This is a genomic window from Chryseobacterium sp. JK1 (assembly GCF_050632815.1).
Classification (GTDB): domain Bacteria; phylum Bacteroidota; class Bacteroidia; order Flavobacteriales; family Weeksellaceae; genus Chryseobacterium.
This window is the reverse complement of record NZ_JBODRU010000003.1, coordinates 1-57,671: the sequence shown is the minus strand read 5'-3', so window position 1 is coordinate 57,671 and position 57,671 is coordinate 1. Positions and strand designations below refer to the sequence as shown.

Below are 57,671 nucleotides of genomic sequence, written 5' to 3'. Positions count from 1 at the left end.
GTAGAGCCATTTTACCGTCTTTGTCAAAAAAAGGTTTTCCATTCACCATAATCTGATCTACGGTCTTTCCGTTCACGGTAATCTTATCATCATTGCTTATTTCCACTCCGGGAATTTGTTTCAGAAGTTCCTGAATGTTACTGTCAGGTCTTACTTTGAAGGCTGATGCATTGAACTCCACCGTATCTTTTTTGATTTTTATTGGAGCAACGGTGATTTTTACCTCATCGATATTGATGATTTTTTTAGATTCAAGTTTTATATCTCCCAGAGAGAGGGGCTCATTAATTTTTTCAAATACTTTGGTGTAGGAAAATTTTTCAGTATCAATTTTCAGAATTGAAGGCTCTTTCTGCTCATCAATTTTCAAAGAAAATTTTCCCTCTTTATTACTGGCCGTATAATTGACAATAGACGAATCTTTTGCCTTCAGCAGGTAAACAGTAACGTTTTCGATCGGTTTTTTTTCTACATCAGTTACTTTTCCATCAATATACAGCTTTTGGGCGTTGATAACTACCATATTGCATATTAACATCCATAACAATAAGACTTTCTTCATTTGTTTTTCAAAGCGGTAAAAATAAAAAAACATCCCAATTATAGGGATGTTTCTTACAAGTATTTATAAAAAATTATCTTTTTTTAACTATGCTCTCAAATATCTTGAGTAAGCATATCCTTCCTGCCCGTCGGCCGTTTTCACTTTCCACCAGTCATCAGAAGTTTGTTCTATTAGCGTTACAGAAGATCCTTTGGAAGCTTTGCCTACCACAGCAGCTTCAGTAGAAGGTTCCTGTCTGATGTTCAGATTAGATTCTTCCGTTGCAACCGTTAAAGAGGCTCCGGATGCAAGGCCTGCAACCTGCACATCAATATTGATATCTGAAGAAGAATACGTAGAGTCAATAGCTCCCAGAGCGTTCCATACAGCATCTTTAGCAGCAGTATTGGAAGCATTTCCGGAAACATACAAAATTCCGTCCTGTTCCTGAACCTGTAGGTTTGAAATTCCTGCGGACTGTGCTGCTGAAACTACACTTGAATATTTATCTTGTAATTCGCTCATCTTAAATTATTTTACAGTTAGGTTGTTGTTATATTTTCCGATTTTCAAAGCATCTACAGATTCTTTGATCTTTCTTGCCTGAAGGCTGGAAACATTTCCTGTAAGGGTAAGTTGTCCGTTTACAACTTCTACTTTTACAGAAGGGAAATCTTTCACAGCATCCTGAACTTTTTTCTGAACAGCAGGATCTACGGCAGAGGAAGTTTCAACTGGAGGTGGAGGTGGAGCAACAGTAGACATATCCATAACATCTTTTACTCCGTTGATCGCTTTAAGTTTAGCAATCATTGCGTCTTTAGACTGAGGGTTTTCGAAAGTACCGCTTAAGTGAGCAACACCATCTTTTACTTCAACAGAAGCATTGGGATTAGAAGTTACTACAGTTGTAGCTTGGGTCTGAAGATCGGCATCAGAAACTTTCTTTTTACAAGAAACTGCTCCGAAAGATACAGCTACAGCTAATGCAGCCATTGCGATAGTTTTTTTCATATTGTATATTTATTAAGGTTGTTACACTACCAAATGTAATAATAAAATTTGTACCAAAAGAATAAAAAATCAATAAATCTTTTTAAAATTTTTTGCAATATTTTCGAAACCAGACTTTTAATTTTTAGGGATTAAAAACTGAATGTAAAATTAACCTGTAGTGAAGAAAATCTTCTGTCAATTGAAAAACTATTATATTTGCGCAAATTGAACTATATATATGAAAGGACAGAATAAACTTTTTATAGCAATTATCATTGCACTTATCCTGGGAGTAGGAATTGGAGGAGTAGTACACGTGAAGTACCCGGAAAGTGCAGAACCTTTTTCCAAGAATATCAAATTATTGGGAACTGTTTTCATCAGATTGGTACAGATGATTATTGCGCCATTGGTTTTTACTACTTTGGTGGTGGGAATTGCCAAAATGAGTGATATCAAAATGATCGGAAGAGTAGGTACAAAAGCAATGCTTTGGTTTATTTCCGCATCTTTGGTGTCTCTTTTCATCGGATTGATTCTTGTTAACTGGCTGGAGCCGGGGCACGTTACAAAACTTCCTATTCAGGATGTAGCTTCTGCCGACGAGCTTCTTAAAAGCAGCAAGAGCTTTTCTATGGAAGACTTTGTAAAACACATGATTCCTAAAAGTTTATTTGAAGCTTTTGCAACCAATGAAGTACTTCAGATTGTGGTATTTGCCATTATGTTCGGAGTCGCGTTGGCAAATTTAGGAGAAGCGTATTCCCAGCCTGTTGTAAAGCTTTTTGATATTATTGCCCATGCTATCCTTAAAATGGTTGGTTACATCATGTGGTTTGCTCCGTTTGGAGTATTGGGAGCTATTGCAGCTGTAGTGGCTACCAATGGTTTTGAAATCTTTAAAGTGTATGCAATCTATTTAAGAGATTTCTTCTTTGCGATAGGGGTGCTTTGGTTGGTCCTTTTATTAGTAGGATATTTTATCTTGGGAAATCGTCTTTTCGATCTTTTAAAGAGAATTAAAGAGCCATTATTGATCGCTTTCTCTACCACAAGTTCAGAAGCTGTATTTCCGAAACTGGTAGAAGAACTTGAAAAATTTGGATGTAACAGCAGAGTGGTATCTTTTATTTTACCATTAGGATATTCTTTCAACCTGGATGGAAGTATGATGTATATGACATTCGCTTCAATCTTCATCGCACAGATCTATGGTATTGAAATGACTCTTGGACAGCAGATTACCATGCTTTTGGTGCTAATGCTTACTTCAAAAGGAATTGCCGGAGTTCCGAGAGCTTCACTGGTAATCATTGTAGCAACATGTTCTATGTTTGGAATTCCGCCGGAGGGGATTGCTTTAATCTTACCAATTGACCATTTCTGCGATATGGGAAGAAGTATGACCAACGTATTAGGAAATACCCTGGCTACTTCAGCAGTATCTAAGTGGGAAGGGCAGTTAACCGAACCTTTAGACAAAATTTAAATAATGAGTTTAAAAAACTTAGAATCTTATAAAAGCCATATTGAAAAATATGGCTTTTCAGTTATCAATGAAGTGTTTTCCGATGCAGAGGTTGTTCAAATAATTCATGTTTTGGACCATATAGATACTTCAAAAGAGAACTTCAGAAAGTCGGAAGACTTATTTGCCATAAGACAGTTTCTGAAGGAAGTTCCAGAAATTAAACACCTCATCTTTAATGATAACATCAAAAAGATCATTAAGGAAATCTTTGGTGACCAATATTTTGTGGTGAAAAGTATTTACTTTGATAAACCTGAAACCTCCAACTGGTATGTTGCCTATCATCAGGATCTGACTATTTCAGTGGATAAAAAATTGGAGTTATCTGGTTTTGGTCCGTGGACCACAAAGCAAAATCAGTTTGCTGTACAACCTCCGTTGAATATTTTAGAAAATATTTATACCATTAGGATCCATCTGGATGAGACGGATGAAAATAACGGAGCATTAAAGGTAGTTCCAAAATCTCACGCAAAAGGAATTTACAGACCGGAAACCATTGATTGGACTACAGAAACAGAAGAAATCTGTAAGGTAGAAAAAGGCGGAATTATGATAATGAAACCTCTTATTTTACACGGTTCAAATAGAACAACAAACGGAAAGAAAAGACGGGTAATTCATATTGAGTTTTCTGATGTAGAACTTCCGGAAGTCCTGCAATGGTCGGAAAGACTGAATTAATGAAAATAATGAATGATATTTTAAAATCATGGAAGCCATTTGAGATCGTATGGCTTCTTTCATTTTCACTGCTTGGTGTGGGAATTGCCGTGGTCAGCAAAGATAACTGGCTTAATTTTTTCGTACTGATATCCGGAATATTATGTGTTGTTTTGGCAGCAAAAGGAAGTATTTGGAATTATATTATCGGAACTTTAAATACCGTAGCTTACGCTTTTGTAGCCTATCAAAATGGCTTGTTTGGAGAACTTGGGCTCTATCTGTTGTTTTTTCTGCCGATGAATGTTTTCGGTTATTTTATGTGGAAAAAACATACCAAAAATGATATTGTGGAAATGAAATCTCTTCAGTTGAAATCCTTGCTGACTGTTTTCGTTCTTACGGCTTTGGGTTGTGCTGTGCTTGGATATTTGCTGTCACTGTTAAAAGATCAGAATACCCCTTATCTCGATGGAATGTCTACTATCATTTCAATTACAGCGACTATTCTGATGATTCTCCGCTACAAAGAACAATGGCTGCTCTATATCATCTTAAATATTGTTACCGTTATCATCTGGATCATAAGAACCTTGGACGGAAGTGAAAGCGGAATCATGATGATTGCCATGTGGTCTGCTTTTCTGATTAATGCAGGCTATGGATATTACAACTGGAATAAAGGAAGTAAAGAAGAAAAAGAATGAAAAAAACAGGACTCACATTAGGAAAATATGCCCCGTTTCATAAAGGCCATCAGTTTGTTTTCGATACTGCATTAGCTGAAGTAGATGAGCTGGTCGTACTGATCTATGATACGGATGTTATTGAAACGCCTTTACATATCCGGGCAGGATGGATCAGAAGTCTCTATCCGAAGGCTGAAGTGATAGAATGTTGGGATGGCCCGGATGGATATTCCAATGAAAGGTGGTTTGAGATTATGCAGGAAGAGTATATTATTAAAATGCTGGATGGAAGGGAAATCACTCATTTCTATTCCAGTGAATTTTACGGCGATCATGTAAGTAAAGCTTTGAATGCAATAGACCGGAGAGTAGATGAAGCGAGAGCTATAGTTCCCATTTCTGCAACAAAAATACGGGAGAACTCTTTTGGTTATAAAGAGTATGTAAGCAATATTGTATACAAAGACCTTATTACCAAAGCTGTTTTTCTGGGAGCGATGTCTTCAGGGAAATCTACACTTACAGAAGCTTTGGCAAAAAAATTCAATACCACTTTCGCTCCGGAATACGGAAGAGAATACTGGACAGAACATCAGATCAATCGGAGGATTGGTTTTGAGGATTTCAATGTAATAGCCAAAAGACATATCGAAATTGAGGACCGTGAGATTGCCAATGCTAATCAATATTTTTTTGTTGATACTAATGCGATTACCACCTATATGTTTGCCATGGATTATCATGGGAAATCTCCCGATTTCTTAACCAGAACCGCTGATCTGAACTATAAAAGATATGATCTGTTTTTTCTATGTGATATAGATATTCCCTACGATGATACATGGGATAGAAGTGGAACTCAGAAAAGAGAAGTTTTCCAAAAGCAGATCATTGCAGATCTCAAAGAAAGGAATATTCCGTATATTTTGTTGTCAGGAAGTCTTGAAGAAAGAATCAGAAAAGTGGAGAAGATTCTCTCTGAATTCAGAAAATATTCGAATTATTTTGGCTCCGGAATTTGATATTATACAGTTGTTTAAACCTTATAGGTTTTTAAAACCTATAAGGTTTAGGATAGAAGGTTTCAGAAGAATTATTTTTTTAAATTTATCTAATAAGTTTCATTGCACAAAAATTCTAAGTTTTTAAAAACTTAAATGTGGAAGTCTTTTCAATTAAGTAATTTTTCACAGATTAGAATTTAATAAACTATTTCACCGAAATTTCATCAATAAAAATATAAGCGTCTCCGCCCGCTCCCTGATGCCATTCCGGAAGTTTTCCGAAGTAATAGGCTTTTACTTTGATATACCGGGCTTCGGTAGGGAGAATTTCTGTAGAAAAATCCTTGATCTGTACATTTTCATCTTTAGGATCGATAGAATTATCTATTGTTTTGAGGAGGATAAAATCTTTTCCGTTCATAGAGGCATAATATTCCACTTTTTTAGGCATCATAATCCAGGCTCTGCTGTCCTGGAGATAGGTAGAGGATAGCTGTGTAATCTGCTGAGGGGATTTAAAATCAATAATCGCTTCAAAATCCTGCCCCTGGTAACCATGCCATTCTCCTTTTCTCCAGTTGATGTCTCCTCGAATTCCGTCAATGAGGGCCAGTTTTCCAGTGGCAGTATATTGTGGAGTTGCTTTTGAAAGAATAATAATATCCCAGTAATTGGGTCTTCGGTTGAAATTGGCAGTGGTAACCGAACTCTTTTCACCGTTTCTTTCGGCATAAGCCATCACCTGAGTCGTTTTACTGATGGAGAAAGGTTCTTTATATGCAGTAAACGTCTTTCTTTTATTAGCGTCCGATTCATCCAGAGTCATGTAATATAGCTTGTCTCCTGGGTTCAATGAGGTGATTTCTACTTTTGTATTAAAATCAAATATTCTTTCTGCCGCAATTAGCGGAGAAGCCGTTAACTGAGCATATTTAAAATCTTTAACAGGTTTTACATTTTCAAAGCCAAGCTTTTTCAGTTCAGTTTTAGCGGTATTTTTGGTAATTGTTCTTGTGGTTCCGTCTTCAAGGTGAATTTTAATTTCGTCAAAATAAGGCGTTGTCGTTTCCCATTCCGGAAGTCCCGGAGTTACAGAATAAATTCCCATTGAGCTTAAAACATACCAGGCGCTCATCTGGCCACAGTCTTCATTTCCGATCAGTCCATCAGGAGTGTTTTTATAAAAATTATCAAGAATATATTTGATTTTAGCATCAGTTTTTTCAGGTTTATCTACAAAATTGTACAGATAAGCGATATGGTGGCTTGGCTCATTACCTTGTGCATACTGTCCCATAAGTCCTGTAATATCTACCTGCTCTCTACCTGTTGTTTTATCCGGAGCAGTAAAGATGGCATCAATAAACTGCTCAAACTTTTCTTTTCCGCCATGAGCAGCAATAAGCCCAGGAATATCCTGCTGTACAGAATAAGAATAATGCCATGAATTTCCCTCTGTATAATTATTATTAACCTCTCTAGGATCAAAAGGTTCATACCAGCTTCCGTTCTTTCTTGGCTGCATAAAACCTGTTGTAGGGTTGTAAAGGTTTTTCCAGTTCTGAGAGCGTTTCATGAAATACTGATACTCTTCTTTCTTTCCTAAAATCTTTGCCATTTGCGCAATACACCAGTCATCATAGGCATATTCTACCGTTTTGGAAACACTTTCATGTTCATCATCTATACTGATGTAATTATTCTGTTTATAAGCATTCAGTCCGAAAATATCCTGCATGGCGGAGCCTTTGGATGCCTGAAAAGCTTTCTCATAATCAAACCCCTGAATTCCTTTAGCCATAGCATCTGCGATAACCGATACAGCGTGGTAGCCAATCATACATTCTGTTTCATTGGATGCGAGTTCCCATACCGGAAGTTTTCCGCCCTGTTCATATTGTTTGATAAAGGTATTGATGAAGTCTGCCGTTCTTTTCCTGTCAATCAAAGTCATCAGTGGATGAGCTCCTCTGAAAGTATCCCAAAGGGAGAATACAGTATAATAATCGAATCCGTTGGCGGAGTATATCTTATTGTCTCTGCCACGGTATTTTCCATCTACATCCATATTGATATTAGGCTGTGTGAAAACATGATAAAGAGCCGTATAGAAAATGGATAATTTGTTTGGGTCATCAGATTTTACTTCAATTTTTGAAAGTTCCTTATCCCAAGCCGTTTCTGCCTGTTTTTTTACGGTTTCAAAATCTTTGATCTTCCCTTCTGCCAACATATTTTTTTCTGCTCCTTCATATCCGGTGGGAGAAAGAGATACTTTTACATGGATGGTTTCTCCTTTTTTAACCTCAGTAGAAAAGGCCAAAGCCAGTTTTGTTCCGGTAAAAAGATGACTTTCCTGTTTTCCGTTGACTTCTTTTTTAGAAATTTTCATCGGTTTTGAAAACTCAATTCTGGCATAAACATATTGATTCTTAGCCCAGGCCTCACTTCTTCTGAATACTTCAATCGTTTTATCATCAATGATCTTTACTTCACCTTCAAGAAGCTTATCTCTGTGATTCAGGTCTAAAATGATATTGGCCTTACCCGCGTTGTTGTATATATATTCGTGATAACCTACTCTCTGTGTAGTGGTAAGGCGGACATTGATATTGTTTTTATCTAATTTGACTGAATAAAACCCTGCTGTTGCTTTTTCATTGTTATGAGAAAACTGAGAAGAATAATCTTTACTGTTCAGGCTTGGATTTCCCATGGTAGGCATCAGCATAATGTCCCCATAATCTGAAACCCCGGTTCCGTTGAGGTGAGTATGAGAAAAACCATAGATCACCGAATCTGAATAATGATATCCGCTGCAGCCGTCCCAGCTTCCGTCAATTCTGGTATCAGGTGAAAGCTGCACCATACCAAAAGGAACAATTGCTCCCGGAAAAGTATGTCCGTGACCTCCGGTTCCAATGAATGGATTTACATATTGAGAATAATTTTGTGCGGAAATAACCTGAGTGATAAATAAAGAAAATGCAATAAGCCTTTTTTTCATATTCTAATTTTATAACAGCGAATATATCGAAAAAGGGGCATACGGATGTAATAAAAACAGAGTACACATTGTCTTATTAAAAACGATAATAAACTATGAGAAAAGTATTCCTTTCTGTGATCATGCTGCTGCCGGTAATAGCATTCTCCCAAAGTATAGCAGGGAAAATTACTCAAACCGGAAATGGAGTTTCCTATGTTGAGATAGTGGCCATTAAAGATCAACAAAGACAGACCGCGATTTCGGACGAAAAAGGAAATTACTCACTGAAACTTTTGGAGAACGGAAATTACAATATAAAGCTGATTCAGGATGGAACAGAAATATCCAATACTGAACTTATTATAAACGGGGACGTAAAAAAAGATTTTTTTATTGAAAAAAAAAATGAAAAGCAGATTGAAGGAGTTACTCTTACCGCCAGAAAAAAACTGATAGAAAGAAAAGCAGACAGGTTGGTTTTTAACGTTGCCAATTCTGTAGCCTCTCAGGGAATGGATGGTGCTGATGCGCTGGGAACAACCCCGTTGGTAAAGGTAGATGAGAATTCGGGAATTTCAATTGCCGGGAAGAGTGGAGTGGCAATTATGATCAATGAAAGAATACTGAATCTTTCAGGAAGTGAATTGGTAAACTATCTTAAAAGCCTGCGATCTGAAAATATTGAGAAAATTGAAGTGATTACAACACCTCCCGCAAAATACGAAGCACAGGGAAACAGTGGAATTATCAATATTGTTCTGAAAAAAAATCAAAACTTTGGATGGAGCGGCAGTTTTACAACCAGTCTTCAACAGCAGACGTATACGGGGTTTTCCAACAGTGCGGGAATCAATTATCAGAATGAAAGACTACGCTCTTCATTGAAGCTCAGACAGTCTCAGTATAAAAAACATTCTTATGAAAATTATAGAATAGAAGGTTTTGACGGACTTAAAAGTAATGATAACAGACAGGATTTCGGAGACGGATTGGGTGCTAATTTAAGTGTTGATTATCAGCTAAGTAAAAAATCAAATATTGGATTCGTCTACGATTATGGGTTTGGACATACCAATATGGATATTGTGAATACTTCAGATTATTTTCAGAACAATCAGTATACCAATACGCTGCTTACCAATTCGGAGCACAGAGCAACGGGAAAACAAAATACGATAAGTGCCTATTATGACGTGAAATTCGGAAAACAGGATAATAAACTGAGTGTTACCGGTAATTATTTTTCCAATATTCCGGAGACAATCATTGATTTTACAACCAAAGAAAATTCCGGAGACCAGTTTATCGTTAAGTCTCCATCTAAAGTTGATTATAAAATTTATTCCGGGCAGGCAGACCTTACGTTACCATATCAGTTTGCAAAAATGGAAACTGGGGTGAAGTTTACCAATTTTGATAACAATTCAACTATTTTCTATCAGAACCTGGAGAACGGGAATTATGTTACAGACCCTATCAAAAGCAACGAATTTCAATACAATGAGAAAAACTACGCAGCATACATCAGCTTTGAAAAATCTTTTAATGAGAAATGGTCTGCAAAAGCAGGATTGCGTTATGAATACTCCACAGTGAATGGGAATTCATTAACTTCGGGTCAGCAGACAGAAAATTCATATGGGAAATTTTTTCCAACAGCTTATATTTCTTATAAAAGTAATGAGAATCATACGTTCAGTCTCAATTATTCCAAAAGAATCAACAGACCGGATTTCAGAGCGATCAATCCGTATCGATGGTATGTTAATATCAACTCTTATTCTACTGGAAATCCTTTTTTGAAGCCATCTTTCAATCATAATATTGAATTTTCCTATGTGTACAAAGGGAAGTTATCCGCATCAGCGTACTACCAAAGAAAATTGGATGGTTTTAGTCGAATTGTCAGTCTTGAAGGTGAGAAGAGGACCAGTACTTTTGCTAATTTTTATAATGTGAACAGTATAGGACTTTCGCTGAATTATTCCGATACTTTTTTTAAAATGTGGGAAGCCAATTATGCAGCAGATTTATCGTATATGTCGACCAGTGTTTTCGCTACTGATGCAGCGTCCAGAAAGGGAAGTGGCTATGAGTTTAATTTTCAGAACAATCTGTCTCTCAATAAAAATAAAACGGTTCAACTGATTCTGAACTACTGGATGAGGCTGCCTTCCAATTCAGGAAATGCACGTTGGGATTATCTGGGGAATTTTACAACGGGTCTGAAAATGAATTTTATGGAAAAAGATTTACAGATTAATGTCTTCGTTTCAGATATTTTCAAGGAATCTAAGAGTAAAGGAAGTATTTTTTATACTACCGGAACCCATTTTTTCAACAATTATTACGATGCAAGGAGACTGAATGTATCGGCCAGTTATACTTTCGGAAATAAAAAAGTAAAAGGAGCAGACCGTAATATAAAATTTGAAGAAAAAAACAGAGCAAATTGATGACGAATAAAGTATTTTACCCTGTTTCTGTTCATTAAATTCTGCGGCACAATTTGGCATTTATAAGTAGTTTCTGATGATGATTTTCTGAAGGATAAAATACTGTAGGTCTGAGTTTACAAAAGAATTTATCTATGATAGTGTTTACTTATTCTAAATAGGCAAAAAATCCGTAAATTTGTAAACAATTTATATTTATATGTTGACGAAAGAAAAGGTTCAGGATTTCCTTAAAGAAATAGAAGTAGACGATTTGGTGAATAATCTTCAGATTATGGGTGATGATGTTTATATCGACATGACTGCTCATTCACCAGCGATGCACGAAAAGAAAAAACTGGAAGCTGCTATGAAGCAGGCTTTTGCCAGTGAGTTTGGAGAAAATATTAATCTAAAACTTAAAATCGCTTCACCGGAGCCTAGTGAAATTCAGCAAAGTCAGATCAAAGGAAAACAAATTCCTGGAATTCAAAATATTATTGCGATCGCTTCCGGAAAAGGAGGAGTAGGAAAATCTACAGTTTCTGCAAATATGGCAGTAACATTAGCTAAAATGGGTTTCAAAGTAGGGTTATTGGATGCCGATATTTATGGGCCGTCTGTTCCTACCATGTTTGATACAGAAGGTGAAAAACCTATTTCTGTAGAAGTAAACGGGAAAAGCTTAATGAAACCTGTTGAGAACTATGGCGTGAAAATGCTTTCTATAGGATATTTCTCAGGAGCTAATCAGGCTGTAGTTTGGAGAGGACCGATGGCATCTAAAGCTTTGAATCAGATGATCAGAGATGCGGCATGGGGAGAATTGGATTTCTTATTGATCGACCTTCCTCCGGGAACAGGTGATATTCACTTATCAATCATCCAGGAAGTACCTGTAACAGGGGCTGTGATTGTAAGTACACCTCAGCACGTAGCGTTGGCAGACGTAAGAAAAGGTATTGCAATGTTCCAAATGGAAAGTATTAATATTCCGGTTCTTGGATTAATCGAAAATATGGCGTATTTTACACCGGAAGAACTTCCTGAAAATAAATATTATATTTTTGGAAACCAAGGAGCACAATATTTAGCTGAAGATCTGAATATTCCTGTATTGGGAGAGATTCCTTTGATCCAAAGCATCAGAGAAGCAGGAGATGTAGGAAGACCGGCTGCATTGCAGGAAGGATCTAAAATTGCAGATATCTACACAGAAACGGCAAGAAAAATGGTAGAAAGTTTAGTGGAAAGAAACAAAAACCTTCCTCCAACTGAAGCTGTGAAGATTTCTACAATGGCAGGTTGCTCTCCAAAAGCGAAATAATAACAACTTTCAATTAACATTGGAAAAAACCGAATTGAACTGAAAAAAATATGGAAACAAACATAACGCACGAAGATACAGTAACAAGAGTAATGGAAGCTCTGGAAAGCATCAGACCGTTTTTGAATAAAGACGGAGGTGACATCGAGCTTATTGATGTGAAAGATAATCAGGTTTTTGTAAAGCTTTTGGGAAACTGTTCCGGATGTTCATTAAACTTTTCAACCCTGAAATTGGGCGTTGAAAATACGATCAAACAACACGCTCCGGAGATTGAAAAAGTAGTAAATGTAGAGTAAGAACTACATAGAAGATATTTTTTGAAGACAGCCTTTTTTAGGGGCTGTCTTTTTTTTGTTTACATTAAAAGAAGAAAGTTATCAGCCAAACCTCACAGATTTTTAAAACCTGTGAGGTTTATTGATGATCAGAATAATATAAAGATTTAGATTTTTATTGTTTCACCACCTTATTTCCCACTCCCGTAAGAGCAGCGTCCGGTTTTCCTGATTTTGTTCCGGAAGTTCGGTAATACACGGTGTTATTGCCTCCTTCTATAGAAATTTTGTCTACACTGTCGATATACACTTTGTTACCAGTCCCGGAAACAGAAACCTTTTTAGCACTTCCTTTGATGGTTAAAGTATTATCACCACCTTCCACTTCTACATTTCCTCCTTTAAGGTTATAGTTCAGTTTATGGCCAATTCCTTCTACTTTTATCATTTTAGAGTTATCCGTTTGTTCTACTCCTTTTGCCGATTCTGTTTTTCTGGATTGAGAAAATGCTGTACCTGTTGTGAATAGTAAGATAGCCAGAACGGCTACTGTTCTAATATTTTTCATTGTGAATTGGTTTTTTTATTGGGGTAAATATATAAAAAAATCTTCTCTGTTTTTAATCGTTAGAATTGTTCCGAACCTTTACAGGATCAATTCATCAATAATCTCATGAATCACTGTAAGTACATCGGTAGATTTTTCCCTGATGATCAAGGAATTTTTTTTGTTCCTGATTAAGTTTGTGAAGTTATTGTCTTCAATATTAATATCTACTACAAAAGCACCGTATTTTAGGGCTGTTTCTGTAATAGCAATGGGAAGATTTGTAGCTCCTGAAGTCCCGACAATAAAGAGAACTCCGCTATTTTTTGCAATCTTCAGTGCGCTGAACCTTTTATGAGTTTTCTCATTATAATATTCATCAAACCATAAAATATTGGGGCGCATCCAATGGCCGCACTGAGTACAGGTTAATAATTCTTTGTCGCGGTCTGTAAGATCTTCACTCAGATCTTTTCCTTTTATTTCCTGGGGAAGAAGAAGAATTTCTTTGCATCCGTTTGAACATTTGATTTCCCGGTTATTTCCATGTATTTCATACATTCTCTGGTTTCCGGAGCGACGGTGAAGATTGTCAATATTTTGAGTGATCAAATGGAATCTGTTCTGTAACTTACGTTCAATAGCAGACAGCTCAATGTGGCTTTTATTAGGAGAGGACTCTTCAAACATTTTTTTTCTGAAGAGCGAATATTGAAGAACTTCCTCTGGGTGTTGCTTAAAATACCGTAAAGTTCCAAACTCTTCCGGCTTATGAAACTGAGTTCCTTTTACCCAAATTCCATCAATACCCCGATAAGTAGGAATACCACTGTCGGAAGAAATTCCTGCTCCGGTAAGAAAGGTAAATAGATTTCGTTTTTCCTTTTGCCAGACTTGGTGAATGATGCTTTCTAATTGTGCTTTCATGGGTTTTATAAGAATCTAAAACTACTCAATTTTTCAATAATAAAAAAGCTCCGGAATTACCGAAGCTTTCTCAATCAACTAAATAATATATTCTACTTTACAATCACTCTTTTTACCTGTCCCTCAGAAGTTTTTACAAGATAAACTCCTGTAGAGAGGGTAGAAGTATTGATTGTTAAAGCATTTTTTTCTTTTCCGATTAGTTTTCCGGACATATCGTACAGCTCATAATCCTGCTTTCTGTTGAAGTACAATACATTTCCTTTGTTAACAGGATTTGGAAATACATTGAAGGTGGCTGTTTCAGATTGTATTTCACCTGTACCTAAAGTAGGAGGTAATGCTACTTCATACATGGATAAAGTTCCACTAATTTCATTCGCGATAATCACGTAGCCTTTATTAGTTGTTGTATTTTCCGGAGCGATATAAATAATTCCTTCAGGTCCATTGTCTCCACCATAGGCGGAAGTAGATCTAGAATGTTTATAATCGGTGAAAGTTGGGTTGTTAGGATCTGTGATGTTGTAAACCATTACTCCTCCGGTTCTTTCTAACGTAATGAAAGCATATGTTTGTCCACTAATTGTTCCTAAAGCCACCCCTTCCGGTTCAGGACCTTTTGCACGGCTTCTGCTTTTTACAGCATTAGACTCATTATCAGCATTAAAAATTAAGGGATGGTTGGCTGCAATATATCTTTCAAACTGATCTCCACTATCGTAAACAATCTGTTTCGTATCTGCATTGAAAATAGAAAATGAACGGGCTCCCAAAGCTGCCATTTCTTCAAAATCTGAATCTCCGTCTGTATTTCCTGTTGCAGAAGAAACCCGGAATCTTCCTAAATTATAAGATGCTTTTAACATCGCAGATTGTGGGAAAATTGCCGGATCTAGTATATAAGTACTGGCGCCTACTGTCGTTCTTTCGCTGAATCCGGAAAGGTCTTTTTCGTCACCTTCATTAGCTGTTACGATATAATGAGTATTGCCTACTTTATAATTCTGTACAGCATCTGGAATGTAATAAGCTTTTACCGGCCAGTTGGCGATTAAAACTTCTCCATTATTATCCGAAGCATCAAACCCATTGCCTGGAAGGCTCATGTCTTTTTTACCCAATCCCCAGATTCCTGTAATGGTTTTGGTGGCAAGATTAACTTCTGCAATAGCATTGTTTTCCTGAAGCGTTACCCAGGCTTTCTGGCTGTCTGCACTGATGGTGACATATTCTGGTTCCAGATCCTGAGAAAGGGTGTTATTGGTTCTTACTTTTCTTAAACCTGTAGCCGTTAATGAAGCCAGTTGAGAATCAAAATTATTAAAATTAAGGGTGGTCACATTACTTTGTGAAAGACTTCCAATACCTCCTGAAATATCAATGATACTGATGGTTCCCTCAGGATCTATTGTGTAAGCATCATTGGGTTCTCCTTCATTGGCTGTAACCACTTTTGTTCCGTCCGGTGAAAAAGTAACCATATCCGGTAAAGCGCCAACAGTAACCTGTTTAAGGAAGTTTCCGTTGATATCAAAAAATACAACAGATCCATTTTGCTGAGGATTCGCATTAGGAGAGGCTGCGGCAATAATTCCATTTTTTACGGCAATACTTGTGATTCCTCCATACGCTGCCATATTTACAGTCTTTATTACTGAAGGAGTCGTTGGATTGCTGAAATCAATAATATCAAAAACATCTGTAAGAGAACTTATGGTAAATAGTCTTTGAGTGGAAACATCGTGTACTACAATTTCCGTAGAGCTGTTGTTGTTTCCTGAAGGATCAAAACTTCCTATATAATTCAACTGAATCTGGTTGGAAGGAACAGGAGCCGGTTTGTCATTGTCAACAATATAAACTGTTGCAGAATTGTCTCCTGAAATCGTTGCTCCCACAGGATTTTCCAGGCTTACTACAAAATATTCTGCCTGTTGTTCTGCCAGATTATCATCAATAATAGGAATATTAACAGTATAGCTTGTTGTGGAAGGAGTAATGGTAATTGTTTGATTGGCTAGTGTAAAATCGTTGCTGTCTGCCGTACTGTAAGGAGTTGGTTTTACCACCAGATTAACCGTAGCATTGGACGGATTGGCAATATTGATTTTAAAGGCAAGATTTCCTGCATTCTCATTCACTTTAATAAAATTCTTGTCCAGCGAAATAGAAGTTCCTGCCGTTGTAAAGGTTGTAGAGGTCGTTGCAGTTACGGCATTATCACTGAAATCTTCCACAGTATTAGGTTTCAAAGCCAGATAATACGATTGTCCGGCAATCAAAGTTGAGGTTGGAATGACAGTAATGACATTATTCGTGAAAATGGTCGTAAAAGGAACTTGCATACCTGTGGAATTTCCAAGTCTGAATTCAATAAGATTCTGTGCATTGGAGCTATTGATGGCAGAATTATCTATCAATCTTATATTTTCATTAAAAGATAGAGTAGGGTTTATCGTAACGGAAGCGTTATTGGTATTGTTTAAAGGTAGATAAGCAACAGTTGGTGGTGTTGTGTCAACTGTCCCAGTCGGTGTGGCATCCACGGTGAAATTGTCAAAACGGTTATTACCCCCAGTTCCTCCTCCCGTAGCCGAAAATTCTACTTTTAATTTAAAATTAGGATTATTGGATACCCCAGAAACTGTCGAAAAATCAAATGTGATAAGTTGTGGATTAGCATCCTGAGGATTTACAGCTTGATATTGAATGAAATTGGTTCCATCGATAGAATAAGACCATGTTTGGGTTCCTGCTCCCTGCGCAGACCTTCTGGTGGTAAATTTGGCAATCACATTATTGTATCCCGTTGTTGGAAGATTAAACTGTAATGCACCTCCAATCGGGTTATTAAATCTCAGATGGCTTCCTGAAGGATCTCCATTTCTGGCATTTAAATTATCAACATTAAAGTTCTGCCCAGTACCGTTGGCAAAATCAACAACACTGGTACCGCCGGCAATAGGCAAAAATGAACCATTCACCAGGGTAGAGGATGGTGTGGTAACAGATGTTGCGGAAGAATTGTCATTAAAATTCCAATAATGAATCAGTGTCTGTCCGAAAAGACCGCTTTGGAAAAAGAATGCGGCAATCACAGACCCTTTTAATAGGTAGTTGTTGATCATTTTTAACTTTTATTAGATAAATGCAAAAATGAGCTTTATGTTTAGCAACTACTTTAATGGAGTTTTAAGAAATGTTTAAAAAATAGGTTTGTTTCTTATAAAAGATAAAATAATAATTGTTCTACGAATGTGTTTTCAGGAAATCGGATTATTTTGAAGGCTTTCCGGAAAAATTCAACATTTTTCCTGTCTTGCTTCCTTCCAGTGGATGTTTCTGCATATAAAAATATCCTGAAACGGCTGTCAGAAGCAAGAGTACAAAAATAACCAGAACGATCCTTTTTAACATATCTCTCATATCGCTAAATTTTTAATATCTCTGATTTCTAAAGTTGCTGTAGGGTATCCTTTTTGGGTAACATTGATCATTGCTCTCCCCACTTCGTGTAAAGTTAGTGATTTTGTTGGTAAAAAAACAGGGAAAAGCCAAATAAGAGGTTTGAAAAACCATTTTACATTTACTTGTCCGTCAACAGGTTTCATAAATCCGGGTCTGAAATTGTAAGCTCCATTGAAGCCCATTTTTTTCAAAGCGTTTTCTGTTCTGCCTTTTACCCTTGCCCACATTATCTTTCCGCTTTCTGTACTGTCTGTATGTGCTCCGGAAACATAGCTGAATACCATTTCCGGATTTTGATGCAATACAGCTTTGGCAAAATGAAGGGTTGTATCATAAGTAATTTTGGTATAATCCTGTTCATTTATTCCAACACTGCTAATGCCTGCGCAGAAAAAACAAGCGTCATAGCCCTTCAGTTTTTCATCATTCATATCGATGGATAAAAAGTCGGAAACAAGGTATTCTTTCAGTTTGGGATGGTTTTTTCCTGAAGGCTTTCTGCTGATACTCAGTATTTCGGAAACGTTAGGGTTTTCCAGACATTCCATCAGAACACCTTCTCCTACCATTCCTGTAGCTCCTGTAATAATTATTTTGATTGAGTTCATTTTTTTGCTATTGATATTGTTATGACGGATGAGACGGAAGTTTTACTTTAAATGTAAGAAAGAAAATTAGAAATAAAAAAACCGGACAGAATAGAGGCCCGGTTTTAAATCATTATAATGTAGGAATTATTTTTTGTGCTGTAATTTGCTGTAAATATTTTGGATCAATCCATCTGCTACTGAAATTTTCGGAACAAATATTTTATTGATATCCGACCATGACATGACGTTGTTGAAAATATTCAAAGCATGAACTAAAACATCTGCTCTGTCTTCTCTAAGGCTGTAGTTGGTCATTCTTTGTTCCACAGAAAGTTCATTGAATTCTTTATAAACCTTTTTGAGATGAGCCAGAGACATAGGCTTTCCGTCTTTGGTTTTACTCATGGAAAATACCTTATTGATGTTTCCTCCCGAACCGATGGCCAGAATTGGTTTTTTGCTGACGATATGTTTCTTGATTTCGTCTTTCATTTCCTTCCAGTTATCCAGGGTGACAAGATTGTTGAGAAGGCGGATAGTCCCGATATTGAAAGACCTTTCGTAGACCATTTTTCCGTTTTCGTAGAATGTAAGCTCGGTGGAACCTCCTCCTACGTCAATGTATAGGTAGGCGAATTCTTTATCAAGCCCTTCTGCTACGTGATTTTCATAGATTAAGGTAGCTTCTTCATCACCGGAAATAATCTCAATATTGATTCCTGAGGTCTCCAAAACCTGACTGATAATTTCGTTTCCATTAGCAGCGTCGCGCATCGCACTTGTTGCACAGGCTCTGTAATGGTCTACTTTGTAGATTTTCATCAGATCACTGAAGATTTTCATGGAATCGATGACCATTTTTTCTCTTTCCGGACCTATTTTTCCGATGGTGAATACATCCATTCCCAGTCTCAGAGGAATTCTCAGAAGATTGAGTTTGATGAATTCAGGTTTTTTATTATTAATTTTAACTTCATTGATGAGAAGGCGTGCCGCATTACTTCCTATGTCTATTGCTGCTATCTTCATATTTTTAATAGTCTTTTATAGATTGCTTATATAAAGGTAAGTCTTTACCCAAAAATTTCCCAAAATTATCAAAAAAATAAAAATAAGGAGGCCCGTCTTTGAGGGTTACCATGATATAAAAATAATTTTTCTTTCTGAAAATTCTGCTGTTTTTGAGGTTTTCTCCGTAATCATAAAATGATTTTCCGTCTTTATCTACAAATGTATACCCACCACGGTAATACCTGGTATTGTTGATGCGATAAAGGTAATTGTTTATACGTTTGATCTCTGCATTATTTTTATCTAAAATTATTTCCCCTTTATAATTGATAATAAATTGGTTATCAGAGTTGTTTTTGTTCTCCAGGACGATGTTTCCGTTCGGGTCTATTTCCAGCTTGTTATAAATGTATTTTAAATTGGGAAGTATTTTTACAACCTTCAGCTTTTCGTTGACGATTAATGCTTCTCCGGATTTCTCTAAAGCAAAAGCGTATCCTTTGTAAAAATTGCTGAGTCCCTGGAACTTGGTCTGCCTGATTTTACCTTTGCTGTTTACTGTAAAAAAGGAGTTGTTGCTTTCAAAAGTATAGAGTTGTGATTCCAAAGGTACTCCGACAAACTTTAAGGGGCCTGGATTTTCTTTAAGAATAATCTCTCTGTCTTTCGAAATTATTTTGTATTGGTTTTGTTCCTTTTCAAATATCAGCATTTGATTTCCGTAAAAATCGATTACTTTGGCTGATGTTTTTAAAGTTTCATCACCATTTTCTATGATTCCACTTATGGTTTTTCCTTCTGTATTTTTTTCAAAATAAAAAGTGTCTTCGTTTTCAGCAAACGAGGGTTTTAAAACTGGATAAAACTCACTGATTATTTCCCCTTTTGAGGTAGCAAAAGCATATTTGTTATTTTTCCGTACGATATTAATGGGCGGGATGTTTTCTGAATCGTATCTGCTATCCGGAAAATTGATATCGTAAGAATTATTTACGTCCAAATTGTCAATTTCTCCCAGACCTTTTAAAATATTAAAAATAGAAAACTTCATTTTTTGGCGACAATAATGATAGTCGCCACCGTTTTGCCTGTCTGTACAGATTTCAAAAACTTCACCGTTTTTTATCTCAATATCGTCATAGGTGAGAGCCATTTTTTTACCCTTTAAGTTTTTGAAAAACTTTCTCTGATCTTTATGGGCGATATATACATCATCAGCAAAAAAATTATCATCGTATTGGAAATAGATTTCGTCAGACTCCAATAGCAATTCACCGTTTAATTTGTGAAATTTGACTCCATCTTTAGAACTGGTACAATATACATCTTTACCCTGAAGGATTTTTGCATTATAAAAAGGCCCTTCCAGTTTTCCTGATCTTAGATTTTCTACATAATAATGGTTCTGTTTCTGTTCCAAAATCAGCAGGGAATCTCTGTAATATTTTGCCTGACCATCAAAAGGTTTTGATTTTCTGTTGTTCTGATAGTCAATGATATAAGTTTTTTTATCTATAGAAGCGGCACAGTTGCCTTTGTGACAAACGAGTTGATCATACCTATCAGGGATAAGAACCTTTCCCCGGTTGGAAATCAGTCCGGCCTTATTCCCAAGGAAAATGTTTGAGTTTTTGTAATAGGTACTGTTGTAGAAAACGGCAACGGTATCTTTTAAATTAAGTTCGTCATCGTAAAAGTCTTCGATATAATAGTAGCTAGGTTTCAAAACCCAGTTTCCATTTATATCTTTAATGCCATATTTCTGGCTTGTAACCATATTATCTACAACAACTCTTTCTTCTTCAGTATGATTATATTTCTGCGCAGAAACCATGCTGGAAAAAATGATCCCCAAAAAGACAAATATTTTCATATGAGCGGTCATCCAATTGGTATTTCTTGTGTTATTTTTATGAGTTTTCCTGTTTTGGGATCTATGACACCTGTTATATAATGATATTGAAATAACCATATGGGTAATTTATCTTCATACAGCGTTTTGTAAATCTTTACCTCAGTTTTTTTTGAAATTTGTAATGACATCAGGATGATCTTTGTATTTATGGGTTAAAAAACTCAGGATTTCCTTTTGAGCAATTTGTTGAGCCTGTTTTTCAGAAACCGGAAAGTCTTTTACCCAATCAATTTCATTGATCAGTTTTCCGGAGCTGTCATATTGCCGGAATATTCCGACATTTTGAGAACTCTTAAATATAGTGTGGGTTCTTTTGAGCTTATAGTCTGGATAGTAAAAATTTACCGTTGTCAGTTGGGTATGATGATCCTGTATCCCTTCTGTATATTCATTGTTTTGAAATAAAAAATTGATTGATTTTCCATCTTTTGTCTGAATAAAAAGCTGAGGTGCATATTCATAACCGTTACAATAGAATGTATTCCCATTATTTTGTATTTTAAAAATGGATTGGGGTAAAAGAATTTCATCTTTGAGGGATGAAATGTCTTTTTTGGTAATTTCTTCGGCTTTTTTACCATTATCTATCCAGTACTGTCTTTTTATCTGATCTTTGATTATTAGCAGACTATCCAGTTTTTGTGTAGAATAATATTGGTTTTGAAGATAAAGCAGCTGATCTTTTTTCTCCATTACCGTTCTCAGGTATTCATCCTGCATATTTTTATATTCCTCAATAGAAAAAGAGGATACTGCCTTTTGCTGGGCATGGGCAAAAACGGCAGAAATGAAAACAGGAACAAGAAATTTGATCATCTAAATTTTTTTTTCAAAATCCTGCAATCCTGTAAAATTATTGCAGGAGTGTGTTTTATTTTTTGCTGGTCTTATCTTTTAAGTATCGATAGGTTTCAATCTGAGACCTGCATTCCTTTTTGTCATTTCTTATATATTCATTACTCAGCCTTTTGTCTAAAATTCTCGCTTTTACATTATCTCTGAGCTGAATATCAAGAATATCTTTCATTTCTTTCTTGAGGTTTTTGTCTGTAATTTTGGCGGCAGCTTCAATTCTGTAATCCAGGTTTCTGGTCATCCAGTCTGCGGAAGAAATGTACATGTCTTCTGCTCCTTTGTTGTAAAAATACATCACTCTGGCGTGCTCCAGATATTCATCTACAATACTGATAGCCTTTATTTTTTCTTTAAATTCCTTTTGGTTCACAGCGCAATATATTCCTCTTACGATGAGCTTTATGACAACACCCACAGTGGCTGCATCATATAGTTTTTCAATCAGTAATCTGTCGCTCAGTGAATTTACTTTAACGATGATTTCGGCTTTTCTTCCTGCTTTGGCTTCTTCAATTTCCTTATCAATATGATGCACAATCTTTTCACGCATAAACTGAGGACAAACTAATAAGTTCTTGCAAGTTTTCAAAACCGGAAGATAATCATCTTTTGGTTTTTTCAGCACATTGAATACTTTATTGATGTCTGCCATAATGCCACGATCGGCTGTTAACAGAAGGTGATCACCATAGATTCTGGCTGTTTTTTCGTTGAAGTTTCCGGTGCTTACAAACCCATACTGAATGGTTTTGTTGTGGGCTCTTTTTTTGATGACACAAAGCTTTGCATGTACTTTTTTGTTGGGAAGACCTATAAGAACGGTGATTCCTTCCGGTTCCAGCATATCTTTCCATTCCAGATTGGATTCTTCATCGAACCTGGCCTGAAGTTCCAGCATAACGGTTACTTCTTTCCCATTCCTTGCAGCGTAGATCAGCGCATTGATTATTTTTGAGCTGCTGGCAAGACGGTAGGCCGTAATTTGTATGGACTTTACATCAGGGTCCATTGCGGCTTCACGAAGAAGATCAATGACTGGATTGTATTTATGATATGGGAAGGTAAGGAGTACATCTTCTTTTAAAATAACATCTGTAACTCTTTCACCGTGCTCAAAAGCCTGGTGCGTAAAAGAAGTTCTTTCTACTGGTCTTTCATACGTTTCAAAAACATCAGGGAAGTCCATGAAATGTTTGAAGTTATGTATTTTTCCGCCAGGGATGATACTGTCTTTTTTGGTTAGGTTCAGTTTTCTGATAAGAAGTTCCAGCAAGGCTTTGTCCATATCTTTATCGAAAACAAAACGGGTAGGTTTTCCTTTTCTTCTGTTTTTAAGACCTTTTTCTATTTTTTCTGCGAAGTTGGTTCTGATGTCATTATCCAGATCCAATTCTGCATCTTTTGTTACTTTGAAAGCATTGGCCGCAAATTCATCGTATCCGAAATAAGAGAAAATATGAGGAAGGTTAAAGGTGATCACATCCTCAAGAAGCATTACATTTTTTTCTTCTGGATCTTCCGTAGGTAGCAATACAAATCTTCCCACAAATCTTGACGGAATTTCAATAATGGCATAGTTGCTGGAATATTGCCAGTCTTTTTTTCTCATGGCGACTCCCAGATAAAGACTTTTATCTCGCAGATAAGGCATAGGGGTATTCTCGTGAAGTAGGATAGGAATCACGTTGGATTCTACCACTTCATCAAAATATTGTCTTACAAATTCTTTCTGCTGGGTTGTCAGGTTCTTTGAGTTTTTAATGAAAACTTTATGATCAGCCATTTCAGTCTGGATTTTCTTCCAGGTTTTGTCAAAATTGAGCTGCTGTCTCATCACTACTTCATTAATTCTCTGAAGGATTTTGGAAGGCGGTTGGTAGAAAGATTCTGCAATCACCTTTTCTTTAAAATCCATAGCACGCTTTAATCCGGCAACACGCACTCTGAAAAACTCATCCAGATTGTTGGAGAAAATTCCGAGGAAACGTATTCTTAAATGTAAAGGAACTTTTTCGTCCATAGCTTCCTGTAAAACCCTTTCGTTAAAGGCAAGCCATGTAATATCTCTTGGATTAAAGTGTAATGACATTATAAATGGGTATATTTTATCAAAAATAATAATTCGTGTAGTTTCTATCCCTATTTCTAAGGTTAAACTTTGATTAATTTTTAAAGTTCAGTGAATGCATAATAAATGTACTATTATAAGTCATCTTATTCTTAATTACTGCTAAAAAAGTTTCATTTAAAGAAATATAAAAAATGATGAAATTTAGAGTTACAATGATTTTTTGATACTTCTCTTCCTTTATTTATTTGATTAAATATACGTATTTATAATGTTGATAATGTAAATTGTTTTTTATTTTCATAATTTTGTTTTTAAGAATAGTTATATTTGCTGCTTATTTATAATTATTTCCATGAAAAAAAATTTACTATTGGCAGTTGGCTTTCTAATGGCCAACAATGTATATAGTCAGAGAGAATGTGCTACTGACTTGAAAATGAAAGAATTCTATTCTAGAAATCCACAGGCTTTGGCAAAGAAGCAAGATTTAAGAAATTATCTAACTACTAAGAATACAGCGAATAATATAGCAGGTAAAAATGTACAGACGGTCATAACGATTCCTGTTGTTGTCCATGTTCTCTATGGAAGTACAGCTCAGAATATTTCGGAGGCACAGATTTTATCTCAACTAGCGGTGCTTAATGAGGACTTCAGAAAATTAAATTCTAATTTTAGTTCTGTCGTTCCGGATGCTTTTAAGCCATATGCTGCAGATATGGAACTTACTTTCTGTCTGGCAACAAAAACTCCTACAGGAGCTGCAACAAATGGTATTGAGAGAAAAGCTGTGGCTGCAAATTTTAACTTTGCAGATAATTATTATTTGGCAAGTGGGCTTACAGCTTGGGATCCTACCAAATATTTGAATATATGGGTAGGAAATATGCCTAGTCCTTATTTGGGATGGGCTTATTTGCCAGATGCTGCCGGGTTTCCTGAAGATGGTCTTGCTATAGGCTATGAATATTTCGGAACGACAGGTGCTGCAGTTGCACCATATAACGGAGGTAGAACGGCAACCCATGAAATTGGACACTATTTTGGATTGCTACACCCATGGGGTGAAGATGGTAGTGCATGTGGAACACCTGATAATGATGACGGTTGTGCTGATACTCCAGCTATTAATGATGCTCATTATGGAGGCGAAGTCTTCCCGGATAATACCTATATGTGTACCCCTACAGCAAATGGAGCGATGTTTATGAATTTTATGGATTATGTGACAGATACAGAAATGGCATTTTTCACTAATGATCAGAAAACAATCAAGACTAATACAATGGCTGGGCCAAGAGCGAGTTTACTGAACTCTAACGCTTGTGCATTTTTATCAGTAAATGATGTGGAAAAGGCAAATTCTATCAACCTTTTCCCTAATCCTACTACACAGTATATTTCTATAGCTTCTCCTTTAGCACCAATCAATGAGGTTGAAATTTTCAGTGCAGATGGAAGACTTGTGAAGAAAGCATTCATTAAGAATGAGACAGACAAAATTGATGTGAAAGATTTTACCAATGGTACTTACTATGTAAGAACTTACAATGGCAAAGACTTCGTGAAATCTATGAAGTTCATCAAAAAATAATGAAAATATTTCCATATTATACCAATCAAAACCCCGAATTTATCGGGGTTTTATTTTTATTGTGTCATTTTGTCACAATTCTTCGAATGGTATAGATATTGAGAAATTGAGAGTGTAAATTAAATTAGAAATTAGAAAAAATATAAAATATTATGAGTAAAATAATTGGAATTGACTTAGGAACAACCAACTCTTGTGTTGCTGTTATGGAGGGTAAAGACCCTGTTGTTATCCCAAATGCAGAAGGTAAAAGAACAACACCTTCTATTGTAGCCTTTACAGAAGACGGAGAAAGAAAAGTAGGAGATCCTGCAAAAAGACAGGCTGTAACGAACCCAACAAAAACTGTTTACTCTATCAAAAGATTTATTGGAACGCACTTCAAAGATGATGCTTCTGAAGTTTCAAGAGTACCTTATAAAGTAGTTTCAGGACCAAACGATACGGTAAAAGTAAAAATCGACGATAGAGAATATACTCCACAGGAAATTTCTGCAATGACTCTTCAGAAAATGAAGAAAACTGCTGAAGATTATCTTGGTCAGGAAGTAACAAGAGCGGTAATTACTGTTCCTGCATACTTCAACGATGCACAAAGACAAGCTACTAAAGAAGCTGGTGAAATCGCTGGTCTTAAAGTAGAAAGAATTATCAACGAACCTACAGCTGCAGCATTAGCTTACGGTCTTGATAAAAACCATAAAGATCAAAAAATCGCAGTATATGACCTAGGGGGTGGTACTTTCGATATCTCTATCCTTGATTTAGGTGATGGTGTATTCGAAGTATTATCTACAAACGGAGATACTCACTTAGGAGGTGATGACTTTGATGATGTGATCATCAACTGGATGGCTGATGAGTTTAAAGCTGAAGAAGGAGTAGAGCTAAAAAGCGATGCTATTGCTCTTCAAAGATTAAAAGAAGCTGCTGAAAAAGCAAAAATCGAATTATCTTCTTCTCCACAAACTGAAATTAACCTTCCATATATCACAGCTACAGCTACAGGTCCTAAGCACTTAGTGAAGACTTTAACTAAAGCTAAATTCGAGCAATTATCTGCTGATCTTGTAAGAAGATCTATGGAGCCGGTTGCTAAAGCATTAAAAGATGCTGGTTTATCAACTTCTGATATCGACGAAGTGATCTTGGTAGGAGGTTCTACAAGAATCCCAATCATTCAGGAAGAAGTAGAAAAATTCTTCGGTAAAAAACCATCTAAAGGAGTTAACCCGGATGAAGTTGTAGCTATTGGTGCAGCAATCCAGGGAGGTGTACTTACAGGAGATGTAAAAGACGTATTATTACTTGACGTTACTCCACTTTCTTTAGGTATTGAAACAATGGGTTCAGTATTCACTAAATTAATTGAAGCGAACACTACGATCCCAACTAAAAAATCTGAAGTATTCTCTACCGCGTCTGACAACCAGCCAGCTGTAAGCATCAGAGTAGGACAAGGTGAAAGATCTATGTTCAACGATAACAAAGAAATTGGTAGATTCGATCTTCAGGATATTCCACCAGCACCAAGAGGAGTTCCTCAAATTGAAGTAACTTTCGATATTGATGCTAACGGTATCCTAAGTGTATCTGCTAAAGATAAAGGAACTGGTAAAGAGCAGTCTATCAAAATCCAGGCTTCTTCAGGTCTTTCTGACGAAGAAATCGAAAGAATGAAGAAAGAAGCTCAGGAGAACTCTGCAGCGGATGCTAAGAGAAAAGAAGAAGTTGAAATCTTCAACAAAGCTGACGGATTGATCTTCCAGACTGAAAAACAATTGAAAGAATTCGGTGAAAAGCTTTCTGCTGATAAAAAAGCAGCTATTGAAGCAGCTCACGCAGAATTGAAGACCGCTTTCGAAGCTAAAAATGTTGATGACGTAAAAGCTAAAACTGAAGCGTTAGATGCAGCTTGGATGGCAGCTTCTGAAGAATTGTATGCTGCTGGTCAACAGCCAGGTGCTGATGCAGGAGCTGGGGCTCAAAACCCTGGTGGTAATGCAGGTGGCGAAGATGTACAGGATGCTGACTTCGAAGAAGTGAAATAATAAATGTAAACACTAACATTTAATTATAAATTAAGCCCGCGGTAAACAAAGTTTACCGCGGGCTTTTATGTTTTGTTATTTAAATAATATCCCGAAATTTATAGGAGAAAAAATCAAATATTTATCAAACCTTAGTTTAAAATATTTTTATGAATATTGAGTATCGAATTCTTTTACCAAGAGAAAGCGAAGAGTATCGCAGGATTAGACTGGAAAGCTTAAAAGAATTTCCGGAAGCATTCTCAGCAAACTATCAGGAAAGTGTAAGGATTGAAAAACTGACCCTTGAATATGATATTGAAAATCAGACTTTCAATAAGTTTGTACAAGGTGTTTTTGCCGACAATGAACTGATTGGCATTTGTGCTTTTGTAAACAGTAGTGACCACATCGGGAATATTTATCAAATGTATGTTCAGAAGAAATTTCAGGGGAAAAATATCGGACTGAATTTGCTTCACGAAACGGTAAAAGAAGCTTTGAAAAGATATAATAATTTGGAAATATTTCTTGAAGTATCTCCTGATAATACACAGGCTAAGCACTTTTATAAAAAAGCTAACTTTCAGGAAGTTGAACCGATTGACGAGGCAGAATCAATCATTTTGATGAAATATAAATCTTTTTAAATTATTTGAAATCTATTTAGTGAAAAATAGACAGACCTGGATTTACTTTTGAGGGAAGGGTACTATTTTGAAATCATTTCTATTGTTTTCGCTAATAATTAAATTGTTATTTTATTCTTTATTTAGGGAATTGTATGTACATATTATTTTGTTTTAAGAAAAAATAACTTAAACATTTTCAAAATATCTTTTTTTATTTAGAATAATTATAATTAATTTTGTGATCTAAATATTCTAAGGTGAAAGTATCGTTATTAGTGGGTGCCGTTTTTTTAACGGCAGGCGGATTCTTGTCTGCTCAGAAAATAGAGTTTTATCATAATGGAGAGCTTAAAAAAGGAGAACTTCTTAATGGTGGTCTGAAAGAGTGTAAAGAATTTTCTAAGAAAGACAATTATTGGGTTCTCAAAGGAAAATGTCAAATTACCTTCCTCAACGCTAATAATAAAGAAGAAACTATTATAATGAAAACTGGTGAAGAATTACAGATGCAGATTCTTTCACCTAAAATTTCATCCAGAGAAAAATCCGAAATCCGAATAGAAGGAGTACAGCTTACTGCAAAAAAGAAACAATTTTCCGAGATTTCCATTCAGCAGGAAGCTCTTCAAAACTTACAGTCATTCTCTATCGGCGATGTTTTACAGCAATTGCCAGGGCAATATGTACAACAATTCGACAATACCCAGTTCAAAAATATCGTTTTCAGAACAGCAAGTGGCTCGCCTATAACTGGATCCAGTACGATTCCCGGCGGAGATGACTTCGGAAACAGAGCTTTTGGGGTTCAGCTGATGGTGAACGACATTGCGCTATCGAACAACGAGAATATGCAGAGTTATAATTCGGCCAATAGCAGTCCTTTTGCTATTGATTTTACGGTCTCAGGTAATTCAGGAAATTTGACTCCCGGGCAACCCAATTATGGAGTTGATTTAAGAGAAATTCCTACTGAAAATATAGAGAGTATTGAAGTGATCCAAGGGATTCCTGATGCAAAATACGGAGATCTTACCTCAGGCCTTATTAAAGTGAATACCATAGCTAAGGCTTCACCTCTCAGACTTGATGCCTCTTTAAGAGAAGGAACCTATCAGGTGGGTCTTACCAAAGGTTTCGGGCTTAATAAAAATAATGCGCTTAACGTGGCTGTCAGTTATATGAATTCACTTTCTGATCCGCGAACAAGCTTGGTGGGATATGACAGAACGAATTTTAATGTACTTTGGTCATCACATGGAAAAAGTGGTTTCAGTAATAAGCTTACCGCTACATTTTCTACCAATACGAGCAAAGGGAGAAAAGATCCGGATGATCTTAATGGAATCATCATCAATGTAGATAATAAAAGCTTTTCATTAGGAAATAATATCTCTTACAACTTTGCAAGAAACGGACGTAAGCCCTTTTTCAGAAGCATAAGTGCAGATGTCGGAATTAATTATGCAACGCAGTTAACAGAACGTAGATATTGGCTGAATCAAGGTGCACGTCCTTATGGAACTTCTTCCGTTAATGATGTTTATTATGCCCCTTACACACCGCCAAGTTATGAAAACCAGGCTTTTGCAGACGGAAAACCTCTTAATATTTACACCAACTTCAGTATAAACGGAACTAAAATGACTGCTTCCAAATGGGTACATTCATATAGTTTCGGAGCTAATTTCAGATACGGAGATAACTTCGGAAAAGGGCGATATGGAACTGCAGGGCAGTTTACTACTTTTAAATCAACAGGGCAGGGTTCAGACGGTATGAGAGATTATAATTATCGTGATAATGTATTTTCCAGCAAGCAATATGCTTTTTATGTTCAGGATAATATTACCAAAGCCTTTGCCAACAAAAATATCTTAAGAGCTAATTTAGGGTTGCGTTATGATCTTCAAAACTCTTATTCCACTTACTCACCAAGGATTAATACCTCTTACCAAATAGGAAATCTTACCGTAAGAGGAGGTGTAGGGCTTACTTCCAAAGCACCATCTTTGAACCAGTTATACACTGCTCCGAGATATTTTGACTTCCTGCTAGGAGATTATCGTTTGCCGGGTTACTATTCTGCAGCCATTATGCAGACGGTTGTTACGCCAGGAGACAATTCTGATCTGAAACCTTCACGCAGCTGGAAAACTGAAATTGGAGTAGATTACAGATTACCTTTCGGATCATTTAACCTTACTGCTTATTACAACACATTATTTGATGGTTTTACTACGATGAGCGTTCTGAAGACGATGAATAAAGCCAAAGTAAACGTCAATATCGTTGGAACAGAAATTCCTACTTTCGAAATCGTTGGAACAGAAAAGTTTCATTATCTGCAGAACCGAATTGTTAATGGTTATCAATCCGTAGATAAAGGATTGGAACTTATGGCGAATTTCAAAAAAATAGAGGCGCTTAATTTATTTATTGGATTCAATGCCAGTTATGTAGAAACATCAGGGCGTAAAGATGATGGATTGTATACCTTTAAAGCCCCGGAAATTTCAGATAAAAACTTTGAATACGGAATTTATAATGATACCCGAAATAAAAGTTCCATGGCCAGAGCGAGTTTCAGTTTTGATTATCACTTGCCGAAAGCTGGTCTTATCATAGGGCTTAGAACAGATCACTTTCTTTCAGACAGAAAATTAACAGGAGCTAATGATATTTACCCGATAGGTTATCTTAAGTCTGATGGGGAAATACAGATGATTCCTGAAAGTGAGAGAAGCAATCCTTTATATCAGAACTTGTTCCTGAAGCCTTCGGATGAGAAACTTTCAGGTTTATATAAGAAAACACTTCATAATGTTCATTTAAGAGTTACCAAAGACTTCTTAAGTGGGTTCAGACTATCAGTGTATGTAAGCAATGTTTTCAATTTACGAGCATACGACGAGAAGGGCTATCTGTATCCCAACTTTACTTCTACTTCTTTTGGGGCCAATATCTCCTATAAATTTTAATAATAATACTAAAAATATCAACAATGAAACGATTAATACTATTGCTGATCCTGCCTGTTCTGGCTCTGCTGGGATGCAGCAGGGATGATGATTTCGGCGGAAATAACGAGATTAAACCCGTTCCGTTTACTGTGAATATCAAATATGATGCTTCAAAATATCCTACCGTAGCAGATAAAGGTGTGGCCAACGTTACCATTACTTTGGTGAATGCCGCAACCAATGATAAAATTATAGGAAAGACAAATGCTGACGGAGATTTAGTATTATCAGCCGTATTACCTGGAACTTATAGTATTCAGGCAGAATTGCAGCTGAAAAAGAATGAATATGAACAACAACTGGGAGAAGATACCAGCTACGAAATTGTACACTTTGGAGGGTTTCAGGAGAAAGTAACCGTTAATGCCAATATTTCTTCTACATTGGTAAGAATTTCCAGCGGAAACCTTGGAGATCTTGTGATCAAACAATATTATTATGCCGGTTCTGATACAAAACTGGGCGCTAATTTCAGAGATCAGTTTATCGAAATTCACAACAATTCAGATCAGACGATCTATGCAGACGGTTTATATCTCGTATTTCTGGAAGGAAATGTAAATAATAATGTAACAAATTATACTTTATCCAATGGGCAGTACGACTGGAGCAAGACTGCCGGAGGAGGAACTGCTGCCAATACAGATTATGTTTATTCCAATATATTAATTAAAATTCCTGGAAATGGAAGCCAATATCCAATCTTACCAGGAAAAAGTATTGTTGTGGCCCAAACAGCCATTAATCATAAAGTACCTTTTACTGATACTAACGGGACGGGAGTTGCTATACAGGATCCTTCTAAAACGGTTGACCTTAGCCAGGCTGATTTTGAAACCTATATGGGAGACTACAACATCAGCAATGGTAAAAAACCTTTCATGTGGGATATCCAGAATATTATGGTGCCGGATATGCTGATCAACTATTGGAGTATTGCTTCTAATGACTTAATTCTGAATGTCACTTCAATGCTGGGAGTAGGAATTCTAAGAGCTACAGATGCGGAAATAGCCACGTGGAAAAAAGTAGCCGCACCTAAAGCGCCTACCGGAACCCTGTTTTTACAAGTACCAAAGAAATTTATCATCGATGGAGTAGATATCACCGATAAAGAACAGAACGTACCTAAAGATTTCCCGTCAGATATCGATGCATCAAGAACTTTTATTATGAATGAATCTGGGTTGGGGCAAAACAACTTTACAGGACTTTCCGTGATCCGTAAAACAAAGGAGATTGTTAACGGCCGCGTAGTATTGCAGGATACGAATAACTCTGCCAATGATTTTGTAACGATTAAAGCAAACCCTAGAGGATATGCACAATAATAGAAAAAAAACGATAAAGATTTTTCAAACGAGTATGTTAGGATTGGCTGCATTGGGTAGTCAGTTCTTCCATGCTCAGACTACTCATTTAGATAGTATTAATATCAGTTCTGTAGAGAAGGAGATCAGAATCAACGATCCCTATATTTCTTTCTTTCAGCCTTTGGATTTTTCTCAGACAAGCTTTCAGTTTTCTACCACGAAGCAAAACTTTAAAAGAGTTCAGACCGCTGAAAAAACAGGAGACTTTACCTTTCAGTCTGAAGGAGTATATAAGCTGAATAATAAAATTGCTTTGTCAGGAAGACTTTATGCAGATAAAATAACCGAAGACAATGTTCCTTACATTCTGAATGATGAAAGAACAGACAGTTCATCCTTTATTTATAACCCGTCTTACTACTGGGCACCGCGTGCGGCGAGATGGCAAAAGCAAAGCTACTTTATGAACGGGCAGTTCGCTTATAATCCTATCAAGCCGGTTATCCTTCAATTGGGGGGAGAAGGAAGGTATTCAAAATCCTACAGACAAAATGCCGATCCAAGACCGCAGGTAGACAATTATAATTATAAAGCCTTTGCAAAATTAGGATTGAAATGGCATCAGCACTCTATTTTCGGAAAGTTGAGCTATGTTCATCATTACAAGAACAACAATATTATGTTCGTGACTCTTGGTGGAAATATACCAGCTAACGACAGTATTTATATCCGCTACAATGAAGGTTATGGTAACCAATATATAGGAAATAGTCAATATAAAACTTCCGAATATAAAATGGGAGGCTATATCTGGGGCGGAGAATATGCTTTTAACAATGCCAATACTCACTTTTCAGCAGGTTATGATTATAAAAATCTCATAGAAAGATTTTATAAAGTCTATGAATATCAGGATGCCAGTTATGCATATCATACAGAGTACACAAAATATTCAGGTCTGAAGACAAACTTACATAGTTTCTATCTTAATTTCTTAGGGAATTATAACGGGAAAAAGTGGGCTTCATCCATGACTTATCAGGATCAGCTCGATACCAATTACAACTATCCTTTAGAATACAGAACCTATCATCTGGAACAGAAAAACCTTTCCTGGAAAAATAGCCTGATCTGGTTCAATCATAAAAGTGAAGCATCTAAAATCCTTTTTGATGCAGCATATGCCAAGAATCATGTAAAAGATGTCTCGGTAGTGATGGAGAGAAAACTTTCTTACTTTCAATACCGTCTGGGATTTGAAAGAGAATTTTGTTTAATGCCGTTTCACAAATTTTCAGTAGGAATTACACAGAATCTTTACGTTCCTCTGGAAAAAGAATTCAACTATGCACCTTATCAAAGTACGAAAGAGAATATCTTTGTAACAAAAATAGCCCAGCCTGACTTTGCTTATGATTCCACTTCGAAGATGGGGCTGAATCTTAACGCAAGTTACCGTATAGATGAAGGGAAGATCAGATATGAGCTGTTTGGAAGCTTTACTCAGGTTTGGCTGATGAACAGTACATATAAAAATAAAGTCGATTACAACGGAAGAGCCAATCAGGTTGCTGTAGTAGGGCTGAATGTTTATTATTAAAAAAGAAATGAAAGACAGATATCTCGCTTTTCTGGCAATTGCCGGAATAGTATCTTTATTGAGTTATACTTCTAGTGACAATAACCCTACGGGATACACCGTAGAAGAACTGCGTACCTTATACAGCAGCGGAGACCAGTCCAAATGGCCGGCTGCCCATTTATTTGATGAAGCCAAAGAAGGTTTTCAGGATATTGGACCTTTATCCCCAATGAATTATCCGAAAGACAACCCTTATTCTGAAGATAAAATGGAGCTGGGGAAAATGTTGTTTTTCGATCCTCGACTTTCTAAAAGCGGACAGATCTCCTGCGCCAATTGTCATAATCCTGAAATCGGATGGTCCGACGGAAGCAGAGTTTCCTTTGGTCATGACAGGCAAACCGGAACCCGAAATGCACCCACTCTTGTGAATATCGGATATGCCAAAACATTATTCTGGGACGGCCGCGCCGGAACGTTGGAAGAACAGGTAAAAGCGCCTATCGAAAACCCGGTAGAAATGAACCTTCATATGTCTATGGCCACCAAAAATATCCGAAAAATAAAAGAATATAAACCTTTCTTTGTAAAAGCTTTCGGAAATGGAGATGTGACAGAAGAGAAAATAGCAAAAGCTGTCGCTACCTTTGAGCGTTCTCTCATAAGCCCTCCATCCAAATTTGATAAATTCGTTTCAGGGAAAAAAGATGCCCTTACCGATTCAGAATTGAACGGCCTGCATTTGTTCAGAACAAAAGCGAACTGTATCAACTGCCACAATACCCCTTATTTCTCTGACCAGAAATTCCATAATCTTGGCCTTACCTATTACGGAAGAAAATATGAAGATCTGGGAAGATATATCGTTACAAAAAACAATGAAGATGTAGGAAAATTTAAAACCCCTACATTAAGAGAAGTTTCCGAAAATAAACCTTATATGCATAACGGTCTTTTTCCTGAGCTTGCCAATATCGTGATGATGTACAATGCAGGAATGGGAAGAGAAATTCCAAAAGCAGATCAGGTGAACGATCCTAAATTTCCTCACAAATCTGGAATGGTGGAAAAGCTGAACTTAACCGATGATGAGGTTTTTGATATCGTTGCATTTTTAAAAACACTAAACAGTTACAAATATAAAATGCGTCCGCCGGAATTACCGAAATCATAAATACGAAAGATATTTTATTTGTTAATTGATAAATGCAAGAATCCAGAAAATCGAAGATTTTCTGGATTCTTGCATTTAAAAATATGACATGATCATAATCCTGCAAAAAGAAAGCCTGTTAAAGTTCAATATAAAAAAGGTCTCTAGCCTCTATTGTCTGAGAAAAATACCTACATTCGTATCGTCTTAAAGCAAAATTCAAAATGAAATACTCTAAAATTATTGTAGTTGCCGCCCTGTTGCTGTTTCAGTTAAGTATGGCGCAGGAAAAAGCAGATATTGTATTAAACAAAGCCTTTACGCACGCTAAATCAGGGAAGAAGAATGTACTGTTGGTGTTCCACGCTTCATGGTGCAAATGGTGTAAAACGATGGAGAAAAATATGGATCTTCCGGAAACCAAACCTATTTTCGACAAAAGATTTGTAACCGCTTACGTAGATGTTCAGGAAAGAGGAGAAAAGAAAAGCCTTGAAAATCCTGGTGGCCAGGAACTGATGAACAAATACAAAGGCGAAAATGCAGGACTTCCTTTCTGGCTTATCTTAAATCCAAAAGGGGAAGTAATTGCCAATTCTTTCAATGATAAAGGAGAGAACTTAGGATCTCCGTCTACATCAGAAGAAGTTAATGTTTTTGTAGCCAAGTTGGGAAAAGCATCTAAACTAAGCAAAGAAGAAGCACAAACAATTCAAAATGTATTTCTGAAGAAATAAACTTCATACTACATCAAAAAACAATCCCCGAAATCACTAGTCTTTCGGGGATTTTATTGTAATTATAACTCTTTGTAAACATATTCAATATTACTCCAGAGAACCTGATCATCAGATTTTACCATTTCTAAAGGATTTTTAAAAACAGTTCCAAACATATTCTCATATTGAGTTGTTCCGAAAAATGTATTCTGACTAAGAGTAAATCCATCAGAATCATTCCTAGGCATGCGCTTTACATATCTAAACGTCCTTTTTAAGGTAAAAATATTCTTATTGAAATCTCCGATATAACTCATCTGAATGTTGTTATCATCAATGAAAACAGAATCATTAACAATTTTAATGTTGTAAACCGGATTTGAAGAGTTGTCGGATATAAGTTGTATTGAGTGGTTTTTTAGATCCAGATTTAATTTTTTCCATGCCGGTTCTTTATAAAGACTCCAGTAGTTTTTTAGATAGGATTCATCAGGATTGGATTTACTCCCCAATGATCCCTTGTAGAGAACAATTCCCGTTATATGATAGCTTATGAATTCAAATTGATGGATCTGTCTGTCAACAGGCCGTGGATCATCATTTGTGTTATCATTATTTCCACAAGAAATTAGAAACAACGATACCAACGCAGCATAAAATGGGTATTTCATCGGTACTTTTTACAAAAATAGGGCTTTTGCACGGATTAGTGAAATAGAAGGAACTAAAATAGCCTGCAATTGGGTAAATAAAGTTGAAAAAATATTGTTCTAGCTATTAAAGTTAAAATAACTTACTATAAAATAAGAAAAGCGGATAAATGTATTTACAATCCCATGATCCGCTTTTCTTTGTTTTTCAGCTTCTTGTACTATTACTTTCTAAAATACATTTGATCCTGTTTCTGCTGCTCATTATAAATGATTTGGAAACTTACAGGCATATATTGGTAAAGCAGCTTCCAATGCTGGATTTTTGCGTGCTTTTTGAAACTTTCAAAAGATCTTATAAAAAGGTTTTCAATCATCGCTTTTACATAAGAATTCCCTTTCTTATAGATCAGGTCCATCAGTTTGATATGGTGAGCGATAATATTGATCTTGGACTCCTGTAATAAGTTCTTTAGATAATTGACAGTAGCCTGCATAATTCCTGCAAAATTGTTCTGTGCAGATAATTGTGCAATTTCATTTCGGAGTGGCGGATAGAAAAATTTTAAGTATTCAACAGCTATTTCCTGAGTAATAGTTTGCATTTTTACTTTCATCATAATTAAGAATTTTTCAAACACTTTTATTTGCAGCGAAATGTATACCAAAATCTATAAACAAGCCGCAAAAATAAATACGCCTACAATCACAGCAATGTGAGTGAGTAATATCTCGGAATTGTGTCTGTTATTCGTGGTTTTCCAGGTTTTCCAGTCGGAAATTTTTCTTATTTTATTTTTCATAATCTATTGATTGTGAGTTATTTTTATTTTTGTTTAATTTAAACACTTTGTAATGAAACACATAAATAATGTAACAAATATTTATATGCCATGGCTGTAAATCTGTCTTGAATACACCTTTTGAAGGTTGGCAGAAATGTGACTGAATATCATTTTTCGGTATTCTTCACTGCAAAATGCTGTAAAATTGTCCAGAGAATAAATAAAAGTGGTCTCAATTGCACTTTTTAAGACAGAATCTCCGTCGGTATAAATTGTGTCCATTTTCTGTAAACTTCTGAACAGTAGATTTCTGTCATTCTGGCTGATCATATTTTTAATACGTTCGGTAAAGGTTCGGATGATGCTGTAAGAATTCTGAATTTTGATTTCTTTTACTTCATTCTGAAAATCGGGAACCACTTCTGTGATTTCCTGTACGGCTTGTAAATAGTTCATATGATGATATTTTAATGGGGATGTTGTTCCAACATTTTGATAAGGGCACCAAAGATGAAAATGACTAAAAATGCAAAGAAAAGCATGTGATAAGGTTTCAGCCATTTCGGGGTTTCCGGCCCTCTGCTTTTTAATCTTCTCAGCTTATCAATTCTGTTTAATGTTTTTAAATCCATTTTTCTAGGTTTTGAAAAGGATGATGCCAACAATGTTCCGTTGAAAATAATTTCCATTTAAATTATTGAAATTCAGTATTTTGATTGTTTTAATTTGAGGGTGTGAAAGTGAAAAAGCATGTCAAAATGATAAGGTTTTTATCAATTTGGGAAAATGAAATACGGAAATTTCAGCTATCAATCATTACAAACGAATGGCTTAATAGGGAAGCTGCTTCAAAAAATGTCATTCTGAAAGAAATGAAATATAGTGAAGAATCTAATTCAATTATAATAAGATTCTTCCTTCATCAGAATGACAAACCCTATTATTGACTTTTTAGAAAAGCTGAACAAAAGATGATACGGTTTTAAATGCCATTTTTAAGTTTCGCAGAAAGAATTAGAATGAATATCTTTGCAGTTCAAATATTCAGAAAAATGTTTTCAAAAATAATCGTACACAGAGTCGGAAATAAGATCAACGGAGATTCCCTGACAATTTCCCAGGAAGAATTGAAGCTGGAAGAAGGAATGGCAGAAATGCTTGAAGACTACTTTTTAGGTTCCTTTAAATCGGAAGAAACCTTCCATTTTTACAGTGACACTTATCTGGTAAATAATCCGGTTTACAGTGCCGTATCAGAAATTTTTGAAGATAAATCCAAGTTCATCTGGGAGTCTGAGAACATTGCAAAACACCTTTTTGAAGCGGCAGAAAACCCAAGAGTTCAGAGTGGAGAGCTTTTCATCGTTCTTTTTGAGGATGAAAGCGACCGTCCGGACAGAGTGGACAAAATTGGGATCTTTAAAACAGAAAAAAGAGAATCTTTCCTGAAAATAAATCCTTCAGAAGAAACATTTGATATTGAAAAAGATCAGGGAATCGGATTATCGAAAATTGATAAAGCCGCATTGATCTACAATAATAATAAAGACACAGGGTATGTACTTTCCGTGGTTGATAACAACAAAAACGGTGACATGTACTACTGGTTCGAAGATTTCCTGAAAGTAAAACAGCGTGATGACGAATATTTCCACACGCAGGAAGCTTTGATGGTATACAAAGACTACATCACCAAGCAGCTTCCTCAGGAATTTGAAGTTTCTAAGGCAGATCAGGCAGACTTCCTGAATAAATCCATCAATTTCTTCAAAGAAAAGGAAGAATTTAAACTGGATGAGTTCGCCAGCGAAGTTTTAGGAGACGAGCATGTTATTGAAAGTTTTGTGAACTTTAAGACAGATTACGAACAGGACATGCAGGTGAACATTGCAGAAGAGTTCCCAATCAGTGAGGCAGCGGTAAAAAAGACGCAAAGACATTTTAAAAGTATCATCAAACTGGATAAAAATTTCCATATCTACATCCACGGAGACAGACAGAAGCTTGAGATGGGTGAGGATGATAAAGGAAAATATTACAGACTTTATTTCGAAAAAGAGGTGTAACAGAATTAGGCTCATTAAAGAATAATATCATAACTTTATCTCGCACCGCAAAATAATAGTTATGAAATTTATGATCATTTTCTGGGCTGTCTACATTCTTATTTTCTGTATACCTTTTCCGATATACCTTTACGTGATGATTTCGGAAGTAACAGCAGAACCGAGAAATTCATTAGCCGTGAGCTATGGATATCTCGGTTTTTCTTTGATTATATGGCTGTATATTTTTGTTTACGCAGTTAATAATCTTTTTATCAGAACTTTTAAAGAAAGAAATACCATTCAGTCTATTCTGCGGAAAGGTATTTCACGAGATGCAAAAATTATTGATTACAGATTGCTGAAATATGATCCGAAGTCTGATATTAATATTATACAGATTATGCTTTCGTTTGCTAATCTGAGGAATGTCCAGATCGAACACAAAATAATGTTTCATGATATAAAACCACTGGAAAAAAGATTTGATACAGGAAAAACGGTTAAGGTTTTACTCAATCCCGATGCTTCAAAAAGTCCATACTTTATTCTGGCTGGTCAGCAGACCAAATTTAATTCTTCGGGGATGATTTTGAGATTTATATTCATGATACTGATGATAGCATATGTGGCAGGACTGTATTATTACTTCTACACCAAAGAATCTTTTGATTTTGGATGGAGGTTTCTCACCTTTTTGCATCCGATTATTTTCAGTGGGGTGATGACCCTTATTTTCGTATTGATTTTCCAGCTTATTTTCGGGAAATTGTTCAGGAATGAAAAAGAAGAACGCCTTATGTTTACAGGACGAAATGCAGAGGCCAATATCATCAGTGTAAGCCAGACCGGACTCATGGTTAATGATCAGCCCCAAATTATGTTTCAGGTAAGTTATAAAGATTTCCAGGGAAAAGAACATATTGCTGTTTACAAGAAAATTGTCAGTCTTTTAAACCTTTCTTCTATACCGAAACAAGGAACTATTGAGATCATGTATGATGAGGATGAGCCAAAGAAGATTATAATTCCTACAGGCTTTTAAGCTAGAAAATGAATGTGTAAAAGAATGGGGCGTTAATGTGCTTTTGCTGAAATTTTTTCTCTTTTATCAAAATCATAAGAATCATTTTACTCATTTGTAATCTTAGCTGTTTACCTTATTCATTATCTTTGTGGCCTTAGTCTACATCATATATGAAACCAACAATTGTCGATTTAACGAAACCTATTCAATACAATGCAGGAGATCCATGGTTTATGCGGGTGAAAATTAAACATAAGGCACACCGAAAATCGCACTGGCTGATCCGTCTTGCAGTGAAACTTCCTTCTAAGCTTTTCCCGAAGAACTGGATTGGCTGGGCGGATGATACGATTAAAAATATGGGGCTCCATGCAACAACACATATTGATGCTCCATGGCATTATGGCCCTGTTGTGGAAGGAAAACCAGCAAAAACGATAGACCAGATTCCTCTGGAATGGTGCTATGGGGAAGGCATTGTCATTGATTGTACCCACAAAGAAGATTTTGTGGCCATTACCGTAGAAGATATTAAAAAAGACCTTGATAAAAACGGAATCACCCTTCAGGAAGGAAATATAGTTCTTATCCGTACCGACCGCGATAAGCTGATGGGGACTTCAGATTTTGTGGAGAAAGGAACAGGAATGAGCCGTGAAGCTACAGAATGGCTGATTGATCAGGGCGTAAAAGTAATGGGAATTGATCAGTGGGGTTGGGATCTTCCTCTAAAATATATGGCCCAAAAAGCTAAAGAAATGAACGATCCCGAATTCTTCTGGGAAGCTCACCGTGTAGGAATAGAAAAAGAGTATTTACACATAGAACAGTTAACCAATCTAAGTGCATTGCCTCCATCCGGATTTAAAGTCTGTGTATTTCCCCTTAAAATTGTAGGCGGATCTGCAGCTCCGGCCAGGGTAGTGGCCATTATGAATGAGTAAGAATGTAAAGAAAACTTAGAAACCCAAAAGGGGCAATTTGTGAATAAACAAACTGCCCCTTTTTATGTATTATTTTGCCTTTTCAGCTTCCTTGTTTCTATTTATTTCTTACGGAAAAATAATGCCCGGTTGTATTCAAAATTCATTCTGGCAATATTCAGAACAGAAATTCCCTGAGGACATTCTACCTGACAGGCTTCCGTATTGGAGCAGTGTCCAAATAGTTCAGTATCCATCTGAGCGATCATATCCAGTACACGTTTGCTTCTTTCCTCTTTTCCCTGAGGAAGAAGTGCCATATGGGTAATCTTTGCAGACGTAAACAAGGCTGCACTTCCGTTTTTACAGGTTGCCACACAGGCTCCACACCCAATACAGGCAGCGGAATCAAAAGCTTCCTCAGCCGTCTGGTGGGTAACAGGAATAGCCGTAGCATCAGGTGCCTGACCTGTATTAACAGATACAAAACCTCCCGAAGAGATAATTCTGTCGAATGCAGAACGGTCTACCTTCAGATCTTTTTTCACAGGAAAAGCTTCTGCCCGGAATGGCTCTATCAGAATAGTTTCGCCATCTTTGAATGATCTCAGGTGCAGCTGGCAGGTTGTTGTATTTTTTAAAGGACCATGAGCAATACCATTAATCATCATTCCGCACTGGCCACAGATTCCTTCCCGGCAGTCGTGGTCAAATTCTACAGGTTCATTGCCTTCAACAATCAATTTTTCGTTTAAAGTATCTAGCATTTCTAAGAAAGACATATGGGAATTTAATCCTTTCAGGTCGTAATTAACCAGTTTTCCTTCACTTTTTCTGTCTTTCTGTCTCCATATCTTAAGGTGTAAATCCATAATTTTCTGTTTTTTATTTGTAACTTCTTACCGTTGGCTGAATTTCTTCAAAGATTAATGGTTCCCTGATCAGTTCAGGTTCTCCGTTTTCACCTGTCCATGCCCATGCTGAGATGAATTGATATTCCGCATCATTTCTCATCGCTTCTCCGTCCGGGGTCTGATATTCTTCCCGGAAGTGAGCACCGCAGGATTCATTACGGGTTAAAGCATCATAGCACATCAGTTCCCCTATTTCAAAATAATCGGCAACTCTGCCTGCTTTTTCCAGTTCGGTATTCATTTTATCTCCCTGCCCGGAAACTCTTACGTCTTTGTAGAATTCCTGTTTCAGTTTTCTGATCTCCTGAATGGCATATTTCAATCCTTCTTCATTTCTGGCCAATCCACAATAATCGTATAATAATTTTCCTAAAGTTTTATGGAAATAATCAACGGTTTTGGTTCCTTCAATATCGATAAACTGCTGTATCTGATTTTTAACGGCCTTTTCAACCTGTTCAAATTCCGGTGAATCCGGTGATATTTTTCCGGTATGAATTTCATCAGCCAGATAATTGGCAATGGTGTAGGGAGCAATGAAATATCCGTCTACGGAAGCCTGCAAAAGAGAGTTGGCTCCCAATCTGTTGGCTCCGTGATCTGCAAAATTAGCTTCACCTAAAGCAAACAATCCCGGAACAGTAGTCATCAGTTCATAATCTACCCAAAGACCACCCATAGAGAAGTGGGCGGAAGGGGAGATCATCATGGGTTCTTTATAAGCATCATATCCTGTAATTTTAAGATACATATCGAATAAATTTCCGTATTTCTCTTTGATCTTATCTTTTCCCTGCTCTTTAATGGCTTTTGAAAAATCGAGATATACCGCATTTTTTAAAGGGCCAATTCCAAAGCCAGCATCAATTCTTTCTTTGGCAGCGCGGGAAGAAATATCTCTTGGCGCCAGATTCCCGAAAGCAGGATATCTTCTTTCCAGATAATAATCTCTTTCGTTTTCAGGAATGTCATTGGGAGGTCTGTTTTCATCCTGCTTCAAAGGAACCCAGATCCTTCCGTCATTACGTAACGACTCAGACATTAGGGTAAGCTTGGACTGATAATCTCCAGATTGCGGAAGAGAAGTAGGGTGCACCTGAATCCAGCTTGGAGAAGCCATTAAAGCTCCTTTTTTATGAGCTCTCCAGATCGCAGAACCGTTACAGCCCATGGCAAGAGTAGACAGATAATAGATTTTTCCGTATCCTCCTGTTGCCAATATGACAGCGTGAGCGGCGTGTCTTTCAATTTCTCCTGTGTCTAAATTCCTTACGATAATTCCCCTGGCTTTACCGTCAATCGTTACCAAATCGAGCATTTCATGCCTTGAGAACAATTGTACGGAACCTTTTCCTACCTGTCTCATTAAAGCCTGATAAGCTCCCAGCAGTAACTGTTGTCCAGTTTGTCCCCTTGCATAAAAAGTTCGGCTTACCTGTACCCCTCCGAAAGAACGGTTGTTCAGATAACCTCCATATTCTCTACCAAACGGAACACCCTGTGCAACAGCTTGATCGATGAGGTTCAGAGAACATTCTGCCATACGGTATACATTCGCTTCCCGGGCTCTGAAGTCACCTCCTTTCAAGGTGTCGACAAACATTCTGTACACATTGTCGCCATCGTTTTTATAGTTTTTAGCAGCATTTACTCCTCCTTGTGCGGCCACAGAGTGTGCTCTTCTCGGACTGTCCTGAAAGCAGAACGATTTTACGTTGTATCCCATTTCTCCTAAAGAAGCCGCGATAGAACTTCCGGCGAGCCCTGTTCCTACAACAATGACATCCAGTTTTTTACGATTGGCAGGGTTTACCAGTCTGGCTTTCTTTTTATAGTTATCCCATTTATGCTCTAATGGGCCTTGTGGTATTTTTGAATCTAAAATCATGATCGTTTCATTTAATGATAAGTAAAGAATACATACACCGGCATCAATGCAAAACCTAAACAGATAATGATTGAATAGGCCGTTCCGATGGCTTTAAACCATTTGACGAACTTCGGGTGATAAAGTCCCAGCGTTCTTACAGCGCTGTTTATCCCGTGAATCAGATGATAACATAAAGCGATCATGGAAATGATATAGATGATCACATACCACCATTCTTTGAAAACATTAACAACCAGAATATAGAGGTCTTTATTTCCATTTTCATCTAAAGGCGGGTTTCCGAATTTGTAGATGTACCAGAAGTTCTGAAAGTGAATCACAAGAAAGATTAAGATTAATGTTCCGAGGATTCCCATGTTTCTGGAAGCCCAGTTACTGGCTCTTCCGCGCCCGTCAGATTGGTAGCTGCCACCTGATTTTTTATTTTTTAAAGTGATGATCAGCCCGTCTGCAGCATGTAGAATAATGCTGGCATACAAAACATAAGAAACTATTTTGATAATAATATTTCCCGATAAAAAATGCGAATAGGCATTGAACTGTAGATGAGCCTGCTCCTGTGGCAGAAAAAGCTGAAGATTTCCAAGGAAATGAATCAACAGGAAGAAGCCCAAAAAGAGTCCTGTAAGGCACATCAGCATTTTTCTTGACAATGTTGATAACATATTTTTGTTTTAATGATTAATAATATCCTAAGACTTTCATCCATAACCCTCCTACAACCATATAAATGACCAGGAGTACAATTCCTATTTCAAGACCTCTTACCCACCATGCTTTAAGGTCAACGTATCCACTTCCGAAGAATACCGGAGCCGGGCCGTGGCCATAATGTGTAAGTACTCCGTAAATGGAACCCATAAAACCAAGCATCATAGCCAATAACATAGGTGGAATTCCTAAAGAAACTCCTACACCCAATAGTGCTGCATACATGGCGGCTACGTGAGCGGTAGCACTTGCGAAAATATAGTGACTGAAGAAGTAAACCAGAATAATAACAGGGAAGGCTACCTGCCAGCTCAAACCTCCAATTTGCACCTTGATAAGATCACTGAACCAGCCAATGAATCCCAATTCATTTAAAGAACTTGCCATCATTACCAGTACGGCGAACCAAACGATAGTATCCCATGCTCCTTTTTCACTTTTTACATCTTCCCAGGTTAATACTGATGTTAATAGTAATAAGGTTAATCCAATAAACGCAGTAGTAGTGGCATCAATAGAAAGCGCGCCCCCAAATATCCACAGGGCTAGCAGAATAAAGAATGCCAATAGCATCAACCATTCGTTTCTTGAAATAGGACCCATTTCTTTCAACTTTTGGGCAGCCATTTTAGGAGCGTCCCCTGTTTTTTTCAATTCAGGCGGGTATAATTTATAAAGAACCAAAGGAACAACAAAGAAAGCTACTGCTCCCGGTAAAAAACCTGCTGCTGCCCAAGACATCCATGTAATATCAATACCAAGGTTCGCTGCAAATTTCTGACACATCGGATTACTGGCAGTTCCGGTAAGGAACATAGATGATGCGATGAGGTTCATATAATAGCTGTTCAATGTTAAAAATGAACCAAGTTTTCTGTGAGTTTCCGGTTTTTCAGGAACGGAATCAAAACTGATGGCCATAGATTTCATGATAGGGTAGATGATCCCTCCACCTCTTGCTGTATTACTCGGAATGGCAGGGGCAAGACAAACATCTGCAAGTCCCAATCCATAGGCAAGCCCTAATGAACTTTTACCAAAAACTCTGATGAATAAAAAAGCAATACGGTTTCCAAGACCTGTTTTAATGAATCCTCTGGCAATAAAGAATGAAATCCCGATTAGCCAGATCACTTTATCTCCAAAACCTGACAGCGCTTTGGTAATTGATTTTCCTGCATCTCCAGGAGCAACAACCTGTGTAAGGGCTGTAAAGCCAATGGCCATCATACACATTGTTCCCATAGGTGCTGCTTTAAGAATGATTCCTAAAATGGTGGCTGCAAAGATGGCAAATAAATGCCAGGCGTTTTCGGCAACCCCCTCCGGAGCAGGAATGAACCATATAATCAACGCAACGGCAAATGTGATCGCTACGTTTTTAATATTAATTTCTTTCATAATCGTAATTATTTATTGGGACTAAAATCTACTTTGAACTTGGACAATGAATAGATTATTATTGTATTGAGAAGTGTTTTCTACCTGATGTTTGTAGCGGTCGAACTGTACTCCCAGCTGAATTCTTGCACCATAGTTTTTCAGGAATTCCAATCCGAACATGGGCGTAATGGTTTGTCGGGGGTTAGAATCCATTCTGAAGTTGGTATCAAGATATTCGTAACGACAAGATAGTTCGAAGGCACTGAGATTTTTATGATTGATCTCGTATCTTAGATTAGGGAGAAAATAAACCCCACGAATTAAGTATTGATCAGGATTTTCTGGTCTTAATTCTGGAGCAATGGAATTGTAAAGAACGTGATTGGTTGCCTGTTTGGCTTCAAGCTGCATATCAAGGCTCCATTTGGGATCAAATTTTACTAAAGAACTTAAATCTACTCCTAAAGCATATACTTTTTTGCTGAAAACTTCTCCTATACCTCCGTTTAAACCTACATTGAAACTATATTTCTGAGATAATCCGAAGACCAATCGGGTAGAATATTGTTTCCCGTTGTCGTTATCATTAATCTGATTTTTTCCATTTCCATTCACTACAGAAACCGCATATTGGAAAGGTATTTCTCCTAGCTGTAGTTGTCCTGTAGCAGACATTCCGATCTGGAAGCTCGTCCAGCCTAATTTTCCGAATTCAGTATATTGGTTAGACCAGTCTAAAGATTTGATGATATCAATGGGATACGTTTCTTCAATACCGAACCAGGGTCTGAATTGCCCTACAGTAATAGCAAGTTTAGGATTGAATGTATACTTCAGATAAGCGTTTTCTAGGACTCTGCTTTTAGGATCGTTTTTAAAATCGGCAAGGTTGGCCAAAACAACAACTTCAGTACGCTTACTGATCTGAGCCCTTAGCTGAACTCTCATGTATTTGAGCATGAAATTGTTGTCCGTTCCGGAACCGTCAGAATGATGAAGCCCGTTTACATCTACATCTTTACTCATCCCAACCAGATAGCGTGCCTGGAAAAGGCCTTTGATCTGGAGTTGCGGATATTTTACATTGTCTTCTTCCTGTTGAGGAGGCTGGGCTTTTAGAGAATCCTGTATCTGTGCATTCGCTGATAACCCGCAGGCCAGCAAACAGAGGATCAGGCTTTTCTTTTTGAGTGAGAAAAAGTCCATATCTTTTTGTTTATTTTTTTAATACTTTGAAGTCTATTCTTTCTGTAAAAGCTTTTTATCAAATACTTTTTGTTGGGAACATTCAACACTTTTTCCTTTAGATTATTGTCTTACAAGTGTAGAATAGAAACACTTTCAAGCGTCTCAGTCAGAACCTATTTCAGTTTCTTAAAATCTGTTGAATAGCTATTGTTTTTTATAGGTTGAACAGATCACTGAAATATCTTTAAGTGTAATATTGATTGCATTTACAGTATGCATCTTTAGTTTAATCCTAAGAAAGTGAACGGTGCCGATTCCTTAAAATTTGTGTTGGATTTACCGTTATAAGTTTGATAATTGCTGAGGTCCAGCTTCATCACTTTTCCTTTAGCACTCAGGTCAAAATCATTAAGGTCTACCCAGAAAGTGTTTGGGGTAAAAACGGTTTCAAAATAGTAGACCAGATTCTTTTGGTCGGATACAGATCTCCATCTGGTAGAAGAGATATTAGGCTCTGTTGCAGAAGTAATTCCGTAAGGTACCGAACAATTTCTGATCACGCCGAAAACGCTGGCCACAGCAGTACGGATGTCAGCCGTCTGAGGAATGGCATTGATGTAATAAGATGCTCTTACAAAGCGGTCTGCGGCGCGGTTGGTTCCCGGAAGCATCACTGTTCCCGGAATGCCTTTCCAGTAATTGTTGAGGGCAAGCTGTTCCTCAAAAACAGGAGAGTTGGTCATTACCGTATAAGACGGATCGTGGTGAATTACCAGCTTTCCGTTGATATATTCAAATACGGCATTATCTCCTGAAGCATCCGAGATAGAAAGGTGTACTGTGGTAAATCTTTCCGTTCCCGGAATATAATCGCTTACAATAACAAATGGCTCTTTTCTTGAGTATTCTACAGCTTCTTTTACCGTAGCAAAATTATCAAGATAATACTGTGCCCATAAAGAAATGGCAATTCCCTTTTTACTTCCTTTTCCATCGAATTTAGGATATTGAGATTCTCCCAACCAAAGAAGATTGGCTACCAAACCTTTTTCATTCATACCGTCTGCAGAAGCAATATCCCATGAAGAACTGATGATGCTTCCATATTTGGAGGTCCATTTTACAGATTTTGGCCCGGTTTGTCCGTTTCTGTCTATTCCTTTCGGGAATACCCATAAGTTGGCGGGGATCTCATCACGCCAATCCATAGAACGGGCTGTGAGAACAGTATTTTGTGGACCTTTGTAAACGACCCTTGTGCAGGCTTCGGATGGATTCCATAATCCTACAGAGAGGACGAGAGAAAATAGAAATAATGGGAACTTTTTCATAATAGTATTATTTGAATTTAAAATTTATATTGAATTTATTGTGAATAATTCAATGATTTCGCTTGGTATTCATTATTTGGTGATATAAATTTAGAAAAATTTGTTTAAATAACATAATAATTAAGGTTAATTATATGTAATTCATGTTATGAATCATGGTTAATACATGAAAAACCTCATCATTGGAAAATTTTTTGTATATTTTAGAGATATCACATTGAAAAGGGGTAAAAATGAAGAATAGTTCAATGTGTTTTTTGCTCTCTGATTTCCTGAAATTTATCGCAGATGAGTACTGGCGGACAATTTAAAATTACGTACCACAAATTCGAAAATTTTTCAAAAAAATCCTATATTTGATTGATAGACTGAAAAGATATATGAATTTTATAGAATGCCATGAAGAACCTATTCATATTCCGGGTTCTATTCAAAGTTTTGGTTATTTGATTGGCATTGATGCGGAATCCCGTACCATTACTTTTTTTAGCAGGAATATCTCGGATATTTTTAATATCGGGAGTTCAGATGAACTTTTCGGGAGAAAGATTACGGATTTTCCGGAAAGTTTTCAGAGCATTATTGATTCGGAGATCTATACTTCATTAGATAGATTTACAAGACGAAAGAATGAAACATATTTTGACAAGATTTTTATCAATGGAAAAGAATACCATTTTTCCGTTTTCAAAAGCGAGTCTCATATATTTCTGGAGTTTGAAGAAGTTGTGATTAATCCCAATAAGCGCATCTCTAATAAATACGACAATTTCTATATCATCGATAACGAGAAGGAACTCTGGAATCACCTTCTGGAAACCTTAGCAAAAGTTGTGAATTATGACCGGATGATGGTTTACAAATTCATGATGGATGGCTCCGGAAAAGTAATTGCAGAGAAAAAAAATGAAGACATGGAAAGCTTCCTGGGACTTCATTATCCGGAATCTGATATTCCAAAACAGGCCAGAGATCTTTATCTTAAGAAAAGAAAAAGGATTTTCAGTAATGTATATGCAGATACAGTTCCTATTGTAAGTAAATCTCATGAAGATATAGACCTTACTTTTTCTGCTTCAAGAGGAATGTCTCCTGTTCACGGGCAGTATCTTAAAAATTCTGGGGCAGCTTCCAGCTTCAGTGTGTCTATTATTATGGACGATCATCTTTGGGGTCTGGTAACATGCCAGAATATTGAGCCGAAGCATATTGATCTTGAAGACAGAGTACAGGCGGGAATTTTTACGGCTCTTGCAGCCAATGCCTATTCATCCTTTAAGTCTAAAAGTGAACTGAATTACCGTTTGGAGCTGAATGAGAGAGTATCTCAACTGAAAACAGGTTTTTTAAAACATAATAATCTGTTTGATTCTCTTATTGAGAGCAAAACGGAACTTAGAAACTTACCTGAAGCTGATGGGATGGCTATCATTTCCGATGACAATATGGTAACATCCGGAAGTACACCGGAACCTGAAAGCATCTCCAATATTGTAAAATGGGCGCTTGAGAATACCCAAGACAACATTTATGTAAGCAGAAGCTTTCTTAAAGATCATGGTGAAGAGCTTGGTCTTTCTAAAAATGCTGCCGGAATTGCCATCTACTTTATTGAAAGGGAAAAAAATGAAATGCTGATCTGGTTCCGTAAGGAGTTTGATGAACACATCAACTGGGCTGGTAATCCTGAAAAAAAAGTAGAAGTATTTTCTGAAAACGGAGAAGAAAAAAAGATGATCTCACCAAGAACGTCTTTCAGGATTTTTACAGAAAATATTAAAGGATATTCCAAAAGGTGGAACTCCCGAAGTGTAAGTGCAGTGCAGGCCGTGAGAGATTTGATTCTGGAAACTTCCCATAAAAATTATAACGCCATCAAAAGGCTGAATGACGAGCTTAAAAAAGTAAACGAGGAGCTTGACAGTTTTTCTTATACCATTTCTCATGATCTGGGAACCCCTTTAACGGTGATGAAACTCAATGCACAGATGCTTTTGGGAAATCTTGGAGCAGATGCTGAGAAGAGTAAAAATAAGATCAATACCATTATTGAAGAAATTGACAGTATGGCTGAAATGATGCACGACGTGCTGCAACTCAGCAGAGCCAAGCATAGCGAAGTACAGCTTGAAAGTCTGAAAACAGGTATTACTATTCAGAAAATTTCAGAAAATGCCAAGATGACTTATGGAAGTCCTGAAAGTGAAATCATCATTAAAGAATGCCCGGATGTATTGGCGGATAAAACGATGCTTCACCAGGTATTTCTTAATATCATCAATAATGCTGTAAAATATTCTTCTCATAGAGAGTGTCCAAAAGTGGAAATTGAAGGTACAGAAGATGGTCAGACTATTATTTACCGTATTTCCGATAATGGAATTGGTATTCCTGAAGAAGAGAAAGACAAAATGTTCAAAATCTTCAACAGAATGGACAATGCCAAGAAGTTTAAAGGAAATGGAGTAGGGTTGTCTATTGTACACCGTATCATGACCAGAATAGGAGGAAATGTGGCGTACGAAAGCAATAAAGAGGGAACTTCTTTCATTTTAACGTTCAAAAAACCTTACATTTGAGAAACTTTTAAAATGTTATTTTATGGTATCAGAATATCTTAAACAGAATACGGCAGAATATCACGATGCAGCAGAAAGACTTTTTAATTCTGAAAAGATTTTTAATAAAACTTTCACGCTGGAGGATTATAAAAAGATCATCCATACCAATTATCTGATGCTTTTGCACAGTGAGGATAAAATATTCAACAGCCTTTCTGATAAATATGCAGAAAAGCTTCAGCTGGAGGAAAGAAAGAAACTTTCTCTTATTGAAAAAGATCTTCAAAGTCTTTCTCTGGAAAACCAAACCGCTTCTCATACTCTGGAATTCAATAACGAACACGAAGCATTAGGAGCGATGTATGTCATCGAGGGTTCTACTCTTGGTGGAAATGTAATTGCTAAACAGCTTTCTAAAACGGAAGGTTTTGATGAGGTTACTTTCAACTTTTTCGGATGTTATCAGGAAAATACGGGGCCTATGTGGAAGAATTTCAAAGAGGTTCTGGATACTGAAGTAGCGGAAGAAAACTACAATGAAGTGCTTTCCGGTGCGAAAAAACTCTATACGTTTTTATTGAACGTGAACTAATTTATTTTAATTCTAATTAAATTCCTGAAAAATTGCGCATTTTTTCAGGAATTATTAAATTTGGGGAATTTCAAATTTAAACTTAACTAACAAAAAATAATTTAAAAAGTAACAATATGAAAGTAACTGTAGTAGGTGCAGGCGCTGTAGGAGCAAGCTGTGCAGAATACATCGCAATGAAGAACTTCTGTTCAGAAGTAGTTTTGGTAGACATTAAAGAAGGATTTGCTGAAGGTAAAGCAATGGATTTGATGCAGACAGCCTCTCTTAACGGATTCGATACAAAAATTACCGGTACAACAGGAGATTACAGCAAAACTGCAGGTTCTCATGTAGCAGTAATCACTTCAGGGATTCCAAGAAAACCTGGAATGACAAGAGAAGAATTGATCGGCATCAATGCGGGTATCGTAAAAGAAGTTACTGAAAACTTAGTAAAACATTCTCCGGAAGTAATTATTATTGTGGTTTCTAACCCAATGGATACTATGGCTTATTTGGTGCACAAAACTTCAGGTCTTCCTAAGCATAAGATCATCGGAATGGGTGGTGCATTAGATTCTGCAAGATTCAAATACAGATTAGCTGAAGCATTAGAATCTCCAATTTCTGATGTAGACGGTATGGTAATCGCTGCTCACAGTGATACAGGGATGCTTCCATTATTGAGCAAAGCGACAAGAAACGGAGTTCCTGTAACAGAATTCCTAGATGAAGAGCAACAAAAATACGTTATTGAAGAAACTAAAGTAGGAGGAGCTACTCTTACTAAATTATTAGGAACTTCTGCATGGTATGCTCCAGGTGCAGCTGTTTCTGTAATGGTTCAGGCTATCGCTTGTGATCAGAAGAAAATGATCCCTTGTTCTTTAATGTTGGAAGGAGAATACGGACAAAACGATATCTGCTTAGGAGTTCCTGCTATTATCGGGGCAAACGGAGTAGAAAAAATCGTAAACGTAACTTTGACTGCTGAAGAGCAATTGAAATTCGCTGAAGCTGCTAATGCAGTAAGAGAGGTGAATGGAGATCTTAAGTTTTAATGATTAACCAGCTTTAAAGCGGGTTACAATAAATAAAAACAGGCTGTTTCAACTGGGAAACGGCCTGTTTTGTTTCCTTTTGTTATTCTTGCTATTTTACTATATTTTTTGATTACCTGAACGAATATATAAAGGATTTTTCAAAATTCAATCACTCCCGAAAATAATGACAGGTTTTGACAAGTTTAAGACCCACTTTCTTCGATCGTTGTTCGAGTGTTCTTCGGATGAGCTTCGGAAAAATGATTCTTTTTCCGAAGAAGATCTAAACCTTAAAATATAAATAGTTTTTTATTTTTATGGGCAATCAAATTATTATAAAATTCTATTGTAAGCTCCTTCTTCAACTGGGGAATAATAAGGTCTGAAGAAAAACTAAACATCTTGTTTGTCATTCCGAAGGAAGCCGATGAATTATTTTGGGTCTGTAAGAATACAATCATTCATCCCCACATTGGGCAATCATAAAATTTCTTGTTTTCTCCTGATCTTTAATAAATTCTTTACCTACAAAATAAAGTGCATATTCATTAATAAGAGATTGTCTTCCCTTTTGAATATTTGAAATATCTGAATTTGTTTTTTTTAAATAAGAATCAAAAAAAATAATAACTTTTGTATTCTTTTCTTCCCCTAAGTCATAGATGATCAAAGTACCATTATAATCATAGGTTTTATAGTTTTTGGAAAGATGATCGTTATAATTCATTTCTGCAATACCAAATAAGTATTCATTTTTGCATTTTTTAAACTTATTTCTAAATACAAAAATTTACTCTTGTGAATCATTTTATCCAAATAATTAGATAATTCTAATTTAGAACTCTGAGAAGCACATCCGTAGTTTATTAATATTGTAAATAATACAATAATAATCTTAGTATTTGCTAAATTTCCCTTCATAAGATTTAATAAAATGAGCATTATTCTATAAAGGATATTTTTCTGGTATTTTCAAAGTGATCTATGTATTGGTAAGATAGTGTTTATTATAATAAAGAAAAATTATTGTTTTTAAAATTATAGAAACAATATAAAGACTTTTTTAATAAAAATGTAGCTGCACTATAAAACAAGAACCCCATCGAAATTGCGATGGGGTTCTTTATTTATCTGCGCAAAGTTATAAATTTGGCGTAGCGGGTGTGGCTTCTTTATTATCTATAGAGATTTCCTTAAATATTTTTTTTATCAAATATTCGTTCAATCCCTTTTCAATTGGAATTGGGTCAACAATTACAGATAGATTAAATTCTCCATAATAATTACCCTTCTCAAATAAACAAAAATATGTTTTATTTCCTTGAGCTAATTTGTAATTTTTATATTCATCAGAAGAAAAATCAATATATCCATATTTATAATTAGATAAATTAAACGCATTATCTAACATTAAATTTGGTTTATTAATATTATCAATCTCCCTCTTTAAAACACCTTCTTTTTCAATTTTTAAATAATATGCTTTATAAACAGAAGTGCTATTTTCTATTATTAAGTACCATTTGTCATCTACAGAATAGACTAAAAGTCTATCTTTAGTATGTGAAAATCCATTACTTAAAATCTTACTTAAGTTTTCTCTACTTGATATTTTTTGTAATTGCTTTTGAGAAGAGCAATTTATAAAAAACAACAAAAGAATATATATAAATAGTTTACTCATAATTATTGATTCATTGGTAAATCATTAGGATTTGTTACCTTGCCTCCTGCGTGCGGAGGATTTGTTCCATCTCTAGGAGGTTCAGAACTCCCTGTTACTCTTCTGACTAAATTTGACATCTGTATAGCATTTGTATTATTTACTGCATCTGATGCTCCTTTTGAAGATGGTATACCGTGACCTAAAACTTCGTGGCTTGATGTTTCTGCCCTGCTATCAGCCGTAGTAGAAGCTGTTTCAATAATAAATGAATGAGACCCTTTAGAAGTAGCAACATTAAAACCCTCTCCTCCTATACCATTGATTGTAGAAGCATTTAAATCTCCAGCTGGAGTTAAAAAAGATTTACCCAACCCTGCTGACACTTTAGAATCAATATGCCCAACAAAAGCTTTTGCACCTTCTGAAGATGCAGTATCTCCCATTGACAAGTATTCGACTTTATGCTCTTTTGAAGAATTTATAGCCCCTGCAAGAGTATTTATATACGCTTGCTCATCCTTGGATAAACCAGATGTGGCAGTAGCAAGAGCTTTGGAATCAATTTTATTAAATGAATTTCCTTTTACATCTATTAGCGCTCTAACTCCTGCAAATTTACTATTAGATAGAACTTTATAAACATCTGCTTTAAATTTTTGAGCATCTTGTGTAGTTACTCCTATTATATCTTTTACACTGCGTCCATCAGGATCAATAAATCTAATTGGGTTATTCACAGCATAATTATATGTAGAATGTCTTCTATATTTCTCACTCAAAGGATCCACCACACCCCATCTACCAATATCCGGCATATACATCCTTGCTCCATAATCGTACATCCCCGTCTCCTGCAACTCCTTTCCGTTGTACTTATATTGATACGATGGATTTCCCACTAAAGGAGTATACCCTTCATGCTTCAGTCCAAATGGATAATAATTGTTTTCTTCAAGAACTTCTATGCTGCTTCCATTATTGAAGTAACTCAATCTCACATTTCCTAAATGATCGGTGTAATTATAAATGTACTTATTATTTTCAACATTAAAATATCCCTCAGAGGTAGGAAAAAACTTTAAGCTTCCATTGGTGTATTGAAATCCATCCAAATAATTAGTTTCTACACTTCCAAAGATCTTTTTTAACTTTACTCCATCTGCACGATAGGTATACCAAATACCAACATTATTTTGGATAATAAAATTAGGTAAATTTAGATAATTATATCGTATTAGGGGTATCCCCTTATCAAAATGCCTGATCATGTTTCCATTGCTGTCATAAGTAATGGTGTTACCTCCTACAGGATAACCGGAAGGGTTCAGATAGGCATCGTATACTTTATCGAGTCGGTTTCCAGTATAGCTATACACCAGATTATCAACAGCTAAAGCAGTGCTGTTTCCGGGAAGTACTTCCTGGGTTCTTATCAGATTCAGAATATTTCCGTTCAGATCATAGGCAAGAAGCTCATTGTATTCTTTGCCCGATGGGTTAGTGTCTTTTTGATAGAAACCACCCACAAGCCTATTCATCGTGTCATACGAATACCCATATCTTCGAAGATGGCCATTGGCATCTGTAGATGTTTTCCAGGATACTTCGGCTATATTTCCATTATATTTTGGCTTGACCTGCAAAGAAGGGTAATCTGAGTTGGGAATCTCAAGCCCTTCTACTTGGTTGTAATTGATTTTATATCCAAACAGATCACTTCCTAAATTGGAAGGATTATTGATTTTGGTCATCCAGCCACGAATATTGTATTGATAGTCGATTTGCTGAAGAGGTGTTGCAGCAGCAAATCCTCCAACCTTTTTAGATTCCAATTGAGAGAGTTCATTGTATTTGTTCTGAGCAAGATATTCGACAGGATTATTGTCTACCTGATGCTTATGAACCAATAGTCTGTTTTGATGATCGTATTCAAATGTTTCTGTGATCAGTCTTTCAGAATCGGTATTTAAGCGCTTGTGTCTGGTAATAACCTGTAAAGGGGTACCGGTAAAATCAAGCTCAGATTCTGTGCGGGTATATCCACCCAAATGGTTGATCGAATGACTGCCTATTACCCGTGCTTTTTGATCATAGTAGGTATAATTTTTCGTCCAGTTATCATCTTCAACATTTTTCACCAAGCTCATTACAGGTAATCCTTTGGTACTTCTGCCATCAACTGAGGGTGTTTCAGTCAGTACAGATTCTCCCTGAATGCCTGTGGGAAATGTAGGATTAAAACTATACTCTGGATAGGTATCATAATAATTAACAGACAGTATGTTTTCAGGAATAAAATAGACCGCAGTATAATAAATGTTTATTCCATTTCTGAAGAATCCTGTAGAATGGCGTGCATCATAAATAACCAAATCCTTAATTTGATTCTGTATTGCATTTCTGGTTTCAGTTGAACTGAAGATTCCTGTATAAGCCACTCTTCCAAACTGATCATATTTGGTCATCAGCCATTTGCCCAATGCTCTCATATTCGCATCCTGGGTAAGCATTAATCTGTCAGTTTTATCATACACCATATATTCCCAGCCTTTACCCGGAAGCTTCTTTTCCACAAGTCTGCCTCTTCCGTCATAGCGGTACTGGTAGCACAGATCATTAAGCAGATCATCAGTAACGGCCTTATGTACCGCATTGGGAGGAATCACAAAAGCCAGCTGATTGTATTCATTGTACACATAATAGGTATCAACCTGAAGAGTAGGGCTCATGATCTTCCTTACCAGTACAATCTGTCCTTGACCGTTTTTAAATTCTACCGTTTCATTACCATCCTCATCTTTGACACTAATTTTATAGAGCTGATTAAGGGGGTAAGTCCCGTTAGATGATAAGCCTAAAGTACTTTTTGTAGCTCCGTTCTCCCATGTCGTAGTGGTGACATACTGATACACTTCATTGAAAACATTGGCGCTATAATCAAATTTAACAGGCTTAGCGGCCCAATCGGTCCCCACTTGAATTTGTTGCTGAATCCTGTCTAAAGGAGAGTTTTCCAACACCTTTTCAGAATAGATCTTTTCCTGACCATAAGGAGTACTGCTTAAATTCGCCTGGGGATTAGGAATAATAGCT

The 57,671-nt window shown here is 36.5% G+C and carries 48 protein-coding genes (1 of these 48 running past the window's edge); 21 read left to right on the top strand and 27 right to left on the bottom strand.

What is annotated here, in order from left to right:
• The 3 genes from ACQ76T_RS16895 to ACQ76T_RS16885 all read right to left on the bottom strand — a co-directional run.
• On the bottom strand, positions 1-562 hold the 5' end (the start) of the coding sequence (locus ACQ76T_RS16895) for an outer membrane beta-barrel protein (protein WP_431344436.1). The gene continues 2,144 nt to the left of window position 1, outside the view; the window shows 562 of its 2,706 coding nt (coding positions 1-562); it begins with the start codon at positions 560-562; its stop codon lies off the left edge, out of view.
• An 87-nt stretch (positions 563-649) separates the two neighbouring features.
• Positions 650-1,069, bottom strand: a complete 420-nt coding sequence (locus ACQ76T_RS16890; protein WP_431344435.1) for an SH3 domain-containing protein — start codon at positions 1,067-1,069, stop codon at positions 650-652.
• Positions 1,070-1,075: 6 nt separating this feature from the next.
• Positions 1,076-1,558: a BON domain-containing protein gene (locus ACQ76T_RS16885; RefSeq protein WP_431344434.1), complete on the bottom strand. Its 483-nt coding sequence runs from the start codon at positions 1,556-1,558 to the stop codon at positions 1,076-1,078.
• A 220-nt stretch (positions 1,559-1,778) separates the two neighbouring features.
• On the opposite strand from ACQ76T_RS16885, the gene ACQ76T_RS16880 reads away from it, so the two are divergent.
• The 4 genes from ACQ76T_RS16880 to ACQ76T_RS16865 are packed head-to-tail and all read left to right on the top strand — an operon-like array spanning position 1,779 to position 5,445.
• Positions 1,779-3,029, top strand: a complete 1,251-nt coding sequence (locus ACQ76T_RS16880) for a dicarboxylate/amino acid:cation symporter (RefSeq protein ID WP_431344433.1) — start codon at positions 1,779-1,781, stop codon at positions 3,027-3,029.
• A 3-nt stretch (positions 3,030-3,032) separates the two neighbouring features.
• Positions 3,033-3,755, top strand: coding sequence for a phytanoyl-CoA dioxygenase family protein (locus tag ACQ76T_RS16875; protein WP_431344432.1), 723 nt, complete (start codon positions 3,033-3,035; stop codon positions 3,753-3,755).
• An 8-nt stretch (positions 3,756-3,763) separates the two neighbouring features.
• Entirely contained in the window at positions 3,764-4,441 is a 678-nt protein-coding gene (pnuC, locus tag ACQ76T_RS16870) for a nicotinamide riboside transporter PnuC (protein WP_431344431.1), read from the top strand.
• The gene (locus tag ACQ76T_RS16865; protein ID WP_431344430.1) at positions 4,438-5,445 is read left to right on the top strand and encodes an AAA family ATPase; all 1,008 of its coding nucleotides are present in this window, start codon (positions 4,438-4,440) and stop codon (positions 5,443-5,445) included. Before pnuC ends, ACQ76T_RS16865 begins: the two co-directional genes overlap by 4 nt.
• Before the next feature lie 187 nt (positions 5,446-5,632).
• Here ACQ76T_RS16865 and ACQ76T_RS16860 read toward each other — a convergent pair whose 3' ends face one another.
• The gene (locus ACQ76T_RS16860) at positions 5,633-8,434 is read right to left on the bottom strand and encodes a GH92 family glycosyl hydrolase (protein WP_431344429.1); all 2,802 of its coding nucleotides are present in this window, start codon (positions 8,432-8,434) and stop codon (positions 5,633-5,635) included.
• Between the two features lie 95 nt (positions 8,435-8,529).
• Here ACQ76T_RS16860 and ACQ76T_RS16855 point away from each other — a divergent pair, with 95 nt between their 5' ends.
• From ACQ76T_RS16855 to ACQ76T_RS16845, 3 genes are all read left to right on the top strand, one after another.
• Entirely contained in the window at positions 8,530-10,872 is a 2,343-nt protein-coding gene (locus tag ACQ76T_RS16855) for a TonB-dependent receptor domain-containing protein (RefSeq protein WP_431344428.1), read from the top strand.
• A gap of 199 nt (positions 10,873-11,071) precedes the next feature.
• Positions 11,072-12,178 (top strand): Mrp/NBP35 family ATP-binding protein, encoded by a 1,107-nt coding sequence (locus ACQ76T_RS16850; protein WP_422693687.1) that lies wholly within the window; start codon positions 11,072-11,074, stop codon positions 12,176-12,178.
• A gap of 50 nt (positions 12,179-12,228) precedes the next feature.
• A complete protein-coding gene (locus tag ACQ76T_RS16845) occupies positions 12,229-12,477 on the top strand; it encodes a NifU family protein (RefSeq protein ID WP_045500144.1) in 249 nt (82 codons plus the stop codon).
• A 154-nt stretch (positions 12,478-12,631) separates the two neighbouring features.
• Here the strand turns inward: ACQ76T_RS16845 and ACQ76T_RS16840 are convergent, their stop codons facing one another.
• From ACQ76T_RS16840 to ppk1, 9 genes are all read right to left on the bottom strand, one after another.
• A complete protein-coding gene (locus ACQ76T_RS16840) occupies positions 12,632-13,024 on the bottom strand; it encodes a DUF3060 domain-containing protein (protein WP_431344427.1) in 393 nt (130 codons plus the stop codon).
• Between the two features lie 78 nt (positions 13,025-13,102).
• Positions 13,103-13,930 carry an SIR2 family NAD-dependent protein deacylase gene (locus ACQ76T_RS16835; protein WP_431344426.1) on the bottom strand — a complete coding sequence of 276 codons (828 nt, stop codon included), beginning with the start codon at positions 13,928-13,930 and terminating at the stop codon, positions 13,103-13,105.
• A 92-nt stretch (positions 13,931-14,022) separates the two neighbouring features.
• Positions 14,023-17,061, bottom strand: a complete 3,039-nt coding sequence (locus tag ACQ76T_RS16830) for a choice-of-anchor I family protein (RefSeq protein ID WP_431344425.1) — start codon at positions 17,059-17,061, stop codon at positions 14,023-14,025.
• 148 nt (positions 17,062-17,209) lie between these two features.
• Positions 17,210-17,359: a hypothetical protein gene (locus ACQ76T_RS16825; protein ID WP_422693683.1), complete on the bottom strand. Its 150-nt coding sequence runs from the start codon at positions 17,357-17,359 to the stop codon at positions 17,210-17,212.
• Positions 17,356-18,009, bottom strand: a complete 654-nt coding sequence (locus tag ACQ76T_RS16820) for an NAD-dependent epimerase/dehydratase family protein (RefSeq protein WP_431344424.1) — start codon at positions 18,007-18,009, stop codon at positions 17,356-17,358. The genes ACQ76T_RS16825 and ACQ76T_RS16820 overlap by 4 nt, the downstream gene beginning before the upstream one ends.
• A 126-nt stretch (positions 18,010-18,135) precedes the next feature.
• The gene (locus tag ACQ76T_RS16815; RefSeq protein WP_431344423.1) at positions 18,136-19,020 is read right to left on the bottom strand and encodes an exopolyphosphatase; all 885 of its coding nucleotides are present in this window, start codon (positions 19,018-19,020) and stop codon (positions 18,136-18,138) included.
• A 4-nt stretch (positions 19,021-19,024) separates the two neighbouring features.
• Positions 19,025-20,875, bottom strand: coding sequence for a hypothetical protein (locus tag ACQ76T_RS16810; RefSeq protein ID WP_431344422.1), 1,851 nt, complete (start codon positions 20,873-20,875; stop codon positions 19,025-19,027).
• Between the two features lie 141 nt (positions 20,876-21,016).
• Positions 21,017-21,733 (bottom strand): hypothetical protein, encoded by a 717-nt coding sequence (locus tag ACQ76T_RS16805; RefSeq protein ID WP_431344421.1) that lies wholly within the window; start codon positions 21,731-21,733, stop codon positions 21,017-21,019.
• A gap of 55 nt (positions 21,734-21,788) precedes the next feature.
• The gene (gene ppk1, locus ACQ76T_RS16800) at positions 21,789-23,861 is read right to left on the bottom strand and encodes a polyphosphate kinase 1 (protein ID WP_431344420.1); all 2,073 of its coding nucleotides are present in this window, start codon (positions 23,859-23,861) and stop codon (positions 21,789-21,791) included.
• A 334-nt stretch (positions 23,862-24,195) separates the two neighbouring features.
• On the opposite strand from ppk1, the gene ACQ76T_RS16795 reads away from it, so the two are divergent.
• From ACQ76T_RS16795 to ACQ76T_RS16760, 8 genes are all read left to right on the top strand, one after another.
• Complete coding sequence (locus ACQ76T_RS16795; RefSeq protein WP_431344419.1) at positions 24,196-25,437, top strand: M43 family zinc metalloprotease; 1,242 nt, start codon at positions 24,196-24,198, stop codon at positions 25,435-25,437.
• A gap of 152 nt (positions 25,438-25,589) precedes the next feature.
• On the top strand, positions 25,590-27,488 hold the full coding sequence (gene dnaK / locus ACQ76T_RS16790; protein WP_431344418.1) for a molecular chaperone DnaK: 1,899 nt from the start codon (positions 25,590-25,592) through the stop codon (positions 27,486-27,488).
• A 149-nt stretch (positions 27,489-27,637) separates the two neighbouring features.
• Positions 27,638-28,117, top strand: a complete 480-nt coding sequence (locus tag ACQ76T_RS16785; protein ID WP_431344417.1) for a GNAT family N-acetyltransferase — start codon at positions 27,638-27,640, stop codon at positions 28,115-28,117.
• Between the two features lie 239 nt (positions 28,118-28,356).
• Positions 28,357-31,077 carry a TonB-dependent receptor plug domain-containing protein gene (locus ACQ76T_RS16780; RefSeq protein ID WP_431344416.1) on the top strand — a complete coding sequence of 907 codons (2,721 nt, stop codon included), beginning with the start codon at positions 28,357-28,359 and terminating at the stop codon, positions 31,075-31,077.
• A 23-nt stretch (positions 31,078-31,100) separates the two neighbouring features.
• The gene (locus ACQ76T_RS16775) at positions 31,101-32,450 is read left to right on the top strand and encodes a DUF4876 domain-containing protein (RefSeq protein ID WP_431344415.1); all 1,350 of its coding nucleotides are present in this window, start codon (positions 31,101-31,103) and stop codon (positions 32,448-32,450) included.
• Entirely contained in the window at positions 32,440-34,032 is a 1,593-nt protein-coding gene (locus ACQ76T_RS16770; protein ID WP_431344414.1) for a DUF6850 family outer membrane beta-barrel protein, read from the top strand. Before ACQ76T_RS16775 ends, ACQ76T_RS16770 begins: the two co-directional genes overlap by 11 nt.
• Before the next feature lie 7 nt (positions 34,033-34,039).
• Complete coding sequence (locus tag ACQ76T_RS16765; protein WP_431344413.1) at positions 34,040-35,188, top strand: cytochrome-c peroxidase; 1,149 nt, start codon at positions 34,040-34,042, stop codon at positions 35,186-35,188.
• A gap of 203 nt (positions 35,189-35,391) precedes the next feature.
• Positions 35,392-35,904, top strand: coding sequence for a thioredoxin family protein (locus ACQ76T_RS16760; protein ID WP_431344412.1), 513 nt, complete (start codon positions 35,392-35,394; stop codon positions 35,902-35,904).
• A 62-nt stretch (positions 35,905-35,966) separates the two neighbouring features.
• On the opposite strand, the gene ACQ76T_RS16755 is transcribed toward ACQ76T_RS16760, so the two are convergent.
• The 5 genes from ACQ76T_RS16755 to ACQ76T_RS16735 all read right to left on the bottom strand — a co-directional run bounded on the left by ACQ76T_RS16755 (position 35,967) and on the right by ACQ76T_RS16735 (position 38,010).
• Positions 35,967-36,557, bottom strand: coding sequence for a hypothetical protein (locus tag ACQ76T_RS16755; RefSeq protein WP_431344411.1), 591 nt, complete (start codon positions 36,555-36,557; stop codon positions 35,967-35,969).
• 203 nt (positions 36,558-36,760) lie between these two features.
• Entirely contained in the window at positions 36,761-37,156 is a 396-nt protein-coding gene (locus tag ACQ76T_RS16750) for a DUF7674 family protein (protein WP_422693668.1), read from the bottom strand.
• Between the two features lie 51 nt (positions 37,157-37,207).
• Positions 37,208-37,339 (bottom strand): hypothetical protein, encoded by a 132-nt coding sequence (locus tag ACQ76T_RS16745; protein ID WP_431344410.1) that lies wholly within the window; start codon positions 37,337-37,339, stop codon positions 37,208-37,210.
• Between the two features lie 81 nt (positions 37,340-37,420).
• Positions 37,421-37,777, bottom strand: a complete 357-nt coding sequence (locus tag ACQ76T_RS16740) for a DUF7674 family protein (RefSeq protein ID WP_431344409.1) — start codon at positions 37,775-37,777, stop codon at positions 37,421-37,423.
• A gap of 11 nt (positions 37,778-37,788) precedes the next feature.
• Entirely contained in the window at positions 37,789-38,010 is a 222-nt protein-coding gene (locus tag ACQ76T_RS16735) for a hypothetical protein (protein WP_431344408.1), read from the bottom strand.
• Between the two features lie 363 nt (positions 38,011-38,373).
• On the opposite strand from ACQ76T_RS16735, the gene ACQ76T_RS16730 reads away from it, so the two are divergent.
• The 3 genes from ACQ76T_RS16730 to ACQ76T_RS16720 all read left to right on the top strand — a co-directional run bounded on the left by ACQ76T_RS16730 (position 38,374) and on the right by ACQ76T_RS16720 (position 41,337).
• Entirely contained in the window at positions 38,374-39,387 is a 1,014-nt protein-coding gene (locus ACQ76T_RS16730) for a nucleoid-associated protein (RefSeq protein ID WP_431344407.1), read from the top strand.
• Positions 39,388-39,448: 61 nt separating this feature from the next.
• Positions 39,449-40,411 carry a hypothetical protein gene (locus ACQ76T_RS16725; protein ID WP_431344406.1) on the top strand — a complete coding sequence of 321 codons (963 nt, stop codon included), beginning with the start codon at positions 39,449-39,451 and terminating at the stop codon, positions 40,409-40,411.
• Between the two features lie 152 nt (positions 40,412-40,563).
• Positions 40,564-41,337, top strand: coding sequence for a cyclase family protein (locus ACQ76T_RS16720; protein ID WP_431344405.1), 774 nt, complete (start codon positions 40,564-40,566; stop codon positions 41,335-41,337).
• A gap of 101 nt (positions 41,338-41,438) precedes the next feature.
• On the opposite strand, the gene ACQ76T_RS16715 is transcribed toward ACQ76T_RS16720, so the two are convergent.
• The 6 genes from ACQ76T_RS16715 to ACQ76T_RS16690 form a co-directional block, all read right to left on the bottom strand.
• Entirely contained in the window at positions 41,439-42,188 is a 750-nt protein-coding gene (locus ACQ76T_RS16715; protein WP_431344404.1) for a succinate dehydrogenase/fumarate reductase iron-sulfur subunit, read from the bottom strand.
• Positions 42,189-42,201: 13 nt separating this feature from the next.
• Positions 42,202-44,118: a fumarate reductase/succinate dehydrogenase flavoprotein subunit gene (locus ACQ76T_RS16710; RefSeq protein ID WP_431344403.1), complete on the bottom strand. Its 1,917-nt coding sequence runs from the start codon at positions 44,116-44,118 to the stop codon at positions 42,202-42,204.
• 11 nt (positions 44,119-44,129) lie between these two features.
• Entirely contained in the window at positions 44,130-44,786 is a 657-nt protein-coding gene (locus tag ACQ76T_RS16705) for a succinate dehydrogenase cytochrome b subunit (protein ID WP_431344402.1), read from the bottom strand.
• A gap of 16 nt (positions 44,787-44,802) precedes the next feature.
• Positions 44,803-46,233, bottom strand: coding sequence for an anion permease (locus ACQ76T_RS16700; protein WP_431344401.1), 1,431 nt, complete (start codon positions 46,231-46,233; stop codon positions 44,803-44,805).
• Positions 46,234-46,254: 21 nt separating this feature from the next.
• Positions 46,255-47,421 (bottom strand): porin, encoded by a 1,167-nt coding sequence (locus tag ACQ76T_RS16695; RefSeq protein ID WP_431344400.1) that lies wholly within the window; start codon positions 47,419-47,421, stop codon positions 46,255-46,257.
• 263 nt (positions 47,422-47,684) lie between these two features.
• Complete coding sequence (locus ACQ76T_RS16690; RefSeq protein WP_431344399.1) at positions 47,685-48,734, bottom strand: linear amide C-N hydrolase; 1,050 nt, start codon at positions 48,732-48,734, stop codon at positions 47,685-47,687.
• A 380-nt stretch (positions 48,735-49,114) separates the two neighbouring features.
• On the opposite strand from ACQ76T_RS16690, the gene ACQ76T_RS16685 reads away from it, so the two are divergent.
• The 3 genes from ACQ76T_RS16685 (at position 49,115) to ACQ76T_RS16675 (ending at position 52,930) form a co-directional block, all read left to right on the top strand.
• On the top strand, positions 49,115-51,313 hold the full coding sequence (locus tag ACQ76T_RS16685) for an ATP-binding protein (RefSeq protein ID WP_431344398.1): 2,199 nt from the start codon (positions 49,115-49,117) through the stop codon (positions 51,311-51,313).
• Positions 51,314-51,335: 22 nt separating this feature from the next.
• Positions 51,336-51,887, top strand: a complete 552-nt coding sequence (locus ACQ76T_RS16680) for a biliverdin-producing heme oxygenase (RefSeq protein WP_431344397.1) — start codon at positions 51,336-51,338, stop codon at positions 51,885-51,887.
• Positions 51,888-52,003: 116 nt separating this feature from the next.
• Positions 52,004-52,930 (top strand): malate dehydrogenase, encoded by a 927-nt coding sequence (locus ACQ76T_RS16675; protein ID WP_103293761.1) that lies wholly within the window; start codon positions 52,004-52,006, stop codon positions 52,928-52,930.
• A gap of 439 nt (positions 52,931-53,369) precedes the next feature.
• On the opposite strand, the gene ACQ76T_RS16670 is transcribed toward ACQ76T_RS16675, so the two are convergent.
• The 3 genes from ACQ76T_RS16670 to ACQ76T_RS16660 all read right to left on the bottom strand — a co-directional run.
• Entirely contained in the window at positions 53,370-53,639 is a 270-nt protein-coding gene (locus tag ACQ76T_RS16670; protein WP_431344396.1) for a hypothetical protein, read from the bottom strand.
• Between the two features lie 414 nt (positions 53,640-54,053).
• Positions 54,054-54,596: a hypothetical protein gene (locus ACQ76T_RS16665; RefSeq protein ID WP_431344395.1), complete on the bottom strand. Its 543-nt coding sequence runs from the start codon at positions 54,594-54,596 to the stop codon at positions 54,054-54,056.
• 2 nt (positions 54,597-54,598) lie between these two features.
• The coding region (locus ACQ76T_RS16660; RefSeq protein ID WP_431344394.1) for an RHS repeat-associated core domain-containing protein at positions 54,599-57,671 on the bottom strand (3,073 nt) is incomplete at its 5' end.

Coding starts and splice junctions, on each gene's coding strand:
- ACQ76T_RS16765 (WP_431344413.1), top strand. CDS start 34,040: ATGAAAGACAGATATCTCGCTTTTCTGGCAATTGCCGGAATAGTATCT.
- ppk1 (WP_431344420.1), bottom strand. CDS start 23,861: ATGTCATTACACTTTAATCCAAGAGATATTACATGGCTTGCCTTTAAC.
- dnaK (WP_431344418.1), top strand. CDS start 25,590: ATGAGTAAAATAATTGGAATTGACTTAGGAACAACCAACTCTTGTGTT.
- ACQ76T_RS16785 (WP_431344417.1), top strand. CDS start 27,638: ATGAATATTGAGTATCGAATTCTTTTACCAAGAGAAAGCGAAGAGTAT.
- ACQ76T_RS16755 (WP_431344411.1), bottom strand. CDS start 36,557: ATGAAATACCCATTTTATGCTGCGTTGGTATCGTTGTTTCTAATTTCT.
- ACQ76T_RS16855 (WP_431344428.1), top strand. CDS start 8,530: ATGAGAAAAGTATTCCTTTCTGTGATCATGCTGCTGCCGGTAATAGCA.
- ACQ76T_RS16795 (WP_431344419.1), top strand. CDS start 24,196: ATGAAAAAAAATTTACTATTGGCAGTTGGCTTTCTAATGGCCAACAAT.
- ACQ76T_RS16775 (WP_431344415.1), top strand. CDS start 31,101: ATGAAACGATTAATACTATTGCTGATCCTGCCTGTTCTGGCTCTGCTG.
- ACQ76T_RS16690 (WP_431344399.1), bottom strand. CDS start 48,734: ATGAAAAAGTTCCCATTATTTCTATTTTCTCTCGTCCTCTCTGTAGGA.
- ACQ76T_RS16725 (WP_431344406.1), top strand. CDS start 39,449: ATGAAATTTATGATCATTTTCTGGGCTGTCTACATTCTTATTTTCTGT.
- ACQ76T_RS16675 (WP_103293761.1), top strand. CDS start 52,004: ATGAAAGTAACTGTAGTAGGTGCAGGCGCTGTAGGAGCAAGCTGTGCA.
- ACQ76T_RS16840 (WP_431344427.1), bottom strand. CDS start 13,024: ATGAAAAATATTAGAACAGTAGCCGTTCTGGCTATCTTACTATTCACA.
- ACQ76T_RS16735 (WP_431344408.1), bottom strand. CDS start 38,010: ATGGAAATTATTTTCAACGGAACATTGTTGGCATCATCCTTTTCAAAA.
- ACQ76T_RS16700 (WP_431344401.1), bottom strand. CDS start 46,233: ATGAAAGAAATTAATATTAAAAACGTAGCGATCACATTTGCCGTTGCG.
- ACQ76T_RS16740 (WP_431344409.1), bottom strand. CDS start 37,777: ATGAACTATTTACAAGCCGTACAGGAAATCACAGAAGTGGTTCCCGAT.
- ACQ76T_RS16880 (WP_431344433.1), top strand. CDS start 1,779: ATGAAAGGACAGAATAAACTTTTTATAGCAATTATCATTGCACTTATC.
- ACQ76T_RS16820 (WP_431344424.1), bottom strand. CDS start 18,009: ATGAACTCAATCAAAATAATTATTACAGGAGCTACAGGAATGGTAGGA.
- ACQ76T_RS16695 (WP_431344400.1), bottom strand. CDS start 47,421: ATGGACTTTTTCTCACTCAAAAAGAAAAGCCTGATCCTCTGTTTGCTG.
- ACQ76T_RS16805 (WP_431344421.1), bottom strand. CDS start 21,733: ATGATCAAATTTCTTGTTCCTGTTTTCATTTCTGCCGTTTTTGCCCAT.
- ACQ76T_RS16770 (WP_431344414.1), top strand. CDS start 32,440: ATGCACAATAATAGAAAAAAAACGATAAAGATTTTTCAAACGAGTATG.
- ACQ76T_RS16720 (WP_431344405.1), top strand. CDS start 40,564: ATGAAACCAACAATTGTCGATTTAACGAAACCTATTCAATACAATGCA.
- ACQ76T_RS16670 (WP_431344396.1), bottom strand. CDS start 53,639: ATGAATTATAACGATCATCTTTCCAAAAACTATAAAACCTATGATTAT.
- ACQ76T_RS16810 (WP_431344422.1), bottom strand. CDS start 20,875: ATGAAAATATTTGTCTTTTTGGGGATCATTTTTTCCAGCATGGTTTCT.
- ACQ76T_RS16890 (WP_431344435.1), bottom strand. CDS start 1,069: ATGAGCGAATTACAAGATAAATATTCAAGTGTAGTTTCAGCAGCACAG.
- ACQ76T_RS16865 (WP_431344430.1), top strand. CDS start 4,438: ATGAAAAAAACAGGACTCACATTAGGAAAATATGCCCCGTTTCATAAA.
- ACQ76T_RS16760 (WP_431344412.1), top strand. CDS start 35,392: ATGAAATACTCTAAAATTATTGTAGTTGCCGCCCTGTTGCTGTTTCAG.
- ACQ76T_RS16885 (WP_431344434.1), bottom strand. CDS start 1,558: ATGAAAAAAACTATCGCAATGGCTGCATTAGCTGTAGCTGTATCTTTC.
- ACQ76T_RS16680 (WP_431344397.1), top strand. CDS start 51,336: ATGGTATCAGAATATCTTAAACAGAATACGGCAGAATATCACGATGCA.
- ACQ76T_RS16825 (WP_422693683.1), bottom strand. CDS start 17,359: ATGAGAGATATGTTAAAAAGGATCGTTCTGGTTATTTTTGTACTCTTG.
- ACQ76T_RS16715 (WP_431344404.1), bottom strand. CDS start 42,188: ATGGATTTACACCTTAAGATATGGAGACAGAAAGACAGAAAAAGTGAA.
- ACQ76T_RS16750 (WP_422693668.1), bottom strand. CDS start 37,156: ATGATGAAAGTAAAAATGCAAACTATTACTCAGGAAATAGCTGTTGAA.
- ACQ76T_RS16730 (WP_431344407.1), top strand. CDS start 38,374: ATGTTTTCAAAAATAATCGTACACAGAGTCGGAAATAAGATCAACGGA.
- ACQ76T_RS16745 (WP_431344410.1), bottom strand. CDS start 37,339: ATGAAAAATAAAATAAGAAAAATTTCCGACTGGAAAACCTGGAAAACC.
- ACQ76T_RS16830 (WP_431344425.1), bottom strand. CDS start 17,061: ATGATCAACAACTACCTATTAAAAGGGTCTGTGATTGCCGCATTCTTT.
- ACQ76T_RS16850 (WP_422693687.1), top strand. CDS start 11,072: ATGTTGACGAAAGAAAAGGTTCAGGATTTCCTTAAAGAAATAGAAGTA.
- ACQ76T_RS16710 (WP_431344403.1), bottom strand. CDS start 44,118: ATGATTTTAGATTCAAAAATACCACAAGGCCCATTAGAGCATAAATGG.
- ACQ76T_RS16665 (WP_431344395.1), bottom strand. CDS start 54,596: ATGAGTAAACTATTTATATATATTCTTTTGTTGTTTTTTATAAATTGC.
- ACQ76T_RS16835 (WP_431344426.1), bottom strand. CDS start 13,930: ATGAAAGCACAATTAGAAAGCATCATTCACCAAGTCTGGCAAAAGGAA.
- ACQ76T_RS16860 (WP_431344429.1), bottom strand. CDS start 8,434: ATGAAAAAAAGGCTTATTGCATTTTCTTTATTTATCACTCAGGTTATT.
- ACQ76T_RS16875 (WP_431344432.1), top strand. CDS start 3,033: ATGAGTTTAAAAAACTTAGAATCTTATAAAAGCCATATTGAAAAATAT.
- ACQ76T_RS16705 (WP_431344402.1), bottom strand. CDS start 44,786: ATGTTATCAACATTGTCAAGAAAAATGCTGATGTGCCTTACAGGACTC.
- pnuC (WP_431344431.1), top strand. CDS start 3,764: ATGAATGATATTTTAAAATCATGGAAGCCATTTGAGATCGTATGGCTT.
- ACQ76T_RS16685 (WP_431344398.1), top strand. CDS start 49,115: ATGAATTTTATAGAATGCCATGAAGAACCTATTCATATTCCGGGTTCT.
- ACQ76T_RS16815 (WP_431344423.1), bottom strand. CDS start 19,020: ATGAAGATAGCAGCAATAGACATAGGAAGTAATGCGGCACGCCTTCTC.
- ACQ76T_RS16845 (WP_045500144.1), top strand. CDS start 12,229: ATGGAAACAAACATAACGCACGAAGATACAGTAACAAGAGTAATGGAA.